At 46.9% G+C, this 53,418-nt stretch carries 43 protein-coding genes and 2 pseudogenes (1 of these 45 cut by a window edge); 7 read left to right on the top strand and 38 right to left on the bottom strand.

Going from position 1 to position 53,418, the window contains the following annotated elements; all coding sequences use genetic code 11:
• Nucleotides 1-111 precede the first annotated feature (111 nt).
• The 3 genes from KGF70_RS04160 to KGF70_RS04150 all read right to left on the bottom strand — a co-directional run bounded on the left by KGF70_RS04160 (nucleotide 112) and on the right by KGF70_RS04150 (nucleotide 3,085).
• Entirely contained in the window at nucleotides 112-1,116 is a 1,005-nt protein-coding gene (locus tag KGF70_RS04160; protein ID WP_216767619.1) for a tRNA-dihydrouridine synthase, read from the bottom strand.
• Between the two features lie 152 nt (nucleotides 1,117-1,268).
• Nucleotides 1,269-1,463, bottom strand: coding sequence for a hypothetical protein (locus KGF70_RS04155; protein WP_216767620.1), 195 nt, complete (start codon nucleotides 1,461-1,463; stop codon nucleotides 1,269-1,271).
• 287 nt (nucleotides 1,464-1,750) lie between these two features.
• Nucleotides 1,751-3,085, bottom strand: a complete 1,335-nt coding sequence (locus KGF70_RS04150) for an LPXTG cell wall anchor domain-containing protein (protein WP_216767621.1) — start codon at nucleotides 3,083-3,085, stop codon at nucleotides 1,751-1,753.
• Nucleotides 3,086-3,518: 433 nt separating this feature from the next.
• On the opposite strand from KGF70_RS04150, the gene KGF70_RS04145 reads away from it, so the two are divergent.
• Nucleotides 3,519-4,436, top strand: coding sequence for a LysR family transcriptional regulator (locus KGF70_RS04145; protein WP_216767622.1), 918 nt, complete (start codon nucleotides 3,519-3,521; stop codon nucleotides 4,434-4,436).
• A gap of 98 nt (nucleotides 4,437-4,534) precedes the next feature.
• On the opposite strand, the pseudogene KGF70_RS04140 reads toward KGF70_RS04145, so the two are convergent.
• From KGF70_RS04140 to KGF70_RS04095, 10 genes and pseudogenes are all read right to left on the bottom strand, one after another.
• Nucleotides 4,535-5,914: pseudogene (locus KGF70_RS04140) on the bottom strand (SLC13 family permease).
• A 141-nt stretch (nucleotides 5,915-6,055) separates the two neighbouring features.
• Nucleotides 6,056-7,528, bottom strand: a complete 1,473-nt coding sequence (locus KGF70_RS04135) for a UbiD family decarboxylase (protein ID WP_003639625.1) — start codon at nucleotides 7,526-7,528, stop codon at nucleotides 6,056-6,058.
• Between the two features lie 517 nt (nucleotides 7,529-8,045).
• Nucleotides 8,046-8,306 (bottom strand): bacteriocin immunity protein, encoded by a 261-nt coding sequence (locus tag KGF70_RS04130; RefSeq protein ID WP_225083501.1) that lies wholly within the window; start codon nucleotides 8,304-8,306, stop codon nucleotides 8,046-8,048.
• Nucleotides 8,307-8,498: 192 nt separating this feature from the next.
• On the bottom strand, nucleotides 8,499-9,248 hold the full coding sequence (locus KGF70_RS04125) for an alpha/beta hydrolase (RefSeq protein ID WP_216767623.1): 750 nt from the start codon (nucleotides 9,246-9,248) through the stop codon (nucleotides 8,499-8,501).
• A 298-nt stretch (nucleotides 9,249-9,546) separates the two neighbouring features.
• The gene (locus KGF70_RS04120) at nucleotides 9,547-10,200 is read right to left on the bottom strand and encodes a DUF4867 family protein (RefSeq protein ID WP_216767624.1); all 654 of its coding nucleotides are present in this window, start codon (nucleotides 10,198-10,200) and stop codon (nucleotides 9,547-9,549) included.
• Between the two features lie 52 nt (nucleotides 10,201-10,252).
• The gene (locus tag KGF70_RS04115) at nucleotides 10,253-11,515 is read right to left on the bottom strand and encodes a PTS galactitol transporter subunit IIC (protein ID WP_216767625.1); all 1,263 of its coding nucleotides are present in this window, start codon (nucleotides 11,513-11,515) and stop codon (nucleotides 10,253-10,255) included.
• The gene (glpK, locus tag KGF70_RS04110; protein ID WP_216767626.1) at nucleotides 11,512-13,011 is read right to left on the bottom strand and encodes a glycerol kinase; all 1,500 of its coding nucleotides are present in this window, start codon (nucleotides 13,009-13,011) and stop codon (nucleotides 11,512-11,514) included. The genes KGF70_RS04115 and glpK overlap by 4 nt, the downstream gene beginning before the upstream one ends.
• Nucleotides 13,012-13,104: 93 nt before the next feature.
• Nucleotides 13,105-14,049: a transketolase family protein gene (locus KGF70_RS04105; protein ID WP_105921772.1), complete on the bottom strand. Its 945-nt coding sequence runs from the start codon at nucleotides 14,047-14,049 to the stop codon at nucleotides 13,105-13,107.
• Nucleotides 14,042-14,872: a transketolase gene (locus KGF70_RS04100; protein WP_105920373.1), complete on the bottom strand. Its 831-nt coding sequence runs from the start codon at nucleotides 14,870-14,872 to the stop codon at nucleotides 14,042-14,044. The genes KGF70_RS04105 and KGF70_RS04100 overlap by 8 nt, the downstream gene beginning before the upstream one ends.
• A 14-nt stretch (nucleotides 14,873-14,886) precedes the next feature.
• Complete coding sequence (locus tag KGF70_RS04095; RefSeq protein WP_088770775.1) at nucleotides 14,887-16,314, bottom strand: L-fucose/L-arabinose isomerase family protein; 1,428 nt, start codon at nucleotides 16,312-16,314, stop codon at nucleotides 14,887-14,889.
• Between the two features lie 128 nt (nucleotides 16,315-16,442).
• Between KGF70_RS04095 and KGF70_RS04090 the strand changes: the two genes are divergently transcribed.
• Nucleotides 16,443-17,453 carry a LacI family DNA-binding transcriptional regulator gene (locus KGF70_RS04090; RefSeq protein WP_216767627.1) on the top strand — a complete coding sequence of 337 codons (1,011 nt, stop codon included), beginning with the start codon at nucleotides 16,443-16,445 and terminating at the stop codon, nucleotides 17,451-17,453.
• A 66-nt stretch (nucleotides 17,454-17,519) separates the two neighbouring features.
• On the opposite strand, the gene KGF70_RS04085 is transcribed toward KGF70_RS04090, so the two are convergent.
• From KGF70_RS04085 to KGF70_RS04070, 4 genes are all read right to left on the bottom strand, one after another.
• Nucleotides 17,520-18,614, bottom strand: a complete 1,095-nt coding sequence (locus KGF70_RS04085; RefSeq protein ID WP_216767628.1) for a PTS transporter subunit IIC — start codon at nucleotides 18,612-18,614, stop codon at nucleotides 17,520-17,522.
• Nucleotides 18,615-19,884: 1,270 nt separating this feature from the next.
• Complete coding sequence (locus KGF70_RS04080) at nucleotides 19,885-21,297, bottom strand: subtype B tannase (protein WP_216767629.1); 1,413 nt, start codon at nucleotides 21,295-21,297, stop codon at nucleotides 19,885-19,887.
• Nucleotides 21,298-21,621: 324 nt separating this feature from the next.
• Nucleotides 21,622-23,466 carry a collagen binding domain-containing protein gene (locus KGF70_RS04075; RefSeq protein WP_216767630.1) on the bottom strand — a complete coding sequence of 615 codons (1,845 nt, stop codon included), beginning with the start codon at nucleotides 23,464-23,466 and terminating at the stop codon, nucleotides 21,622-21,624.
• A gap of 136 nt (nucleotides 23,467-23,602) precedes the next feature.
• Nucleotides 23,603-24,508: a DMT family transporter gene (locus KGF70_RS04070; protein WP_216767631.1), complete on the bottom strand. Its 906-nt coding sequence runs from the start codon at nucleotides 24,506-24,508 to the stop codon at nucleotides 23,603-23,605.
• 192 nt (nucleotides 24,509-24,700) lie between these two features.
• On the opposite strand from KGF70_RS04070, the gene KGF70_RS04065 reads away from it, so the two are divergent.
• Complete coding sequence (locus KGF70_RS04065) at nucleotides 24,701-25,402, top strand: hypothetical protein (RefSeq protein ID WP_003639639.1); 702 nt, start codon at nucleotides 24,701-24,703, stop codon at nucleotides 25,400-25,402.
• 166 nt (nucleotides 25,403-25,568) lie between these two features.
• Here the strand turns inward: KGF70_RS04065 and KGF70_RS04060 are convergent, their stop codons facing one another.
• Nucleotides 25,569-26,492 (bottom strand): amidohydrolase family protein, encoded by a 924-nt coding sequence (locus tag KGF70_RS04060; RefSeq protein WP_105920367.1) that lies wholly within the window; start codon nucleotides 26,490-26,492, stop codon nucleotides 25,569-25,571.
• A 97-nt stretch (nucleotides 26,493-26,589) separates the two neighbouring features.
• Between KGF70_RS04060 and KGF70_RS04055 the strand changes: the two genes are divergently transcribed.
• A complete protein-coding gene (locus tag KGF70_RS04055) occupies nucleotides 26,590-27,201 on the top strand; it encodes a TetR/AcrR family transcriptional regulator (protein WP_050340169.1) in 612 nt (203 codons plus the stop codon).
• 260 nt (nucleotides 27,202-27,461) lie between these two features.
• Here KGF70_RS04055 and KGF70_RS04050 read toward each other — a convergent pair.
• From KGF70_RS04050 to KGF70_RS04035, 4 genes and pseudogenes are all read right to left on the bottom strand, one after another.
• Nucleotides 27,462-28,349 (bottom strand): annotated as a pseudogene (locus KGF70_RS04050) (ROK family protein).
• Nucleotides 28,350-28,640: 291 nt separating this feature from the next.
• The gene (locus tag KGF70_RS04045; protein WP_216767632.1) at nucleotides 28,641-30,398 is read right to left on the bottom strand and encodes an ABC transporter ATP-binding protein; all 1,758 of its coding nucleotides are present in this window, start codon (nucleotides 30,396-30,398) and stop codon (nucleotides 28,641-28,643) included.
• A 27-nt stretch (nucleotides 30,399-30,425) separates the two neighbouring features.
• Nucleotides 30,426-30,962: a MarR family winged helix-turn-helix transcriptional regulator gene (locus tag KGF70_RS04040; RefSeq protein WP_105920364.1), complete on the bottom strand. Its 537-nt coding sequence runs from the start codon at nucleotides 30,960-30,962 to the stop codon at nucleotides 30,426-30,428.
• A 232-nt stretch (nucleotides 30,963-31,194) separates the two neighbouring features.
• Nucleotides 31,195-31,848, bottom strand: a complete 654-nt coding sequence (locus KGF70_RS04035; protein WP_088770766.1) for a nitroreductase family protein — start codon at nucleotides 31,846-31,848, stop codon at nucleotides 31,195-31,197.
• 525 nt (nucleotides 31,849-32,373) lie between these two features.
• Between KGF70_RS04035 and nagE the strand changes: the two genes are divergently transcribed.
• Nucleotides 32,374-34,365 carry an N-acetylglucosamine-specific PTS transporter subunit IIBC gene (nagE, locus tag KGF70_RS04030; protein WP_216767633.1) on the top strand — a complete coding sequence of 664 codons (1,992 nt, stop codon included), beginning with the start codon at nucleotides 32,374-32,376 and terminating at the stop codon, nucleotides 34,363-34,365.
• A 620-nt stretch (nucleotides 34,366-34,985) separates the two neighbouring features.
• Here the strand turns inward: nagE and KGF70_RS04025 are convergent.
• The 15 genes from KGF70_RS04025 to KGF70_RS03955 all read right to left on the bottom strand — a co-directional run bounded on the left by KGF70_RS04025 (nucleotide 34,986) and on the right by KGF70_RS03955 (nucleotide 50,851).
• Complete coding sequence (locus tag KGF70_RS04025; protein WP_216767634.1) at nucleotides 34,986-35,753, bottom strand: ABC transporter ATP-binding protein; 768 nt, start codon at nucleotides 35,751-35,753, stop codon at nucleotides 34,986-34,988.
• Complete coding sequence (locus KGF70_RS04020) at nucleotides 35,650-36,651, bottom strand: ABC transporter permease (RefSeq protein ID WP_050340162.1); 1,002 nt, start codon at nucleotides 36,649-36,651, stop codon at nucleotides 35,650-35,652. Before KGF70_RS04020 ends, KGF70_RS04025 begins: the two co-directional genes overlap by 104 nt.
• Before the next feature lie 27 nt (nucleotides 36,652-36,678).
• Nucleotides 36,679-37,644 (bottom strand): ABC transporter substrate-binding protein, encoded by a 966-nt coding sequence (locus KGF70_RS04015; RefSeq protein WP_216767635.1) that lies wholly within the window; start codon nucleotides 37,642-37,644, stop codon nucleotides 36,679-36,681.
• 513 nt (nucleotides 37,645-38,157) lie between these two features.
• A complete protein-coding gene (locus KGF70_RS04010) occupies nucleotides 38,158-39,669 on the bottom strand; it encodes a cell surface protein (protein ID WP_216786414.1) in 1,512 nt (503 codons plus the stop codon).
• Nucleotides 39,670-40,113: 444 nt separating this feature from the next.
• A complete protein-coding gene (locus tag KGF70_RS04005) occupies nucleotides 40,114-41,154 on the bottom strand; it encodes a DUF916 and DUF3324 domain-containing protein (protein WP_209041500.1) in 1,041 nt (346 codons plus the stop codon).
• 79 nt (nucleotides 41,155-41,233) lie between these two features.
• Complete coding sequence (locus KGF70_RS04000; protein ID WP_050340157.1) at nucleotides 41,234-42,001, bottom strand: WxL domain-containing protein; 768 nt, start codon at nucleotides 41,999-42,001, stop codon at nucleotides 41,234-41,236.
• A 1,209-nt stretch (nucleotides 42,002-43,210) separates the two neighbouring features.
• Nucleotides 43,211-43,849 carry a CBS and ACT domain-containing protein gene (locus KGF70_RS03995; RefSeq protein WP_122211104.1) on the bottom strand — a complete coding sequence of 213 codons (639 nt, stop codon included), beginning with the start codon at nucleotides 43,847-43,849 and terminating at the stop codon, nucleotides 43,211-43,213.
• Between the two features lie 2 nt (nucleotides 43,850-43,851).
• A complete protein-coding gene (locus tag KGF70_RS03990; RefSeq protein ID WP_003639654.1) occupies nucleotides 43,852-44,556 on the bottom strand; it encodes an ABC transporter ATP-binding protein in 705 nt (234 codons plus the stop codon).
• Nucleotides 44,557-45,336, bottom strand: a complete 780-nt coding sequence (locus tag KGF70_RS03985; RefSeq protein WP_216767637.1) for an ABC transporter ATP-binding protein — start codon at nucleotides 45,334-45,336, stop codon at nucleotides 44,557-44,559.
• Nucleotides 45,329-46,291, bottom strand: coding sequence for a branched-chain amino acid ABC transporter permease (locus KGF70_RS03980; protein WP_216767638.1), 963 nt, complete (start codon nucleotides 46,289-46,291; stop codon nucleotides 45,329-45,331). The genes KGF70_RS03985 and KGF70_RS03980 overlap by 8 nt, the downstream gene beginning before the upstream one ends.
• A gap of 13 nt (nucleotides 46,292-46,304) precedes the next feature.
• Nucleotides 46,305-47,183 carry a branched-chain amino acid ABC transporter permease gene (locus tag KGF70_RS03975; RefSeq protein WP_216767639.1) on the bottom strand — a complete coding sequence of 293 codons (879 nt, stop codon included), beginning with the start codon at nucleotides 47,181-47,183 and terminating at the stop codon, nucleotides 46,305-46,307.
• Between the two features lie 27 nt (nucleotides 47,184-47,210).
• On the bottom strand, nucleotides 47,211-48,404 hold the full coding sequence (locus KGF70_RS03970; protein WP_216767640.1) for an ABC transporter substrate-binding protein: 1,194 nt from the start codon (nucleotides 48,402-48,404) through the stop codon (nucleotides 47,211-47,213).
• Nucleotides 48,405-48,904: 500 nt separating this feature from the next.
• Nucleotides 48,905-49,123 (bottom strand): hypothetical protein, encoded by a 219-nt coding sequence (locus KGF70_RS03965; protein WP_003639659.1) that lies wholly within the window; start codon nucleotides 49,121-49,123, stop codon nucleotides 48,905-48,907.
• Nucleotides 49,124-49,212: 89 nt separating this feature from the next.
• Entirely contained in the window at nucleotides 49,213-50,025 is an 813-nt protein-coding gene (locus KGF70_RS03960; protein ID WP_056952790.1) for a matrixin family metalloprotease, read from the bottom strand.
• Nucleotides 50,026-50,380: 355 nt separating this feature from the next.
• The gene (locus KGF70_RS03955; RefSeq protein WP_105919638.1) at nucleotides 50,381-50,851 is read right to left on the bottom strand and encodes a GtrA family protein; all 471 of its coding nucleotides are present in this window, start codon (nucleotides 50,849-50,851) and stop codon (nucleotides 50,381-50,383) included.
• Between the two features lie 244 nt (nucleotides 50,852-51,095).
• Here KGF70_RS03955 and KGF70_RS03950 point away from each other — a divergent pair, with 244 nt between their 5' ends.
• Nucleotides 51,096-51,737: a hypothetical protein gene (locus KGF70_RS03950; protein WP_216767641.1), complete on the top strand. Its 642-nt coding sequence runs from the start codon at nucleotides 51,096-51,098 to the stop codon at nucleotides 51,735-51,737.
• Nucleotides 51,738-51,876: 139 nt separating this feature from the next.
• Here KGF70_RS03950 and KGF70_RS03945 read toward each other — a convergent pair whose 3' ends face one another.
• Nucleotides 51,877-52,539, bottom strand: coding sequence for a helix-turn-helix domain-containing protein (locus tag KGF70_RS03945; protein WP_216767642.1), 663 nt, complete (start codon nucleotides 52,537-52,539; stop codon nucleotides 51,877-51,879).
• 440 nt (nucleotides 52,540-52,979) lie between these two features.
• On the opposite strand from KGF70_RS03945, the gene KGF70_RS03940 reads away from it, so the two are divergent.
• On the top strand, nucleotides 52,980-53,418 hold the 5' portion of the coding sequence (locus tag KGF70_RS03940) for an Nramp family divalent metal transporter (RefSeq protein WP_216767643.1). The gene runs 1,154 nt beyond the window's last position; only the first 439 of its 1,593 coding nucleotides appear in the window; its start codon is at nucleotides 52,980-52,982; the stop codon falls past the right edge of the window.

Raw genomic sequence — 53,418 nt, 5'->3', positions numbered from 1 at the left:
AAAAAACGCCTCAAAGAAAAACATTCTTTGAGACGTTTTTTAGTGGTGACTGTCGAAAACAGCCAACTGTTGATTGTGATGTCACACCAACGATTATTCACTAGATCTAGGCTATTCAGCCGGTAATTCAGCTTCCAAACGGTCAATAATCGCGCGAACGTCATCGGTCGTCTTCGTTTGCATTAATTCGTTGCGCAGTTCAGCTGCGTGGCGCATGCCCCGCACGTAAATCTTAAAGAAACGTTGGAGCGGTGCGAAGTGTCCCTGTAACCCGAGGCCGATAAATTGGTCGTATAAATCCACCTGATACCGCAGTAGTTCAAGCATTTCACGCGTTGAGTGCGCCTGTGGTACTGCTTCGAATGCGTATGGATTTTGAAAAATTCCGCGGCCAATCATGATGCCATCCACGCCCGTATGTGCTTGGGCCAACTTCAAGCCATCTTGATAATTGAGCACATCGCCGTTAATTTGTAGGAGCGTTTCTGGGGCCAGAGTGTCACGCATCTGAACCAGTTGGTCAATCAGCTCATAATGCGCGGGCACCTTACTCATTTCCTTCTTAGTCCGCACATGGACGGTCAGGACGGGCACTTGTTGTTTAAGTAAAAATGGAATCCAGGTCTCGTATTCACTGACATCTTCAAAGCCTAGTCGCGTCTTGACACTGACTGGTAGACCGGCCTGGCGGGCACCTTCAATGACTTCTTTGGCTCGGTCAAAGTGGCGAATCAAATCGCTACCACTATGGTTCTTAATGACCGCCATGTCTGGACAGCCCATGTTTAAATCAATTGCTTGGTACCCCTGGTTTTTAACTTCAGCCGCTGCTTTTGAGAAATCAACACCATTATTCCCCCATAGCTGGACGATTGGCCGTGGATTTTCAGATTCGTCCACGTATAAGCGTCCACGTGTCGTAAATTTGGCTTTGGGGTGAGTGATGCTCAGCGCATTCGTGAATTCGGTATAAAAAACATCTGGTGCCGCCGCACGCATCACCACTCGGCGAAAGACGGACCCCGTCACGGCCTCCATCGGTGCAAGACTGAAGAACGGCCGGTTAGCGGCGCGCGCCTTAGTGGCAATCTGTTGCCCATATGCCGATTGCGTCATAGTGACTTCATTCCCTTCTAAAAATAATCACCTCTTCATAATAGCGATGTTCGGCCCCTAAGTGCAAGTATTTTGGTGCCGCATTCGCCATTCTGACGGCAAAATAAAAGCCCGGCCGCAGCCGGACTTTTGAAAAAATAGCTAAACCTTATCTAGTGAATCAAAAATAGTGCCCACACCAGTAGTCCGATGATAAGTACCACGTTCAAGAGTTCCATCCGCAAATCAGCCAACCTCAGTGAGCTGAATGAGATACCGGCCGTTGTATCCATGTATCGGAAGAAAATCCCACTTAAAACTAAGCCAACTAACAATACAAATAGAACCATCATTCCAGTCATCATCATCACAAACTCAACTCCTCATTTGGTAAATATTTGTGGCTTTCTAAAACCATGTTCATAGTAGTCCAGTACCAGCCTTCAAGCAAGCAATTCCGGCCGAAAAACCGGCGTTCTTAGCGTTTTTTTATTAATCAAAAATAGGCATTCGAAAGCACGAAAAAGCCCTTTCGAAAGCATCAAAATTTCGAAAGAACCCTTCGCTAAATTCTAATTCTAGTGAATGATATTGGCGCTTGCTAACATCATTCTAATTGTCGCTCAGTCACACTTGACCGTGCCCACTTATTTCATTAATCAGTCGTGTGACGTTTGTTGCTTTGCCGTTTAAAACCAAATAAACTCATCGCCGTTAACAATACAAACCCTAATACCGTTACAACTTGATTGGTACGTTCATCAGTTTGTGGCAAAGTTGCAGTCTTAGTTGTGGTCTTAGCTGTACTCATTGGGTGTGTTGCAATCGGATGCGTTGCGACTGGCTTCGTCACAACTGGACTAGTCGTCGTTCTTAAGGCCGACTTTACATGTGGATTAGCCGTTCCTTTAACTTGTGGTTGATCCGTTGAATGCGTCACAGTTGGTTGGGGTACGCCGCCAACTGGTCCATCTGTGTGGTTATTATGGTGACCTGTTGGGTTGGCCGGTGTTTGTCCATTCGAGTTGTTGCCATGCCCAGTTGAGTGGTCGATTGGTGCTTGTCCACCCTTGTCATTACCATGGTCCGTTGTTGGCTTCGCCGGTGTTTGTCCACCTTTACCATCATCAGGGCGGGCGGGCTGTTTAGCCTCGTTCAGTAATGCCGTTAAGTCACTTTGGGCCGCCGTCCGCTCTTTTTCTGCAGCTCTCACTTCCGCTTTGGCTGAATCGACGTGGTTGCGTGCCGCTTTAACTGTCGCTTCTGCTTTTTCGACAGCGGCCCGAGGTTTAACCGTATCATGTTCCTTCTTAGCCACGCGATAATCAACCGCAGTCCCGCTGACTTCAATATCGGCGTTAGCGCGTTCTTCTTTAGCTGCCGTTAAAGCAGTTGTCGCTTTAGTTAACTTGGCTTGTGCCGCCGTCAATGCAGTCTGAGCCGTCGTTAACTTACCCTTCGCAGCGTCCAAAGCAGCTTGGTTGGCGGCACTATTATCCTTGTCAACTGCCATTTGGGCGGTTTTAACGTTCGCTGTTAATTGATCCACAGTTGCCTGGGCAGTTGTAACAGCCGTTTGAGCCGTTGCCTGGTTAGCCGTGGCAGTGTTAACGGCTTGCTTGGCCTTCGTCTGACGTGCAACTGCGGTGTCATGCAACGCGGCCATTGCATCTTGAATCTGTTGATTCTTTGCCAACACCCCATCAGCAGCCACAAGCTCATCTTGAACTGCTTGAGCAGCGCTCTTGGCAGCGGTCAAGGCTTGCTTAGCGTTCGTATATGTTTGATCGGCTACGTCTACCCGCGCTTGTGCAGCTTGGACCGCTGAATGGCGGTCGACTTGAGCAGCGATTGAATCCGGTGTCTGCGTGCTTTTAGCAGTATAAACAACTGGTTTGGTCGTGATGGCCGCACTGGCAGCGACTCCTTGAGCCATCAAACCTCCAGTTAACATCGTCATTCCCATTGCAACTTTTAATGCCTTTGTCATACGAAAACCCATCCTTTAAAAGTATTGACCAACACCTGAATCAATTTCAGGCATCCCCTTACAGGTCTATTTTCATTGTGCCTGAAGAAAATTTAAATACAAGTAATCCAGAGATCACGGCGTTTTCTCAATCCGCAACCACTGTTCAAAACCAGCGGCTCAGTTGAAAATATTTATACTTTTTCATGAAAGCGGCTTTTGATCGAGCTTGTCACACCACGGTTATGCACACTAGTCTCAATAATTCACAGCCACAAACGTCAATAGCCGCTATCATGCCATCAGAAACCCATTATCGTGAAAAAAATTAACTCATATTTCAATCACCGTAACTTGCTTGCCAAATTTATCGCAGATTATAACTGTCACATAATTAGGCCGCACTCCACATCGGTGTTAAAATAGAAGCTAACTTAAGGAAAGTGTGACTGACATGACCATTAATGACCTGCAAGCATTTGTGATGGTGTACGATTTACGCCACATTTCGAACGCCGCCGTAGAACTGCATCTCTCGCAATCAGAGCTCTCCAAACGGATGCGCGCCTTGGAAAACGAACTTAACCTCCAATTAATCGACACGCATAATAAGCGCCGCCTCCAAATTACGCCCGCTGGTGAGACGTTTTATCATCACGCCCACAAAATCATCCGCGATTACGAAAACATGATGCACGACCTCGCCCCCAATCGACCGACAATTTCTAAAAACCTGGTGATTGGATCCATTCCGGTCTCGGGTCAATATAACATTGCCAAAAAGATTGCCGCTTTTGATAATCAGCACGCCGACGTTGAAATCAAGATCATTGAAGATGAGGGCGACCAAGTCGTGAAACGGCTATTGGCCGGCGAATTACAAGCCGCCATCATTCGGGACACACAGACCCATCAGCTGCAGCCGACTGATTTTCAAAAGCAACCACTGCTGACCGACGAGTTAAAAATCATTTTATCTCGGGATCATCCCCTCGCTAATCGGGCGGTCATTCGCCTTCAAGACCTCGCCAAGCAGAAAATTGCGACGCTTCCACCTGGCTCTGGCGTTTATGAGCCCATCAATGACCTGTTTGGCCGCCAAGGGTTGACGCCAAACTTCTTCTTTGAAAGTACGCATATTGAAACACTGCTAGGCATGCTGGACGATAGCAACGTGACCTTTCTCTTCAAGCAGTCCGTGCTACCATTCATGACTGAACACGTCGTCATGCGTTCACTCGCCGTCCCACTGATTAGTCAACTGAACTTCGTCTATCCACAACGCTCAGGTAATCAACTACTGACTGATTTAATCGATTACTTGACGGTAACCGCCCATGGTATCAAGCCACAACCAACAATGAAACATTAATCAACACAAAAAACGCTTTTCAGCTGACCACAATTGGCCCAAATCTGAAAAGCGTTTTTTAATCAATTCAATTCTCAATTTTGGTGCTAAACCGTGGCTTATGCCAAACCAACTAAGTGGAACCAGAACATTTCAACGATGGCGACGACGAAGACCACAGCAGTCAACGGAATCCCCAACCGCATGACGTCTTTTTGCGTATAGCCACCACCGGTATCGGGGTCGCTACCGACTAAGACGGCTAAGTTGTGGAACGGTAAGATGTAATGCAAGTTGGTAACTGAGAAGACCAACAGTGAAACTGCCAATGGTGAAATTCCCATGTGAGCAGTCGCTGCCACAAACGCAGGGATCGTAATCCCCATAACCGCGATAACGGAACCCATGAACATGTGGATAATCATGGCGAAGACCGTAATCACGATTGCTAACAAGTAGATGTTCGTTGGTAAGTTGCTTGGAATCAACGTTTTGGCAATCCAGTTGTTCATCCCGGTCACGCCACCGACATTCCCAATCGCAATGGCTGAGGTCAAGAAGACCAGCACATTGACGGGAACACCTTCCCATGACTTGGCGGTCAAAATACCACCAATAACCGGTAGACTCATCATTAAGGCGACAATCAAGGTCAACCAACCAACATCTAGGCCAGTGATCCCACTGGTTAACTATAGCGCAATCGCAATAACCAACCAAACGATCGTCCGGATTTCTTTACCAGTCATGGCGCCGAGTTGAGATTGTTGTTGCTTCAAAGCTTCAACATCAATGTGAACTTCTTGACTAGGCTTGAACAAGAATAGGAACAAGAACATCGTCAAGACGGCCGCAATGATCATTGGGACACCCATGTAGACGAAGTAAGAGACAAAGTTGACACTTTGACCAGAAGCTTGAACAGCTAGTGGGTTCAAAGACGTATCACCAGTATAGAAGACCCCAGACAGTGGACAGGAAGCCGCAAAGACGGCCAGTCCTAGTTTGGCTAAATCCCGTTTTGGCATGTTAGCCGTTTCGGCAACCACCGTAATGACCGACATGATCATGAATGCACGTGGCCATGGATGTGGAATCAAGAGCGCTAAGATGAAGGTCAACGCGAAAATGGAAATCACGATTCCCTTCCAACTGCGCACAAATTTAATAATAAACGCGTATGCGATTCGTTGGTCCAAACCAGATTCGTTAACGGCACCGGCAATCAAGTAAGCCCCAATCACGAACCACATGATCGAACCGGTCCACGCCGACGAGAAGACTTGCTTAGGTGTCGCAACGTTCATAATAATCAGTAACATCAGGTAAATCCCACCGACATATGCTGGTTGAGCAATCTGGGTCGCCCACCACACAACGGTCATCAGACTAAGTGCCAAGTCCATTTGGCCCTTAGCAGATAAGCCGGCAATCGGTAGGAAGTAGATAATAGCAAACACAGCGATCCCGCTTAAAAAGCCAATCGTTTTCTTGTTCACGAGTTAAATGCTCCCTTCATTTTGACAGTAAAAAGCCACCCGACCAGGACGCTTCCGTGGTCTGGCGGCTCCTCACGTTATTAAAGTTAACTTATGCGATTCGTTATTGACGGCATAACTAGTCGTAGCAAGTATTAAGGTTTATTTCAAATACTTTTCCCAGTCATCGACCTTCATGAATTGAGCCCGTTCAAATTGGTCTTTCATATCGTATGGCACAGTGCCATCAATAACCAACTTCGAACTCATCCCACGGAAACGAATCGATTTTGGATCGTATTGTGGCCGTTCTGATGGATCCAATGGATGGTTCCGCATGCCAGATAAGACCATTAAGTCTTGGTCAGCTTGGAAACGCGTATTCATGGTCCAAATAACATCGTTCATATCGAAAATATCAACGTCTTCATCAACTAAGATGACCGTCTTCAATTCCTTGAACGCTGAGAACGCCAATAAGGCTGCTTGCCGTTGAATCCCTTCATCCGCTTCATTATCCTTATGAATCTGCATGATGGTCATCAACTTACCACCACCAGCTGGCGGATTGTAAACGTTAGTCACTTTGCCAGGAATGGCGCGGTTAACTAACTGTAAGATACTTGCTTCGGTTGGAATACCAGCCATGCTGACATGTTCTTCGGATGGTCCGATAACACTTTGCATGATGGCATTTTCCCGATGCGTTACCGCCGTCACCTTGATGACTTGTAAGGCTGGGTTAGCATCACCATCGTAACCTGGGAATTCAGGCATCGCTTTACCCGTATGAGTGTTGATGTCTTCTTGAATCCGTTCGTTAGGCATGATGTAGCCTTCCAACGTGTATTCAGAACGTGCAATCGCCTTTTCATCAACGGTAACCCCATCGACTAATTGAACGGCTTGATTCCGAATGGCACCAGCAACCCCTAATTCGTTGTAACCAAATGGGGTGGTAGGTGGTTCAAAGGTGGCACCAATGGTAATGGCAGGATCCAAACCAATGTTGATCGTGATTGGCATTGGTTTATTGGCCTTTTCATATTCTTCGGCAAAGGCACCGATATGACGGCCACCAGGCATGATGTAGATTCCGAGCTTGTCCTTGTCTTCAAGAACCATCCGGTGAATCGTAACGTCACTCTTGGACTTGTCCATGCTTGAACCGAAGACAACACCGACCGTGATATATGGACCAGCATCTTGTGGCGTATTAGTTGGCGCTGCAACTAACTTCCGAATATCAAAGCCTTCATCAGTTGACTTGTAAATGACTTCGTGAGCCGGTGCATCCTTTTCAGCGACCGTTTCCGGTGCAACTGGATTTGAAACTGCATCGTTAAGATATTGACCTAACGTTTGGTAATCATGATGGAACATCTTACCAACCCGACGACGGCTAGCCATTAAACCAGTCAAGACACGCGTGTCAGGAAAACCCTTCACGTTGTTGAACATCATTGCTGGACCTTCTTGTGTTGGCCGTTCAACGGTCCCACCAGCACCAATATACCGATAAACACCAGAAAGTTCCGCATTTGGATCTACTTCAACGTCGGTTTCATGATAGTTCTTGGGATCATCTTTGATCTCATCAAGTACCCGGCGTAAATCCCATGGTTGTTCTGCCATTTCAATTCATCTCCTTTAAAATTTACAAGACCATCATAATGCCAGACGTAAGCGGGTTCAATTCGGATTCAGCACTTGTATTATTCCATTCGTGAATAATACAGTCAGTGGTGGAGTTTGTTGGGTAGGGATTTAGTTTGTAAAATGGAGATTGGATTGGGCTTTGCTGGGGTCACCAGCTGTGTCGGCCACGCTTATCTGCTGATTGTCCCGCGAGACCATTAGTACTTCAATACTCAAAAACCGCATAACGACAATCCATCTGTGTGAATTACCGTTATGCGGCTCTTTGCTTACCATTATCATTGTGAAAATATTAAAACCAATTAGTGTTTCATTTAAACCAACGCCGACCCAACTGACGACCGCCTTGGTAGACAGCTAGTACCGCGGCAATCAGCCAACTAGCCGTCACTAACGCTTTGAACATTGCACGTCCACGAGTCATTGAACCACCCTTTCAGCCGATTGTCCTTAGTGCCCTTTCACATGCAATTCAACGCCCAATGAACCATCCCTAGGCGCTCAAGCGATGACTTAGTGACAACAATTCACTCACTAACAAATTCTGCGTTGGTGTCAGCCGCAGTTGCTGGGTGAAGATCGTATAAGTGATATAATTCGTCAACTTTTTGAGCAAACTTTCATCTAACTCAGGTGTCGCTTGCAACTGCTGGTGTGCTTTGCAGAGTTCCGCGCGAATCCCTTCGTTGACCGCGGTTGGTGCCAATTCCTGATACAAATCTTGAATGATACCTTGTGCTTCGCTTTTCATCATGCACACCTTTCTTTCAGAAAACTAACCACCTTCAGTATAGTCGTCTTGAGGCCAAAAATTAAGGTAATTTTGGTTAAACCTAAACTTCGGGCTAATAACCAACTGTTGAGACTAGTCATTACCTTCAGTGTTCAAAAATAACGCGCAATCAGTCATGATTTAAAAGGCTATGTTAACCGTGTTTTATCACGACTACTGGTCAGATTGTGCTGCGGCAACTGCCAATCGGATGGCTGGCTCGCGCGCGGCGCCCGTGAAACCGTGGTCGGCGTCAGGTAATCGATGAAGCTGACTCTGTTGATAAACCGCGTGATATTTTTCAGAAGCCTGTGGTGAAACGACTGCATCCTTGGTCCCATGAATCAAATCAACTGGTCCCGTATACTGCTGAGCGACTTCGTAGATCGGCAGCGTTTGTGCCGTCCGGAGATAGAATCCGCCAACCTTAAAGCCATCACGAATCGGCAACACCGCCGGAATGTGGTGCGGATCATAAGTCGTCCCTTGTAGCACACCTTTTTGGGCATCCGTCTTTAACGTCGCTGCCGGCGCCATCAAGATGAGGTGATCAATTAAGTCTGGATAATAGCCGGCTAACATGCTAGCTACCACTCCGCCCTGCGAATGGCCAATCACGACTAAACGCTGATAGTTCAACGTCTGTGCGTAATCCAACACGGCTTTAGCATCCGCGACTTCACCGGGCACGGTCATATCTTGAAAACGGCCGTCACTGCGACCATGGCCATTGAAGTCGAAACGCAATACCGCTAATCCAGCCGCCAACAAACTTTGCGCGAGTTGTGGCACGATTCGACTCGAGTCATAGCCCATATCAGCCGTAAAACCGTGCATCAAGATGACCAGCGTCTGGCTGGCAACTGCCGGTTTCTCTAGCCGAGCTTGTAACGCCAGCCCATCGCGTTTAATTTTAAAATCCATTCAGATCATCTCGTTTCAACCAAGTTACCCTTACTATAGTTGATTTAGGGCGTCAATCACAACTATTTACCATAGCAAATCACTGATTAAATGTGTCGTTCAGCTGCTAACTTCCCAGTTGTTTACAAAATAGTTGATTTTCTCCTAAAAAAAAGATTTTGCAAGCTGGAAGTCAGCTCAGCAAAATCTTGTTCTATCAATTTGAAATATATTGTGAATAAATCGAAGTGCGCGAGACACCTAATTGAGCGACCGGCACACATTGGCCTAGTCACTATTGGCCACTCACCTCGACAGACTAAATCTTCACTTCATAATTGGTTCCCAACAGACCAACCACGGCACCTTCATTGGCCTCGTGACTTTCAGCATGGGCAATCAACCACTTATCAGTGGCCAACAAGGCTGATTGAGCCTGATTTGCATCATCATTTAGCATCGAATTAACACCTTTGATCAGCGCAACCAAACACCGATAACCCTGGGCAGTCACCTGACATGGCGCATAGTGTAGTGTTGTCCCATATAACAAAATCATGGTATTCGCAGGAATCAAGAAGGCTTTCGCATCAGAGGTCTGATACTGATTGTTGCTCATTTCTCGGACATCGCCGAAAAACAGTACAACGTCATTGGTGAACCAGTTGAGTTCCGGTGTCTGATGCCATTCTAAACAATTCATTTTACTTGTATGCCCATTGCAATAACCAACCTGAATTAGTAAGCCACCGAATAGTTTGTTTTGAATCGTCGTACTTAAAGCTAACTGTTCAAGGGTTTTATCCGAGGCAACATACTCGTTATCTTGCTTCGGCATTGGGGTCGCCTTCAAAGCTGCCAGCGCCGCATCTGTATCCGCAAACGTGATAATTTTAGCATACTGGTCGAATTCCGGATCAGTGACCTGATAAATATGATAGGTGGGATTCTTCTTTTGTAATAACTCAAGCATTTCAATTTCTCCTAACTAATTAACTGCAGCAACATTAATCGTTCGCCAGTTATCAAAAAACATGTCCTAATAATTGTGATAACTTAATTGCGAGCCAGCCCAACGGATTCGTCACCGCCGAATTCATACTAATAATTTCGGACGTTCCGGCGGGTACCGTTGCTCCGGTCATATGCGCTGCCGCGGTGTAAAACGAAGCGACGTCGGTCCCGATGTACAAAATCAACGCCATCATAATCGTTCCGGCAATAACCATCCGCAACAAATCCTTCTTGAGATAAGCGGCCATCATTGGCAAAATGAAAATAATTGACGACAAGTCCACCATCGGTAAAACACGGTTGCCGGGTAGAACAACGGCCAACAATAGCGTAATCGGAATGAGAATCAGTCCAGTCGCCATGACTGATGGATCACCAGCCATCAGAGCAACATCCATCCCAATGAAGATTTCCCTATCCGGATATTTGGCCTTCAGCATCTTTTCAACCGCATCACGAATAATCTTCAGGCCTTCCATCAAAATATCCACCATTTTAGGCAACAACAACATGGAGGCACTGACTTTAACCGCCAAATCCATGACTTTGGGGGCTGAAAATCCGGCTAGTACACCAATCAAGACGCCTAAAATAAAGCCAATAACTAATGGTTCTCCCAAAACACCAAACCGTTTGTTAATTTGGGCTGAACTTAATTTGACCTTATTTAGACCTGGAATCCGGTCAACGACCCAATTAACCAGCAACGCCAAGAGAATCCAAGGGCTGTTGCTGAGATGTGGAAATGAGAGCCCCGCCATATTGAACTGCTTCTGAATCGTTGGCCCAGTCCAATCCGCGACTTTTAACATCAGCACGAATAGTAGCAGCATAATCACGAAAGCAATGACAAAGCTACCTGAAGCAACATACATGACCGTCCCAACGACTAAGAAAATCCAATAATTAAAAATATCAATGTCCATCGTTTTGGTGAATTTGACTACGAACAATAAGATATTTAATAGTAGGAATACAAACACGGCTAAGGGCATGAGCGCTGAGCTCCAACCAATCTGTGGCACATTCGCCCAACCGGTATCCAACACGGTCAGGTGAACGCCAAATCGCTTTACCATTGCACTGGTTGCCGGTCCTAAATTATCAAGCAGCAAGTCGATCACCATGTTTAACCCGGTAAAACCGACGCCGACTAATAACGCGGCTTCAAAAGCCTTGCCAATCTTAACGCGAAATAGTAGGCCGATGACGAAAAAAATAATTGGCATTAAGACGGGTGCACCCAGTGAAATCACTGACTTCAAAACACTCATACCGTTGCCTCAACATTCCGCACCTGACAAACTTGCGCAATCGCTTGTCGCCATTGAGTTAATATAGCCTGTCTTCTGGTCGAATCCATCGAACGATGATATTCATGATAGCGCAGGACTGTATTAAGTTTTAAGTTGCCATAAACCGTTAACGCGCGCCCGGCGCAGTAAGCAACCCCAAACGCACTCAATTCTTCAATATCCGGGACGTCGACGATCACATCTGACATATCACTTTGAAATTGCATTAAATAGCCATTAGCCGTAACGCCGCCGTCCACTTTCAGAATTTGCGTCTTGATGCCGAGTTTCTCATCAATCGCTGTCAGAATATCATTGATTTGAAACGCGATCGAATTCAGCGCAGCTCTGACAACTTCCGGTCGCCCTGTGGTACGCGTCATCCCGGTTAACGTCGCCTTAGCTCTTGAATCCCAGTATGGTGCCCCAAGTCCCGAAAATGCGGGTACTAAACAAGTTTGATCCTCTGGGACTGCTTGGCGTGCCAATGATTCAGCTTGATTAGCCGAATCAATCAGCTTCAAGTCGTGTACCAGCCAACGAATGACGGCACCGACGTAATTAATATTGCCTTCTGCAACGTAGGTCATCCGCCCATTTATTTTCCAGCCAATCGAGGTCACAACGTCGTTAGATTGCACGGGTTGATCACCAATATTCATCATGACTGATGAACCCGTACCAATCGTGGCTTTCACGTCCCCCACGGATTCACAGCCTTGACCATACAAGGCCGCCTGAGAGTCGCCTAACATGCAGTGGATCGGTAATGGTTTCGGAAAAATGCCATCGAAATCCGTCTCACCAAACAGCGCATTCGACTGTTCAATCGATGCCAATGTGTCAATCGGGACGCCAAATGCGTCACACAACTGCTGATCCCACTGGACACTGTGAATATCTAGTAACTGCGTCCGCGACGCATTTGACGGTTCCGTCTTGAACTGTTTGCCATGGGTCAAGCGGTATAACAACCAACTATCCATCGTTCCCATGCACAAGTTATGCTGTTGTGCAGCGGATTTGACTGCCGGCACGTTTGACAGCATCCAAGATAGCTTGGCCGCCGTGAAATAAGGCGATAAGGTTAGCCCCGTCTTAGCTTTAACTTCTTCGGCTAAACCATCCTGCTGCAGCTGTTCTACGATATCGACAGCGCGATCATCCTGCCAGACAATTGCTTTAGTTAGCGATTTACCAGTGTCCTTTGCCCAAGCCGCGGCTGTTTCCCGTTGAACCGACAGCCCCACGCCAACGATTTCCTGCAATGGGACACCCGCATGTTGAACGAGATCATTCATCAGCAGAATCACGTTTTGATAGATTTCGTCCAGATCATGACTGACCCAGCCATCCTTATTAATCAATTGCGCATGACTTCGTGACTGCTTATAAACAATGTTCCCCAAATCATCAAATAATAACGCCTTAGTCCCCTGTGTACTTTGGTCAATGCCAATCACATAGTTACTCATTATTTTCACCAACCTTTTCATCTTACAAATAAGGACAGCTACCTGCTGAAATCCAGAAGCTGCCCTATTAATTCAATTCAAACTTGCTGCTATTTATTGATTTAAGTTCGCCATAATACGCTTAGTTAGATGCGCTTCATCCAGACCGTAATGCGCAAACACTTCAGCTTGGGTCCCCGCAATTGCCGGTTCATCTGGAAAACCAGCAATATCCACGCGAGTATCGCCACGAATAGCTAGCGCCTCAGCTACTGCCGAACCTAGGCCACCATAGATAGAATGTTCTTCAATCGTGGTAATTAAGTTGACTTGGTCAGCGACTTGATTGAGTAACGCGCGATCCAATGGTTTAACACTCACCAAATCGATTACTTTGGCTTGGACGCCTTGTTCTGCTAATTTGCGTGCAGTCCGCACCGCGATTTGAACGGTTTCGCCCGCTGCCACTAAGGCCACATCGTTACCATTATCCATCACGATATTGGCCTTGCCGGGGCCACGAAAGGCTTGTTGCTGGTTCTCATAAATGTCTGGTAACGCTTGCTTGCCAATCCGCACGTAAGCCGGGTGATCAGACTTCGCTAAATACTGCATCAACCCACGAGTTTGGTACTCGTCAGCGGGCATATAGACTTCCAAATTGGGTAATGCGCGGGTAATCGCTAGGTCTTGTAACGAATGATGGGTATTTCCCAACACACTATACGAATTACCACCTGAAATACCGATCAACTTAACGTTGGTATCCGAATAAGTGACATCAACTTTGACCTGTTCAATGCTCCGCATGGTTAAAAATGCCGCGGGTGAGAAGACAAATGGCCGTTTGCCACTATGGGCCAAACCGGCGCCGACCGTCACAGAATTCTGTTCCGCGATACCCATCTCAACCAGTTGATCAGGTAATTGCGTTGCAAATGGCGTTAGTGACGCTGAACCGCGGGAATCACTAGTCAGCGCTAAAATATTATGATCTTGATTAGCCGCAGTAATTAATTCATCGCAAATTACTGAACCGACTTTTGCACTCTTAGTCATTTTGTAACCTCCCAATTACCGCATCCAGTTCATCTAATCCTTGTTGATATTGGGCAGCAGTTGGAACTTTATGATGCCATTCTGCCCGATTTTCAGCGAAACTAATGCCACGGCCCTTAATCGTGTCAGCTAAAATCAGTTTTGGCCGCAGTGGCGTATTCGGTGTTTCCAATGCATCGACCAACTGTGCCATATCATTGCCATCAATTTCAATAACATCAAAGCCGAAAGCCCGATATTTATCCGCCAATGGTTCACTATTCATCACTTCAGCAGTCGGCCCACTGATTTGTAATCGATTGTGATCAATAATCGCCGTCAAATTGTCCAGTTTAAAACTACCCGCGGCCATTGCGGCTTCCCATACAGAACCCTCTGCTTGTTCACCGTCACCCATCAAGGTATAGACGTGATAATCCTGATGATCTAACTTAGCCGCCTTCGCAATACCGACACTTAGTCCGAGTCCATGGCCCAACGATCCCGTATTCAACTCAATACCGTTGACATGGTTGGTCGGATGGCCAATATATGGCGAATCATATTGAGAATAGGTCGCTAAATCGCTTTTCGGGAAATAGCCCCGGTCTGCCAACACGTTATATAAAACTTCAACCGCATGGCCTTTCGATTGAATATACCGATCTCGATTATCATCATTAAAAGTCTCCGGCGTCTGGTTCATGACCGCATAATATAACGCGACCAAAATGTCCGTACATGATAAATCCGAACCAGTATGACCAGTCTTGGCTTGATAAATCATTTGCCAGGTGGCGCGTCGGATTTGTGCCGCTTTCAGCTTAAGTTCATCAATTCTCAAATTAATCTGCTCCTTTACTTAACGATCGACTTAATATCACCGCGTAAGTATGCCTTGACATCATCTTCAATTGGATCGTAGAAGTCAGGTGTCACGCCAAGGTACTTGCAAGCTTCATATAGGACGGGTACAACATCCGCACGAACCGCTGCCATATGGTGAATGTATGGGCCGTAGACCAACTTGGTTTCAAAACGATTTAGGTTAGCGAATTGTAACCATACGTACGTCCCTTGTTCGTAAGGGCCTTCGCAGGACTTGGCATTACCTAGTAATAAATTGTATTGGCCATTATCGCCGTCAAACCGGCATAACGTGTACTCACCATCTTGGGCTTGAAGCGCAACTGAGCCAGGATAATCAAACACAAAATGTGATTTTGGCAATGATGGCTTGTTCTTAGCCGTTGAGAATGGGAAGACACCTAAATGTTGTAATAATTCACCATTTGGATTTTCTGGGTGGCGACAGTTGACATCCGCGAAGATCGCCTTTTGATCACCCATGGTTGCCGCTTCCACTAATAATTCAGAAATCACACCATGAATATCCGTTTCACAGGTCACTGGTGTGCCTTCATCTTGAAGTAAGGATTCAGAGGCATACGGTAAAATACCGATTTCGTCTTGGAGTGCCGTCCAACATTGAATCGCCCCCGCATTGCAGCCGTATTCCGTCATCTTATGTGATAACGCGACCTTCAACGCCGCCACCATATTTAAATCTTTGTCACTAATATCGATATCGGCGACTTGCTTTAAGGTCGCAATCGTGGTCTCAATCTCAGCTGAATGCTTAGCTTGTAAGTCATGAATTTCTTCAACTAGTTCAGTCATTGGAATTGGGGACAATGAAATATTGAATTTTTCTAGCAATTCCCCTTCGTTGACCATCGTCGACCAGAAATCAAACGGCCGTGGCCCAACTTGCAAGATGCGCGTATTTTTGAACGTCTTGACGATATTACATACTTTAATAAAATCATTAACACCGCGTTCAAATTCAGGATCATCGATGTCTACGTTAACTAAGTACGTAAAAGGAATCTGGAATCGGCGTAACACTTTACCGATTGCGAATAATCCACACTGCGTATCGCGCAGACGTGAGCCGTCCGCTGCTGGCGCTTCATCTTTCGGTCCCCACAGCAAGACTGGAACGTCCAATTTTTTGGCTAACCGGGCACATTCATATTCAGTTCCAAAGTTTTCATTGGCGAGAAACAGGCCATCAATTTTTTCGGCATTAAACTTAGCGGCAATTTTTTCCATGCCAGCGTCATCGTAGAGCAGTCCATCATCATTGACTTCCTTGATGTCAACATAATTGACACCCATTTTATCTAATTTATCCCGCGTTAAATTTGCGTATTCGATCGCAGCATCTGCAGAAAAAATGTTTCGCCGTGTGGGTGCAAATCCAAGCTTAATTGATTGTGTCATAATGAAACCTCCAATGTATTTGTCATCGCTTACAAATTCAATTCTAAAATGACCACTAAAATAGCTCAACCAAATTTGCTAGTTTTGCTTTAGTTAAGTATAATTTTAGTTACAAGGGAGATAATCAGATGGCGATTAAAATCAGTGACATTGCAAAAATGGCGGGAGTCTCAAAGGCATCCGTTTCATTGGCACTTAACGAAAAACCTGGTATCAGCGACCAGACCAGAACGAAAATCATTAAAATTGCGAAGGAACACGGTTACCAGCCACTGCGAAAAAAGCGGGCTGACATTACCAGTAACCTCGGCACCGTCACCTTTCTAGTCGTGACAACGAGCGGCGTGGTCAAGAGTAATTATCGGACACTGCCCTTCTTTAATTCGCTGATTTCGTGTCTATCCGCCGAGGTCGGCGCCCTTAATGGCAGTTTAAAAACGATCACGATCAACCAAGAGGAACTCAGCCAACGTATTGGCGAACTCAAAACGACCGCGACCAGCTTCTTAGTGCTCGGAACCGACCTCAATCAAGAAAATACTGAACTATTAAAGAAGCATCTCAAACACGTAGTTTTTCTCGACACCTACTTCGAAGATATCGATGCTGATTTTGTAACGATGGATAACTATCAGGGCGCAAAAATGGCAGGAAAGTACATCTTAAGTCAGGGCTATCGCGAAATCGGCTACTTTGCGTCAGATAAGATCATGTCCAACTTTGCTGAACGTAGACGCGGTTTTCGGGCCGCATTAAAAGAAGCCGGCGTCTCGATCAGTAACGATAACTTCTATTTCATTTCGCCCACAGAAACCAATCCGAACGGCCTCAATATGGATCGCTTCATGCACCACCAGTTACCACGTGCGATTTTTTGCGAAGACGACTATATCGCCTTGCGCCTGTTGAAGATTGCACGTCAGGCTAAGCTCAGTATTCCTAATCAACTCGCAATCATGGGATTTGACGATATTTACGAAGGCACTCTCGTTACCCCGGAGTTATCAACGGTGCATGTCCCAATTGAGCAAATTGCCCATCAAGCACTTCAGCAACTTTTAGATCAATTTCTCCATCCCCAACGGATGCCATTGAAAGTTTTGATTGCCACTCAAATCGTTGAAAGACAATCACTGTAAAAAAATAGCTCAACTAAACTTAAAGATAAGTTTAGTTGAGCTATTTTTTAGTCCGATACTAATTGTCTAAACCACTTCCAACTGGAGCTGCCGTGATTCGACCCACTTAGCAGCGACCAGTATCCGGTAGAGCACGATTGAAATGACGGCTGGCATGACCACACCAGTCAGGAGATAGACCATGAAACTGTTGAAGTTGGTGGAAGCCAAAGAAATCGGCGCAATCAACGAGTTTAAGCCTAGACCAGCTAACTTATAGCTGGTAGAAAAACGAAAGACGATCGTCGCCACCGGTGCGGAAATCACGGCCGCGACCATTGGTGGAATCGCTAAACGCGGGTTAACGATCAGATTAGGAAATTGGACCTTGGGCGTGATGATTCCCTGTGCAATGTTAGCACCGAGATTGTTTTGCCGAAATGACATGATCGTGAAGCCGACGAATTGTGCCGTCGTTCCAATCAAGGCTGCCCCTGACGAAACGGGATCCAACATGACCGCCACGGCTAGCGCAGCTGATGAGGCCGGGGTCATCAAGAATAAGGCCCAAGCTAACGAAACTGCCATCGACCCAATCAATGGGTTCACCTTCATTGACGTTGCAATGAACTTGCTCAACCACACCAAGGCCGGCGTCGTCACTGACGCTAAGCCTAAACCAACCACGGCACCGACAAAGGTTGCGGCCAATGGGACCAGCATCATATCGAGCGGCGTTTTTCCGGTTAAGTAATTACCGACCAAGACGGCTACTAATCCGGCAGCAACGGCCGAAATCGGTTGACCAGTCGTAAAAATCGAACTTTGCGCCGCTTGTGCCAAAGTATGGCCCGTCGCCGTCACCCCGTTCGTCGCTGATTGTGAAAAGAAGACGGCGTTCGCACCAATCGTCGACGAAATCATCGCACTAAACGTGACTAAGGTATTGCTATTGAGCATCGTCGCAATCGCAACGCCAAAGGCTGGCCCTAATAACACTTGCGCAATTGCACCCACTTGATATAACGCTGTCCAGTGAACAAAATTCGCCAACGACTGTAACAAGAGGCCAATTCCCAAACAAACTAAAATCGCATTAGAAACACCGTCTGAAACTTTATAAACGTAATCCATGGTACTCATCTTATGTGTCGCGGTATCCGCGTTAGTGGTTGCTTCCATATGTAATCCTCCTGCATTTTAATTAATAAGATTATGATTAGAGAAATGTGAGAATGGTTCTATTTAACCACGCGGCCTGAAAATTGTCAACGCCATTTTCATAATTTAGTCGCTCACTTTACTAAGGTCAACGTCCATTGGGTCTGAACGGCGACTTTAGTGCTTTGCAGCCAGCGCCGGGCGCCCTAAAACATACCCTTACGCGTTGTGCTAGTTATTCTTTAGCATTAAAGATGATTAAATCATGCTATTTTTTAGGTTCAAGTGCTACCAGCTGAGAACCGCTGGAAACGAAGCGAGTTAGCGTAAAGCTGTCGTGTTGTTCGTCCTACACCGGCTTCCAGGTATTTCTGACAACGCTGGAACGCGATGGACACAGATTTAAGCCGACAACCCACGTCTTAAATACTGGTCTTCCACTAACCAAGCACACATCGCTTGCTAAGTGGAATTTCATCGCTGAGCATTGTCAGAAACACCTTCCAGCCGGGGATGGTATTCGAAAGGCAGACATGGGCGGGCCCAACTTTTTGTTGGATTAGTCGTTGGTTCCTTGGTACACTGACATTTTGATATTCAACTGACATGCTGGTTTCTAACGTTTGCTAAACTTTCTTAGCCATGATTTAACTTTTTGAATCAGCAGCCTCACGAAACCTGTCAGAATTTTCTCTACTCGTTTGAGATGAGAAAGTCTCGAATTCTAAACGACGCAATTTCATCAACTCATTTCAAAACTAATTGCCATTGAAGCTAGTGAGCAATATTCAACCGATCTTCTCAGTACTCAAATGCCATAAAATATTACCGTTTCTAATTAAAAGTTTGCTCGAATGACCAGTCACCTAATAATCAGTGGTCAATTGTACCTAGATAGGTGGTCGTTAATCCGCCATTCGAGCAGGTTCCCAACTGTAGGGGCTGGCTGACAATGCTCAAGGGCGAAATTCTTCTTGTCCGGGCGGGTTTCCCGGGCTAGAAGAAGACTCGTATTTGAAATTGCGCGGTGGGTTTCTGCGTGAGTTCAAATCGATGTCCGCCCTGTTCCAGCGTTGTCAGCCGGCCCCGGAAGTCGGAATAAGGCGCACATCGGCTGACGAACAGGAATCCACCAACTGGCACGATTTAATCATAATTCATGACAAATTAACTAGAACCATGCGTATCACCACAGAATAAATCAAAAGACTCGCAATTTTGCAATTGCGAGTCTTCCGATTCAAATTATTGTCCATAAAGCGATGAAGTTAGTAGCTACGCTGAATCAGTACTACTGGCACAGTCCATCCATCCAGGCAAACAGTTCACTCAAGTCATAATCGCCACTGTGTGGAATGTCCCATGGTAGGGCGAAGTCCACGTCTCGTCCTTGGTTCTGCAACACTGTCGCCAGAATGATTGGAATTGCAAAGCTGGTATCGCGGTCAGCAGCGCCATGACGAATTCGCCAGTGTTGCGCAATCTTGGCTGACTGCTTGCCGGTGAGGTAGGTCAACGGATTGACCGCTTCAACGAGCTCAGTCTCGGCTAACTGTGCTGGGACCGTCGTGTGTTCCTGTGAGAATGACGTAAAATGGCGATTCAGCACAGTAGCATCACCAAATAGTCGGTTTTCAAGGCTTCCTAAATCAAGCTGGTCAAATGCGGGCACAGCCTTCATCCGCGTCAGCGAAGTCAAATAGGCCTTCAGATCTAATCCAGTTACTTTGCCGTTAGTCACGGTAAAACCAGCGTATTTATGAATATCAACGCCTTTGTCGAGCGCTGATTGAGCTGAATCCGTCAATAATTGGACGAGATAATTCTGAAAAGTCCCAGTTCCATCAGGCGACACTGTCAACGCCTGGCCATTTGCATCGTGTAACTGTAGCCCATTGAGATAGTCACAGAATTGACGCTTGAGGTCCGCTGATAACGATTGGTCATTTGCTGACAAAGTCCCAGTGATTGATTCAAATTTTGGCCGACCATTTTTCATTGAACCGGCAACTGGTTGGCTGCGATTCCAGTCATTGATGCCATTAAATTGCCATTCATAAGCCATATCGGCGTGTTCCAAGTTGTGAATTGGACAATAGGCCGAGACCGCAAAAATATCGTCAGTGGCGGGAGCGGCACCCAAGGACGTTAAAGCGCCTTCAAAAAGCTTTGCATTACCACTAGCACCCATCAATGCTGAGGTTGCCCCACCGGCACTCGTCCCGTTGGTAATGATTCGTTCCACGTTACCAGGTAATCGTGCCTGATTATACTTGACATACCGAACAGCGGCCTTCATATCAACGATAAACGCGGGTGCTTGACCAACTCGTTGGCCCGATTCATTGACGGTTGTATGGCCGCGCAGTCCGGCTGCAATGACAACATAGCCCCGTTTCAAGGCTTGTTTGATAGTGGCTGCATTATTCGGCCACTGCGTCCTAGTCGGATCATCGGCTGGACCCGGAAAATACCCACCAACTGTATTCGGCATGAAAATCGGTGCCGTATCGCGCGTATAGCCATTAACCGTCCCGCCGTTCTCATAAGCCGCTGGCACAAACACGTTGAGTCGCTGAATTGCCGCAACTGGGTGTTGTACATACTGAATATCATGAGCCGCAAGATAGTTAATTGTTTTGCCGTCCAGCTGAATTTGTTCAGGCGTCAACCAATCAGAATCAAAAATCAAAGTCTCCGTCATTCCTGTACCTCCGTTTCTATTTATGGTCACTGTAAAACAACACTCCAAGTAAAATCAATTCATTTTTAGCAATCTATTATGCGGATTAAGAATAACGGTGCGATTCACATTATGTCAAGGCATCAGTACGTCGTAGATTGCGCTTGTCCAGATTGCTGTGCACCCTAGCTAGGCTGGCACCGGCGGTTAAAAGCTAGGACTACCCACGGATCCATGACCACATTGAACCCGAAAATGCTGCCAAAAAAACGATTCTCCTGGTTAGGAAAATCGTTTTAGCACCCAAATGAGCTGATTTATATCGTATTTATTTTCAACTTAATATTAAGCAAACCAGTGCCGAATCAACGCACCGCCGCCAACCGTCAAGACGCCTAGTAAAATCCCCACTGAACGCAAGGCTTGACTATCCGTTTTTGCTTCGTTCGTTTGTGGTAACTTAGCGGGTTGTGATGGTGTCGATGGCGTTAACGCATCACCTTGTGACACCGTCGAAGCCGCGCTGGACTTCTTGGTTGCTGGCGCTGAAGTTTGATTACTCTCATTCTGGTTTTCAGTCGTCGTGTTCGCAGGTGAGCTGGTAAAGACACTCGAAGTTGAATCCGTTAACTTGTCAGACGAATTCGTCCCGCTCGACTGATTAGCGTCATAATTCAAATCAAAACCGGCGTCAACATCAACGGTCCCAGTATCTTCGTCAATGTCCGGGTAGACATCGGTATTATCCGTTGGGTCTTCAATGTCCCCGGTTTGATTGCCATTGTTATCGGGCTGAGACATACTGTCAGAGCTTTCCGAACTGGAGTTAACATTGCTACTAGAAGTAGCCGATGAGCTGCTAGAACTCGATGAAGCGCTCGAACTGGAATCCACCGAACTAGAGCTATCGACACTTGAGGAACTGTCTGAACTAGAATCTACTGAACTAGAGCTGTCGACACTCGACGAACTGTCTGAACTGGAGTCCACTGAACTAGAGCTGTCAACACTCGATGAACTGTCTGAACTAGAATCTACTGAACTAGAGCTGTCAACGCTCGACGAACTGTCTGAACTGGAGTCCACTGAGCTAGAGCTGTCAACACTCGATGAACTGTCTGAGCTGGAATCTACTGAACTGGAGCTATCGACACTTGATGAAGAATCAGAACTAGAATCTACTGAACTAGAACTATCCGCACTCGACGAATTGTTCGAACTCGAGCTGGCATCACCAGTCCCACTACCATCGTTGACGGTCTTGTCGTAGACCTTACCATTCGCTTCTTCACTATTCTTAGTGCCGGACGTGCCGCCACCCCATTCCATGATGGCTTTATTCTTAAAATGATAATTTTCATCAATCAGTGACGTATCCGTGATTTTAGTATAGTAATCAATCACGACCAGGTTGCTGACGGTGTCATTGAACTTCAAATCAAAACCGTTTTCGTGATAGTTGACTTGATAAGCATCTTCGCTAACTTTATCGCGTCGTTTGTAACTATTGGCACTCGACCATTCGCCATTATAAACTTCGACGCCTTCAATCAGCTGTTGATGATCACCGATCGTATCCGCAATCGATAAGTTTTTCATGGTGATTTCACGACGGTCGACCAACAACGTCCATTTGATTAAGCCATTTTCCTTGTCCATCGTACCTTTTTTCGACATATTGGCCTCGTTAGCGACCATATTAATCACTGAGGTCTCTGGGCCATTTTGGGTTTCAAACACGACGTCTTGTTCACCTAAGTCATCATAGCGATATTTCATCCCCAGATTGACGTCGATTTTGACATTCGTCTTGCCTTCAATCGCAGCATTCATGGTCAAGACGGTCTTGCCATCTGCACCGACGACCCCGGTCCCAATCACTTCGCCGGTTTCAGCATCCGTGACATCAAACGTGGCGCCAACGGTCTTGGGTTCCAGGTTGGCTGGCATATCAATCGTGATGGTGTCGCCCGCTTTAAAGGAGGTATCCCCAAAGCTCATTTGATAGCGAATCTGAATCGTATCCGCATGTTTGAAATCCGGACCATTAATGACCGATGCCGCAGTTGTGTAATCTTTCGCAAGATAATTCGTCGCGGCTTGCGCAACAGTCGTGTGGCCAAAACCTAGTAAGATTACAAAACTTACTAGACCAAGTAGCCAGTACAGTCCCCGTTTACTCAACTTCATAACTAAAAAATCCCCCTATTCCCATATTTTTCTACAACGAAAAGTATATGCTAGCAAGGGGGATTTTCAATAGAATTTGTGAATAAAACGATTAATTCGTTCATTTTTCTTAAGTGGCCTAATTTCCAGAGCAATTTCACTTCGGCACAAACGGATTGGCGCGGGATGCGGCAAATTGCAAAAAGGTGACGCCCACGATCAATAATGCCCCGATAAGGCCGACCCAATTAAAGCTCACATGTAAGAATAAGACGCTTAAGATGGTTGCGGAAAGTGGTTCGATTGCTCCGAGGACGCTCGCAGTCGTGGGTAAAATAAACTCGAGACTTTGCAGGAAGAACAAGTAGGCGAGCATCGTCCCAAAAATCACGACAAACCCGACTTGTCCCCACGCGGTCCAGGTCAGCTCCGGTGCGTGCCGCCATGCACCCGTCCCAACGAGCACGAAGGCCCCACCAATCAACATCGACCAGCCGACGATCGGCATCGCCCCGTAGCCAGTCAGTAAACGCTGTGGCATCAACGTATACACAGTCGCGCCCACCGCTGCCAGCACGCCCCAGACGATTGCGACGACTGGCAAGGCTAACGAATGTAATTGTCCCTCCGTCACGATTAGAAACGTCCCGATTATCGCTGAAATCACGGAGATCACATCGACCTTGCTGGGCGCTTGCCAGGTCGTAACGGTCACGTACACGATGATCATGACCGGCGACAGAAATTGTAAAATCGCGGCCATCGCCGCGTTTCCCGTGCTAATCGCCATAAAATAGGTCAGTTGCACCCCAGCCATCCCAAACAAACTAAATAAAATCAGCTTGAGCGTCGCCTTTGGATGGTGAAAAACGGCCATTACTGGCAAATGGCGACTCACACCATAACCAATCAGTAACGTGCCGGACACCAGCATCCGCACAGCCACCAACCATAATGGCGAAATCGCGGTCGTATCAAATAAATGTTGCGCGACCGTCCCCGAACTGCCCCACAGGAATGGCCCGGCACTGGCTAAAATTAACCCTACTGTTTTCTTCTGCATCAAAATTCGCTCCTCCAACTACCTTACCTACAGTCTAACAACTGCCCCTGAACTTGCCAATGACCATTTTGACATGGGTTTGATTACTCACTTAACTAATGTCAGCACTGGGACTGACGCGTAAATATTAATTTCGTAATTGACAGCCTATTAGTGGTAAGCTAATCTAATAACGGGGTATGGAGGTGTCGAATGAAACATCAAAAATTAGTCTACTGGTTAGTTGGAATCTTCGCCGTCGTCTTTATTGGTGGCGCGTTAATTATTCCAACACCAACGATCAAACAACAAGTCGTCAGCATCGGTAACGCGATTACGGGGAACACCAAAACTAAAGGTGCCACGCATGCCGTTTCCGACAGTGCACTTGGCGAAAAATATCAACTCTCAACTAGTGAAATTCATGCATTACGCAAACTTAAAGTGACGGGTATCGGTGATTCAATCATGGTGCGAACCACTTCAGATTTGAAACAAATCTTCGGTAGTTTTAACGTCAACGCCAAAGTTGGGCGCCAAGTCTCCGCAGCACCAGCCGTCATCAGCCAGCTCAAGTCCGACAACGCGATTCATAAGAACGTGTTGGTCAACCTTGGAACCAATGGCCCGACTAGCGCTGAAGAAATTGACAGCATCATCGAACAAATCGGTTCCAATCACCAGATCTACTGGGTCAACACCCGGGTTCCTGGCAAAGATTGGCAAGATGACAACAACCAGTTAATCGCGGCAGCCGCCAAAAAGTACAGCAACGTCCACCTGGTCGACTGGCTGTACGTCGCTCAAGATAACGACAACTGGTTCGTCAAAGACAATCTACATCCAAATAGCCTCGGTGAACGTGAATACACCGCTACGGTCGGTCAGACGATGGCCAAGACTGCGGAACCTTAACCCGTTTTCCATTCTTAATTAAGGTTAAGTGTTCGTCATGATTCACGTCATCGTTCCGGACGATTGCTATCCACTTACACCAGCAAAATCCCAGTACGCTAACGATTCTCATCAGCGTACTGGGATTTTGATTTTGAGGACTGTCCAGCAGTCATCTGAGCACTACTTATCTCGTTAATAAGCGATGCGCGTTATCGTAAAAAATTTGTTGTTTCTGTTCATTGGTAATGAGATCAGTTGTTTCTAGAGCATGCCCCAACTGACTTGAACCAGCTAACGGCGTGTATGGAATGTCACTGCCATATAGTAGGTGATCGGGTTGGGCCAGACTCATTAACGTTGGCAACTGACGCGGTAAGACTGCCCCAGCGACGTCATAATAAACATGGTGCATTACGTCGTAAACGTCAACTTGATAAACCTGTTTCGCATATTGTGCGATTCGATCATCAACAATTCCTAGAAATGCCCCAGCATGCGGTATAATCACTTTAATATTCGGATACTTCTCAAAGAAATGATACTTCAGCATATTAATAAAGGTCATTGTTGTATCCATAAAGAACCCGAGTAGCGGTACTGGCAAATCAATATCGACATTTTTAGGCAAGATGGCTGGTTCATTCGGATGCAACGCAACGATTGCCTGGCGTGCATCTAACTCCTGGTAAACACGTTCCAAGACCGGCGATCCAAAGTAAAGACCACGTGAATTAGTTGGCACAGTGACACCCAAAGCGCCATCTTGATCTAATGCCTGCTGTACGGTTTTAACCGTATCTAGTTCGTACGGAATTGGCAAACTTGCCAAGTAACCTAATTGAGTGGGATACTGTTGGGTCAAACTTTTTCCTTCATCATTCGCTGCTTCAACCAAACGTAGCGTTTCTGCCTTGTCACCAAAGTTAACGTGTGGCGAAGATAATGATAGAATCGAGTAACTAATATCATTATCCGCCATAAAATCAAGGGTGATCTGGGGCGTCCACTTCGGAGTGGGCCACCCATCAGGATCACCTGGAATATGCCGTTTGAGTGCTTCAACGTAACTTGTTGGTAAATAGTGTGTATGGAAATCAATTTTTGACATTATCTGCACCTCGCTTTTAGAATAACCTTAGTCTAAGGCCAAACAGGTGGATTGAAAATGTACAATCACAGCCAAATTGACTATTTACAGGAGGTCCATGATGACAGCTGATTATCCCCTTGCCGTTCAAAAAATGTTTTCAACCGTCCCCAAACTACTCACAACAACCCCTATCTTCAAACTGACCGTTACCATGGTCGTTAAGGCAGCGAAAGTCAGTCGTGGTAGCTTTTATAGTCACTTTCAAGATATTTATGACTTTATTCACGCCTTCGAAGACGCTCTAATTAAACAAGCCACGGTCTCCCAACAAGTACTTGACCAAGGAATCCAAGCTGCATTAGTTCATCCTGACCCACGTAATGCTTACCCAACCTACTTAGAACTTACAACCAATATCAATGCCCAATTAACTAGCTTTCAGGCATTGCTTGGTCCCAATGGCGATCCACAGTTTCTTGATCAGTTTCAAGCCGGTCTTATCGATAACCTGCTAGCTACCACTGAACAGGCACCATTAAATCATCAATATTTTCAATCAATTCCCGCTGATTATGCAATGCCAATCTACTTCAGTGGTGTGCTGGCAATCATTCGGCACTGGCTGACTAAGGACCATCCTGAAACACCGGAAGTCGTCGCCAACATTATTGTTCAGAGTCGTTACACTGCGGCTTACAATTTGTTTTCTGATCGCCCACTTGAATAGGTTTCTTCAACTAAACGACTAAAACAAGCGACTCGTAATTTTAATGCGAGTCGCTTGTCTTTTATCTATGTCAGCAGCTGCGATAATCTAAATATTGTTCAGATTATCGCAGTTCAATACCACATGTGTCTTGTCTACAACGCCGGTATCCCCCGACTCGTATCGTCACCACTAAACAGTCAATTTCGGATTCATCTGCTCGATGTTAACACACTAGTTTGCCAGCGTCATAAAACATCAATTGTCATGGTCACGTCTCATTAGTCAGTCAGTTCCGGGTACGTCTGCCCAAAATCAACAGCCGCTCCCCGTAAATTAGCCGCATCCGTATACTGGCACGCAACGACCTTAGGTTTAATGGAAGCAATCTTAACCGTTGCCCGCAATTTTTCGATTTCAGCATCAATCGCTGGCAATAAATGCGGATTATTCGAGACCGCCCCGCCCATGACGATTAACTCTGGGTCAAAACTATACTACAAATTATAGATTGCCCGGGCTAACGCTTTGATCATGACCTGAACTTCTGCTTGTGCAGCGGTATCACCCTGGGCGGCGAGTTCAAAGACCGCCTGCCCGTCTAATTGAGGCTGGTCCGGATGTGCAGCGTTGTAGCGGTTTGCGACAGAAACGGCAGTCCCCACCTCACTCAAAATCTGGTGGTCATTCAGTAAGGTAAACCCGAATTCGCCACCAAATAAATGGGCCCCATGCCAAATCTGATGATTAACGATGACCGACCCACCGACCCCGGTCCCAACAATTAAAAAGCAGAGACTGGCGACGTCCTTGCCCGCACCGTCTGCGAGTTCTGCTAGAGCCGCACAGTTGGCGTCGTTTTCCATACTGACTGGTAAGCCAAAGCGCCGTTGTAATTCCGGCTGAATCTCAAAATTGTGGATATAAGGGAGGGCGCTTGCGCCTTCAATCACACCCGTGGCCTTGTTGACGGCCCCGGGCGAACTGATGCCCACCCCGCCGATTTGATAATCCGCCTTCATCTGAGCGACCTGGCTGGTGAGCACTTCATAAAATTCAGCTAACGTGGTTGGCGTGGCCACCTTGGTTTTCGCCACCAATTGCTGATCCTGCCATACCGCAAACTTAATGGTCGTTCCACCAATATCAATAACACCTAATGCTCGCATCCGTTCATCATTCCTTTTCAAATAATCTTGTTATCTTAATGATAGCGCTTCACCAGTTAAATGTATATGCATTTATCACGATGCAGGCTGCTCGTTAATTTGCCATATTTATTGCGCCATAATAACTTGCACAGCAGATCGTTATCGCTAAGTCAGCATATCAGCGACATACTAATTATCAGTAATTTTATGTCGTCGCGACAACAATCGCAAGGCTAACTAATAACCGTTGTAACCTGAAAACCGTGACCCACTTAGCGTTTCACGCCAAATGGATCACGGTTATCAAAATTATTCTTTGAATTGAATCTTGACGTAATCACGATATAACGGGACGTTGGCCATTAATTCCTGATGAGTCCCGGAACCGCTGACGTGGCCGTCTTCGATGAAGTAAATCTGGTCGGCATCAACAATCGTACTCAACCGGTGGGCAATCACCAGCGTGGTACGACCCTTCATCAATTCACCCAGTGCTTGTTGCACCATCGCTTCTGACTCTGAATCCAAGCTCGCCGTCGCTTCATCCAACATCAAAATCTTGGGGTCCCGTAAGAACGCCCGCGCAATTGCCAGTCGTTGCCGTTGTCCGCCACTGACTTTAACGCCGCGTTCACCGACTTGGGTATCAAGCCCATCCGCCATCGCACTGACGAAATCTGCCGCTGAAGCCAACGTCAAGGCCCGCCAGAGTTCAGCATCAGAATAGTCACGATCCGCGCCATACGTCAGATTTTGACGAATCGTACCAGCCATAATGGCCGAATCCTGACTGACGTAGCCAATCTGTGACCGCCAGCTATTAATGCTGAGGTCCTCAATATCTTGATTGCCAATCCGAATCTGCCCGGCAGTTGGTTGATAATAACGTTCAAGTAAGCTGAAAATCGTTGACTTACCGCCACCAGAAGGCCCGGCAAACGCCACGACGGTATTGGGTTGCGCTTCAAAGCTCACGTCATGCAAGATTTGTTTATCTTCATCATAAGCAAAATCAACATGGTCCATCGCTAACGTTTCGTTGGCAACTGAATGGGTGTCACCAGTGGTCAATTGTTCTTCAGGTTCAGCGAGTAATTCTCGAATACGGGCAGTTGACCCACTCGCCTTGGCTAAGGTCGTGAAGAATTGTCCGAGCGTACCAGCGGGACCGATAATTTGGAACAAGTACATTAGAAAGGACACTAAGGTTCCCATCGTCATCGTGCCACTGGCGACGCGCGCCGATGCATACAGTAGCACGCCCACGAATAGTGCCATCATCGTCGCCGTCATGACTGGACCAGAAATCGAGTCATACACTGCTTCGCGTAACCCAATCCGATAAAGGGTTTTGATTTGACCAGCACCAGTCGTCGTTTCCACTGGTTCCGCATTCGATGATTTGACCAGTCGAATTTCACTCAACGTTTCTTCCGCCGTGCCACTAAATCCCGCGAGTGCGTCTTGCCGCTCATGCCCAATCTTGCCAGTTTGGCGCATAATCGGAAACATCACTAATAAAACGATTGGAATCGCCAAGACCATGATCACAGTCATCTTCCAGTCCATCAAAACCATGATGGCGATGGCGCCGACTAACTGCATCAAGGACGTCACCATCTGTGGGAAGGCATTGGCGAGCAAGTCCTTGATCTGCGTCGAATCGTTTACGAGCCGCGAGGTCATCTCGCCCGTCTTGACGTTATCAAAGTAGCGGACTGGTAGCCGCACTAATTTATGCCACAGTGTGCCACGTAAATTCGCCACGACATTTTCACCAAAGACACCGAGCAGTGTGCCTGATAACGCACTGATGACGGCGCTAATGAGGAACAGTGCAATCACACCGATTAGCAGTGACTGATTGACACCATGACTAAACCCGTTGATGAGTGTCTGGGCAAACTTGGGCACCATCAATTGCGCACCCGTCGCCAATAGTCCCAATCCGAGGCCTAGCCATAGTTGCCAGTAACGAGGACTGGTATGCCGAATTAATTGTAAAAACTGTTTTAAATCAAACTTCTGACCCGCCTGACGCGAGTATGCCGTTTGTGATCGTTCCATTTCACTTATGCCTCGTATTTCGATTATTTAGTTGAACCACCGTGGGCCCCGTCCCCACCCTGGATGAGGACCAAAACCATGTTGCTGGCCAAAGTGCATCAATTCCCGAATATCAATACCATCCGCGTTTGCGCGCAATTTTGCCAATAAGTGTTGCAATTGTTCACATTCTTCGTCCGTTAGATTGCCGAATAACTGGTCAGCTAAATCATTGGTACCTTGGACGCGATGTGCGGCCATTTCCTGTCCACGGGCACTCAGTTTGATAATCACGACCCGTTTGTCACGCGGACTTGGCTCACGCGTAATCAGTTCCGCGTCTTCCAACCGACTCAAGGTCGCGCTGACTGAGCTGGGCCGGATGTCTAAAATTTCGGCAATCTCAGCGTTTGTCAAGCCAGCTGGCGCATCCGCTAATACCCGCAAAATACCCATCTGGCCGCGACCACCCCGATCATTACCACGGTCACCAAAATGAAATTGTTGGGCCATTGCCATCATGAACGCCCGATTCTGAAACAATTGACCAAAACTATTGAATAAATCTCGATTATGATCTGTCATGAAATCATCCTCCTACGAATTTGAATGACATTATGTTAGCACGTTAGTTAGATTAATACAACAAAAACTAACTAATTTTCTAACATTTAGCGTAAAAAACAGCTTGGACCCTGTCATAACAAGGTTCAAGCTGTTTAAAAAAATCATAGAAATTAGTCATCACGTCTAATATTTGATTGCAAACACCCACGATAACTAAATTTAAAATTCACGTTTTAACAGAATTAGTCTCTTAACAGAATTCCGTCACTTGACTGCCATCATACCGGGTCGTCGTAATCGGTTGACTGGCCGCTTTACCAATGGCAATCGCCATGACTGGCACGTACCGTTTAGGATCAAGGCCAAACGTCGTCGCAACTTTATCTGCGGCATAGCCGGCAATCGGGTTGGTGTCATAACCGTGAGCCCGGGCAATCAGTAAGAGTTGCATCGCAGCCATACTGCTGTCAATCATCGCATCGGCTTGCAGAAATTCGGGCGTCGCGTTCTCATACATTGGTAGGAACGTCTTGAAGATTTCGTCCCGTTTTTCAGGGGTGATGCGCCCTTCTTCACAAGCCTTGTTCCAAACATCGCGATAAACCAAGTGTGACTGAGTATCGCCTAAAACGAAGATCATTGCGGAACAGGAATCAATTTGTGGATAGTTGAATTTCATCAGGACGGACTTAGCCTTCGCCTTACCTTCCGCCGTATCTGCAACTACAAAATGCCAGGATTGCAAGTTGCAAGCCGATGGGGCGCTGATGGTCTCATCGATAATCGTCTGTAATTCAGCCCGGTCAATCTTAACGGCTGGATCAAATTGGCGAACTGATTGCCGGTTAAACACAACGTCTTTAAAATCATTATTCTTAATATTAGTCGTCATTGTTGCAGTCATATTAAACACTCCTCGTTCGTTTAATCTCTGTATTTTCCAGATATTGAATCCGTTTACATTTCTATTATAACCGATTTTGTGTCTAACTTCACAATTATTTTAGCCGCCTGTCATCAACTGGTTGCTGGCTCGAAACGCACACCCGGATTTGGATAACTGCAACTCATGTCAGATTACAATCGTCAATTACGCCACGTCTACCTCTGTAATGAAAAACGTCATTAGTATCTATCCACAACTGCCACAATCCCGACGATGCCAATCGGATTAAAAAACTGCTGCACTCAGTTACGACCAATATTTATTTTCGCACTAATTACCACCCGTCATTATTCATACCAGTATTATTAAATGCTGGCTGTTCACCCTCCTAACCTACTTGGGTAATTAGACCAGTTATCCCGATTAAGTCAGCTAAAATAAACCAATGGACTATACCAATATAACACGATTGAAAAAGCGCTTACAAGGCCGTACAATAATGATTGCACTTATTAATTAATCACTTTTAGGGGGATTTTGTACATGAAGAATTACTTACAACGCATGGGCCGTTCACTGCAATTGCCCGTCGCCGTTTTACCAGCCGCCGCGCTACTGGTTGGGATTGGGAACTGGTGGGCAGCCGCCAGTAACGATATCGTCGCGCACTTCTTACAAGCTGGCGGTAACGCTGTTTTGGGGCAGTTACCACTACTGTTCGCCGTCGGATTAGCCTTAGGGATGTCCAAGGACAAGGATGGCGCTGCAGCCCTAGCCGGCCTCGTTGCCTTCGAATTACCGACCAACGTTTTGAAGCCTGAGTCAGTGGCAACGCTGCTCAATATTAAGATTGCGACCGTCAATCCAGCTTTTAATCAAATTGGAAACGTTCTCATCGGGATTCTTTCCGGTCTGATCGCGGCTGCACTGTATAATCGTTTTCACGAAACTAAGTTGCCAATGGCGTTGTCCTTCTTTAGCGGCAAACGCTTAGTCCCAATTTTAGCTGCAGTGACGATGCTGCTCGCCAGTGTCGTCTTGCTGATCGTTTGGCCACCCGTTTATGATGTACTGGTTGCCTTTGGTAAACTTATTGTTGGCTTTGGTGCAGTTGGTGCCGGACTCTACGGCTTTTTCAACCGCCTATTGATCCCAACTGGGCTACATCAAGCCCTGAACTCCGTTTTCTGGTTTGACGTCGCTGGCATTAATGATATTGGGAAATTCATCGCTCACAAAGGAGTCAAAGGGATTACCGGGATGTATCAAGGTGGCTTCTTCCCCGTCATGATGTTTGGCCTTCCAGCCGGGGCATATGCAATTTACCGCAATGCACGTCCTGAACGCAAAGTTGAAACGGCCTCATTGATGATGGCCGGGGCCTTCGCTTCCTTCTTCACCGGGGTAACGGAACCTTTGGAATTCTCATTCATGTTCGTCGCCTGGCCGCTCTACGTGTTGCACGCCGTTTTCACTGGCTTATCGCTAGGATTTGCCGCCTTCATGCACTGGACCGCTGGATTCGCCTTCTCAGCCGGGTTCGTTGATTACGTGCTCAGTCTAAGCAACCCGATTGCCAATCATCCACTGATGCTGATCCCACAAGGCTTAGTTCTAGCCGTGATTTACTACTTCGGCTTTAATTTTGCCATCAAGAAATTCCATCTGATGACACCTGGTCGCGAACCGATCACTGCCGACGATGCCGATGATTTGGCATTAGCTTCGGTCGCCACGGATGCTGATGATGACAAGTACACCCGCCAAGCCAAGCAAATTTATGCCGCATTGGGCGGTGCCGACAACTTGACGGTCATCGACAATTGTACGACGCGTTTGCGGCTCCAACTCAAAGACACAGGCACCATCAACGAAGCCGCCATCAAACACAGTGGCGCTGCCGGCATCAATAAGTTGGATGAACACAACTTACAAATTATTATCGGAACTGAAGTCCAATTCGTTGCTGACGCGCTTACTAAGCTGAAAGCCGCCAATGCACCGATTTCGACCACGTTTGCTTCAAATGAAGAAGGCCCCACAACTACTGAAATGCCGGGCATCACGAGTGGCGTGACGACTGATTTTTACAGCGTGGCGAACGGTCAATATGTCGATATTGAAGCGGTGGCAGACAAGACCTTCGCGGATAAAATGCTGGGCGATGGATTCGCCATCAATCCAAGTGACGGGACGATTTGTGCGCCCATCGATGGTACCGTTAGCACCGTCTTCCCCACCAAACACGCGATTGGTTTCAAGACCGCATCCGGCCTCGAAATTCTGCTACACATGGGAATCGACACGGTCGAATTAAACGGCGGCCCCTTCGAGATTCTCGTTCAGGCCGACCAACCCGTTCAACATGGTGAAGTCGTAGCCAAGGTTGATTTAGACGCAATTAACGCCGCTGGCAAGGACGCCACGATGATGGTCATCATTACCAATATGGCTGCCGTCAACTTGATGAAGTTCAAAATGCTCAGTAACCAAGTCAACGTTAGCGATGAAATCATGCTAGTCACTACCAAGTAAGGGACACGGTTTGGTGGCGTTTCATTCATCACATCGGATCGTTTGGTCAGCTAGACTGCCGATTGTTCGTTAATAAAATAAACGTTATGCTGGCGTCACCAATCCAAAAGCCGGTTCCACAAGGTGGTTGAAACCACTCACGGAACCGGCTTTTAATATGGAAACACTTGGGCTAATAATTTTCAGACAATTATTTTTATTCCTTCAGTGTCAATCCGCTTCAAATCAGCGTTTTAGTGCACATTTAAGACTTAGTGTAACCAGCGAATTCATGAGGTTGATTGCCAGCAATGTACACTCTGTGAATATTTACGCCTATAAATATAAATGTTACCATCAAACTAAGTTAACACTACTTGCACTGAACTGAGCAGTTGCCCTGCAATAACCGCGGTCATCGCCCCAAATGAACGCATACTGCATCAGTGCGATAAAATCGAGGAGGCCCACCATGTCCGTATACACCGGAGATTACATCTTCATCATATCCGTCATCGCCTTTTTTCTCATCGTCGGCGGCATCATCTGGTTAATCGCCCGCCGATTACATTAATCGGTGCGGTCCCGACTGATCACAAAGGCGCAGCGGTCTCGAAATCGACCTGCTGCGCCTTTTTTAGTTACCCTGCAAACATCGTCAACAACTCATCCGCCTGCAACGCTCGTTTGGCTGCCCCACGGACATCTAACTTGATCTGGCCATCTTGGACCATCACCAAACGGTCGCCGTACGCAAGCGCATCACTCATCTTGTGGGTAATCATCATGGTCGTCAGCTGATTAGCCTTCACAATTTTTTGCGTCAACGCCATCACCTCGGCGCTCGTTTGTGGGTCAAGGGCGGCGGTGTGCTCGTCTAACAGTAACAATTCAGGGTGGCTGAGCGTGGCCATCAATAAGGATAAGGCCTGTCGCTGCCCACCCGACAAGTATTTCACCTGGGTATTCAAACGCTGTTCCAAGCCCATGTTGAGGCTGGCCAATAAGTCCAAATACTGCGCTTCTTGGTCACGACGCCAATACCGACGCAGACTCAAGCTTCCGGTATGCCGAGCCGCTAACGTTAAGTTCTGGGCAACGCTCAAGTCACCCGCTGTCCCTAATTTGGGATCCTGAAAGACGCGGGCGACCCACCGTGAGCGGTACGCAACGGGCCGATTGGTTACCCGGTGCCCGGCCAGTTCGATTTCCCCGGCATCGGTGCTGAGCGTACCGGCAATCGTGTTGAGCAGTGTCGACTTACCAGCCCCATTATTGCCAATCACGGCCACGAATTCGCCGGGTTCAATCGTTAGATTCACGTCCTTTAAGACGTGCCGCTCGTTGCTGGTTCCCGGAAAGAAGACCTTTTGTAAGTGTTGTACGTTCAGAATGGCTGGTTGTGGCATATTGATCGACTCCAATCTCTTTGAGGTACCGGCGCAATTGTCGTTTGGTCCGGTATTTATTTTGTAATAGTGGCAAACAAATCACGATAACGAGAATCACTGCGGATAAAATCTTAAGGTCGTTGACTGGAAATCCTAGGCCCATCGCTAACGTCAATAGATAACGATAAACGATGGCCCCAACGACCATCCCAGTCAAACGAACCCACATCTGGCGGCCGTGTAAGAAGATTTCACCAACGAGGACTGACGCTAAGCCAATCACAATCGTTCCGATGCCCATCCCGATATCCGCATAACCGTTGCTCTGAGCAATCAGCCCACCTGATAAGGCAATCAGCCCGTTAGATAGCATGTAGCCAATAATCACCATTCGATCGGTATAAATACCATTGGCGGCACTCATTGCCGGGTTGTTCCCCGTCGCCATTAAGGACAAGCCCAACCGAGTCGCAAATAGCCAGATCAGTACGATCACGACCATTAACGTGACGCTGGCCCCGACAACAATCGTTTGCAAGTCCGGTGACCAGCTGGCTGGTAAACCCATCATCAACGTTTTTTGCGCGAGTAGCGGGATGTTCGCCTTACCCATAATGTGCATATTGATTGAATACAACCCGGTCATCGTTAAAATTCCGGCCAGTAATGACGGCATTTTCAACTTAGTATCGAGCATCCCCGTCACCCATCCGGCGGCACAGCCACTGATGAAACCAAGTAGGCTGGCAGTCACCGCTGATTGGCCGGCCAACATCGCACTAATCGTCACCGCCGCCCCGAGCGGGAAGCTACCTTCCGTCGTCAAATCTGGAATGTTCAGAATTCTGAAAGTTAAGAAGACCCCAATCACGAGTGGCGCCCATAATAATCCCTGACCAATACTTGTCGTTAACATCTTATTTCGACTCCTTTCGTGACGTGCCTAAGGTTGTTTGATACTACTTGGTTTGATGCCAATCGCGTTGGCATTTGACTTATTGACATACAGGTGTAACTTGTCTGCCGTTTGGACCGCCATCGTCTGTGGCTTCTGCTTTTTAACTAACACTTGGTAGGCCATCTTCCCAGTCTGTTCGCCTAATTCAGAGTAGTTCAGCCCATAGGTCGCCGTGCCGCCATCTTCAGCCATTTCAATCGAACCAGTCACAACTGGTAATTTGGCAGCGGTCGCTTTCTGACCAATCGTCTTCATCGCACTCGCCATCAAGTTATCCGTCGGCAAGTACAGCCCAGAAATCTTACCTGTCAAACCGGCTAAGACACTCGCGACATCATTAGTACTGGTGGCGCTGACGACCTTTAAATCAATGTGATGCTTCTTGGCATACGCCTTGGCAATCTTGACTTGTAACACGGAATTTTCTTCCGATGAGTTATACATCATCCCTAACGGCTTATTGCCAGTCGCCATATTTTTCAGCAGTTGTAATTGCTTCCCGACCGGCATCAAATCACTCGTCCCACTAACATTGGTCTGCGGTTTGGCATCACTCTTGACCAATCCGGCAGCCTTTAAATCCGTGACCGCTGTGACTAAGGTCGGTATACTGGTCGTCTTTTTTGCCAGCGCCTGAGCTGCAGGCGTCGCAATTCCCACTAACAGATCATTTTTTTGCTGAACTAACTGCTGGCTCATCGTGTTCAAGTTGCTTTGGTCGCCCTGCGCATTCAAGTAGCGATACTTGACCTTGAGCTTACTATCATGCGCCTTCAATTCCTTTTGTAATCCGGCTTTGAAGCCTTTGCGTGCCTGGTCCAATGACCCGTGTTGCACCACTTGTAAAATCCCGATTGAAACGGTCTTCTTATTAGCCGTTGCTTGTTGGCCACAACCGGCGAGCAGTAAGCCGGCACCTAAAATAACACCTGTTAAAATTGTCTTTTTCATCTTGAAATTCCCCTTAATCGTTGTGTGATTTGCCCCAATACCATCAACGTCTTGATGAACCGGACTGAAAATAAAAAAACACCAGCTAGATTCTCGGAAGAATCCACCTGGTGTTTTATCGGGCCCGATATTTTTCCAGATAGATTGTCCCTGCATCTATCTGGCGTTTAAGTCATGTTGAATAACTTTAGCTCTCGATAGATACAAACGCGTTGCGTGCGCTTGTATCCATCAAACGAATACAAACGCTATCTAAAGAAAAAGCTAAAGGCAAATTGAATATTTAGTTGAAGGTTAGTTGTTAATGACATGGTTGTCATCCTCCGTTTCAATTTATAGCTTATAGTAAACCATGGCTGTCACTTACTTGTCAAGTCTGAACTTAACTATTTATTCACTGTGGCTGAAACAGAGCAATTCTTAAGTTCAAATGCGGCCAGTTGAGAACCACTGGAAACAGTGCTAGGTTGCCGTAAACTTGCTGTTGTAGGAACGTCTCTATTCTTGATTATCCTAGTTATCCGGCGTATCAGTCAGCGTCCACTTCAAAGTCCCTTGATAGGTGTCAGCGTAGATTCCGGGCTGTACGGAAAGACCAATGCCCTTCGTACTGGACCAGTCGCTCGTCACCTTGGTGTCGGTAGTACCGGCGACTTTTTGACCTTGCTGGACCAACATGGATTGATTTGTGAGTACCGTATCGGTGGAACCATCGCGATAAATCAGATCACCTTTTAGCGTCCGACCTGTTACCGTCGTGGATGTCAGCGGTGTCGCACTCACGTATAAGTACCACTTAGACCCGGTCGAGCGGGTGTCTGCGACCGTCACGTTCATCGTGCTAGTCGGTTGATAGACGGTCGGATTGACTGGCACCGTTAAGTTACCAAATCCGAGGCTACTACTCAATTCACTAAAGGATAAGGTCCCCGCTAACTTAGTGACTTGCAGGGCCAATTCTTCTGAGGTCAAACCACTAGCACTCTTCGCATAAACGTGAACCGTGGTGCTCTCATTATCAGCTAGACCTTTGAACGTTGTGACCAGGTCCGACTCGCTAGCATAATAGGTCATTGTGTCACTGGCATTGCTAGGATTAGTCGCAACGACCCCGGCTTGTTTGACCAGCCAACTCACAACATCCGCATCACTCGTCAGGCCTTCCAAATCAGTGACCGACAAGTTAACGCTAGTCGTCGTACTCTTAATCGTCAATGGTGCGACCGTCACGTCTTTGGTAACTGATTCGGATTCACCGTAATCAGCGTCACCAGTCTGCGTGACCGTGACGGAACTGACGCCATTCAACGTATTATTGAGTTTGATTTCATACTTACCATCACTGCCGATCGTTGCCGTATAGGTCGTCCCATTGATGGTCGTGCTGACCGTATTACCAGCAATTCCACTCCCCGTCAGCTTACTGTCCGTCGAGGTCGGTGTATCCAGCGTCGTTTTCAGACTAACCTTGTTAAAAATAGCTAAACGGTAGGTTGCCGTCACACCACTAGTTGTTGTGAGCCGGAAGCCGACATACACGGGCAAATCATCTTTCAGTTTACTCATATTGACTGAAAGCGTTTTGGTTGAATTCATCGTAACTGAACTCGTCCCATAAGCCATATTTGACGGCGTGGTCGTCACTAGAGATGTACCGGAATCAGCATCCGCAGACTTGTAGAAAACGTCATAATACAGCGATTTGATCTCAGCTGAATTAGCCGTTAACGTCCCACTAAAAGTCAATGCCATACTAGTCGTTTTGGTGGAGAGCCGCCCCTCATTGGCATAGTTGGCCGTGACCTTAGTCAGCTTAGGATACGACCCAATCCCACCAGAAATGTTATAACCAACGACATTTCCCGTTTCATAAATTGTATAGTACGAGGTACTGCTCGTCGGCATCGTTGTCATCGCCGAGGTCAATCCAGTAGCCGCATGTCCAGTCACTCGTAATCCCCATAAGAGGCACAGGCCACTGACTAGCAATAAGCTTAGACTAATGATTTTTTGATAACGTCGCACGCGTGTCCCCTCCCCTTAGTGTCCGGCTGATTTGCCAGATTAATCCGAGCGCTACTAATGTGAGCACCCCGAACAATTGCTGATAGCGGCGCAGCGACTCCCCGGTTTGTGGTAACTGACCCTTCGTCAAAGTACGCTGTAATTGGCCAGCAAAGTCAGCCTCACGCGTCAATACTCGCCGTGTCTGATAAATCGTATCGCCTTGTGGAATTTGGCCCGTCGCTGTTGGCGTGGTTGGTTTAGTTCCCGCATAAAAACTAATCTGAGTCTCTGTCGTTCCCAGCGGTTACGCCGTTGCCAGCACAGCTGGTCCTAACCATAACCATACAAGTAGCCCCAATCCGATTCCCATCAATCGTCGTCTCCACATCGGTCAGTCCCCCCTTTTTCCTGAGTCTCCATGGTCACCGCTTATCAACTTGCTAATTTCTATCTTAAAAGTCCTTATTTTTGCGTTTGCCGCCGTTTTTTGAGCCAGAGCACTAGCCACAAGACCAGTAACACAATGATCAGCATGCCGAGCGCCCCAAGGCCAATCAGCCACCAAATACTGATCCCGTTATCGTCGACCGTGTCATCGTTATACGTCTTGGCCGTCGCTGCACTGATTTTGAAATCGCGGTCAAAGGTCCACTTATGGTCACTATTGGTTGCGACCATGTGCAAGTGGTAGGTCCCCGCCTGTAATTTCTGCTTATTCAACAACATTGGATAATTAAACGTCGTATTCGGGGCTAACATCACGCCCTTTTTAGTCGCTTTAACGACAGTCTTATCGCTATCCTTGGCCGTGACCACCGTCTTCATGGTGACCCGCGGAATCATGACCGCCGTTGTGTTGCGTAACGTCGCGACAATGCTACGGTGGTAGTTGACCATCCCAGCCGAAACGTCACTTAATTTTAAAACTGGTGATGGCGCAGTCCCCAAACTGTACTTGATGCCAATCACATAGGAATAGACGCTACTAACGTTGGTCGCGCCTTTGACTTCACCGGTCACTTTTTGATCAACTCGTTTGAAATACCAGCCACCAAGTAACGCCCCATTGAAATCACTCGTCGGCATCGTGGTTTTAGCACTCACGACTTTGGAACCGTTAGCCGGTACCGTGACGGTAGTTGGGCCCTGAATCTTAGTCAATTGGTCCACTCGATACCGCAGTGACGCGTCATACTTTTTCGCCGGTGTCACGTATTCGATGGCTCCCGCCGAATTGGTATAGGCGGTATGAATGCCCATTTTCACGCGAATATCACGATTAGTCGTGTTATAGATACGCGTCCGTAACGTTTGCGTTTGTCCCGACTTCATTTTTAAATCAAAAAAGGTTGCTTGCTTATCAATCTGATTATCAGGTGTTTGGGCCGATACGCTGAAACCGATATTATTGGTACTACTATTGGCCGCCTGTGCCGGAATGGCTGCTGCCAAGCCTCCGACGATAAATAAAATTGCAGCGATGCTTTGCATTAATTTTTTCATGATTTACGTCCCCCCACCGTCATTTTATGTAAAAGAGACGCCCACTGCTTGGCAATGGTCATCTCATGTGTTCGTTATTTTAATTATCTGCGGATGACGTTAATGTCCAGTTCAAAACACCTTTGTACGTGGTTGCGGAAGCCGTGTTCGCGACAACGTTCAACTTGATTGCCGTTGGGTCCAGCAAGTCAGAAGTAATCCCGGCACCGTTCTTATCTGCGGCGGTCAGGACAACTCCAGAAGTCGCACCCGTAAAGGTCGCACCAGCACTAGTTGACGCTTGGCTACCTAAGTCCAAGTCAACGGCTTGACCAGTCGCACCGTTACCAGCGGTACTACCAGAACCAGCAGTGGCACCAGTCGAAGTAACCGTTCCAGCAGGCAAGCTAAGTGTAGCGCCCTTCAAGCTGCTCAAGTTACCATCCGTCCCATCTGCGGCCGCAACACTCAGCGTCCAGCCGGCGTTGGTCCCACGTTGGTCAGAGACTTGTAACCCAACCTTGTTAGTCGTCCCCATCATCACAGTGCTAGAAGCATCAGCCGCGTAGCTTTGATTATTGATGACGTCAATTTGGTTAGAACCGAAACCTAACTTACTTGGTGCATAAATCAATGATAAGCCCGCACCAGCACTGGCACCGTTGTCCCCGTCACCAGGATTTAATGGCTTCGTTGGATCAGTTGGATCTACCGGATCAACTGGATTGGTGGTGTTGGCTGTAAACGTTGCCGTTGTATCAGTCGTCCCACTACGGTTCTCCCCATCTGCGGCGTTTGCAACAATCGGTGCCAACGCACCTAATAACATCGTACTCGTCATTAGTAGACTGCCTACTACTTTTTTCATAATGTGACATCCCCTTTGTTTGACCTAATTCATTAACTGCATTAATAATTTACCACATCTGCAAACAATTACAACCCCTTAATCTTTGCATCACTTCTCGATTAAACGTTAAAAGTCAATAGAGTCAACATTTATAGGACGTTTCATAATAATTATTAAATTTTTGTTAAGTGCACAATTTAATGTCACAAAATTTAACCGCTGTCATTATGCCAACGGATAGGCTTCAGCTAATCACCATTTTATTTATATATCGATAACTAATTACGCTTAAATAGTCATTTTATTGTTCGACCAGTAACTTATGTTCATCTGATTGATAATGGCGTATAAGTCCTGGCACGGAACTGTTTTCGTTTATTCCTCACAACTGTTAGGTCCGTGGAAACTGTCACGATTAAATATAAGAAAGTTTATACCTCGTATCGCTTGGTTAACGATAACGGGATTTATGAACAGCGCTTAAAAACGCCCCAAGCAGATTGGCTTGGGGCGTCTTAATTAGTCTTTACTTGTCCAGTAGTACTCACAATTTATCGACATGAATCATGATTAAATCGTGCCAGTTCTTAAGTTCAAAAGCGGCCAGCTGAGACCCGCTGGAAAAAGTGCGAGTTACCGTAAACTTTCTGTGGTAGATGCTTCCTACGCCGGCTTTCTCACCCATGCTTTAATACTTCGGACACTTGGCTTCACTGAACTTGTCAGATTTTTCTCTAATCGTTTGAGCTAGCAAAGTCTCAAATTATGAACGAAAGTAATTTTATCCACTAAATTCAAGACTAGGGTCCGTTGAATTTAGCGAATAATATTCAGGTAATCTTCTCAGTACTTAAATGCCATAAAGCATTACCGATTTCACTTAAACATTTGCCTGAAGGACCATTCACCTAATATTCAGTAATCAATTGCACCAATTTAGGTGGCCGTTCATCCGCCATTCGAACGGCTTCCCGACTGGAGGGGCTGGCTGACAATGCTCAGTAGCCAAATTATTCTTAGCTGGAAGTGGGTTGCTTCCAGCTTAGAATAAGACTCGTATTTGAAATTGCGCAGTGGGCTTCTGCGTGAGTTCAAATCGACGTCGGCTGCGTTCCAGCAATTGTCAGCCGGCCCCGGAAGTCGGAATAGGAGATCACCGGCTGACGAACAGTAAGCCAGACAATCGCATGATTTAGTCACGACCCATGACAAATCATCAACACCCCACTAGTTCTGACTAACTGGCTGCACATCGAAGCCCGCAGCAATCAAGGCTTGATTCACCGGTTCCGCGAGTTCGCTGTTGACGTGGAGTTCAATGATTTTAGTGGCTTGGTGGTTGACGACCATCAACGTTTGAATACTGAGGTCATTGGCTGCCAGCACCTTGCTGATTGCGAAGATGACACCGACTTGGTCGTGATGGATGACGACCCGCGTCACGATACCGGGTTCACCGTAGCCGGTAATGTTCAAAAACGCATCGAGAATATCGTTGTTAGTAATGATACCAACAACTTGGTGATCATTCATGACCGGTAAGACACCAATTTTGTGCCGGCGCATGGTCGCAATGGCGGTCTCTAACTGGGCATCCGCCGCAACGGTCTGGACCTCAGTCGTCATGATTTGATCGACGGTCGTTTTATTTAATAAGTAGTTTAATTCGTAGACCGACAAACTCGTCGCTTGCGAAGGTAACGCACGTTGGATGATACCGTGCGTAATTAACCCGACCATTTGATTGCCATCCATGACCGGTAACCGGTGAATTGAATTTTTCTTCATTAAATCTACCGCCACACTAATGGTCGTTTTAGGATTGACAACGACTAAGTGGGCAGTCATATAATCTGCAACACTCATACTTAACCCCCTAGATAAGCTTTTTGTACATCCGCATTCGCCAACAACTCCGAGCCTTTGCCGCTCAATTTGACTTGTCCACTAGCCAGGACGTAGCCGCGGTCAGCAATTTTTAGCGCCTGATTGGCATTTTGCTCAATCAGTAAAACGGTCGTACCAGCCTGATTGATTGCTTTGATAATTTCAAAAATTTCGTTAATGAAAATGGGGGCCAACCCCATTGATGGTTCATCGAGCAACATTAATTTGGGCGCTGCCATTAACGCGCGACCCATCGCTAGCATCTGCTGCTCGCCACCGGATAACGTCGCGGCATCCTGGTGTCGCCGTTTCTTCAAAATAGGGAAATAATCATAGACCCGTTGATAAGCATCCGCTAATTGTTGGCGGTCACGACGCAGAAAGGCGCCCATCTGCAGATTTTCTTGTACGGACAATCCAGGGAACACGTGGCGACCTTCGGGAACTTGTGAAATTCCTGCTCGCACGATTTTAGGCGCGGCGGTCTTTTGAATGGGTTGGTCTAAATACCGAATCGTTCCGCTAGTTGGTCGCATTAACCCCGAAATCGTGTGTAGCAACGTCGACTTACCAGCACCATTTGCACCAATCAAGGTCACGATCTCACCTTGTTTGACTTCAAAACTAACGCCCTTGACCGCCTGAATCGCACCATAGTTCACGACTAAATCTTGTACTTCAAGCATTTACATTCCTCCCAAGTAGGCCTTGATGACTGCTGGATCGTGCTGAATCTCTTCCGGCGTCCCGGTAGCCAGTAATGCGCCGTGTTCCAACACGTATAGCCGTTCGACGACGTTCATCACAAGTGACATATCGTGTTCGATCAAGACGACGGTGATGTGAAATTCCTGTTGAATCCGGCGAATCAGGCGGGTCAAATCAGCCGTCTCTTCGGGATTCATGCCCGCGGCCGGTTCATCCAAAAAGAGCAACTTTGGCTTAGTCGCCAAGGCCCGCACGATTTCAAGACGGCGTTGAATCCCATAAGGCAAGTTCTTCGCCGGTTGGTCGGCTACGGCGGTCAAATCAAACATCGCGAGTAGTTCTTGGGCGGCCACCGTCATCGCATGTTCAGTGCGGTAGTAGTGTGGCAACCGCAGAATACTGGTCGTAAAGCCCTCCCGGTAATGATTCGTCATCGCAATGCGCACGTTATCGAGCACACTCATCGCTTTGAAGACCCGGATATTTTGAAAAGTCCGCGAAATCCCAATCCGAGCAATCGCAGCCGGCTGTTTACCGGTCAACGCCACCACACCGTTATCCGTATAAAAACTGATGCTGCCGGCACTGACGCCTGTTTCACCAGTCAATAGGTTGAACAGCGTCGTTTTACCAGCCCCGTTTGGCCCGATCAGTCCAATCAATTCGTCCTGGTCAAAATGCAGTGAGACGTCCGAGACCGCGGTCAGGCCACCGAAATTTTTGACTAAGCCCTGTGCATCTAATAATCGACTACTCATGATTGATGGCCTCCTTGCTCCGCCGACGGTTAAACAAGCGGTCAAATGAGAATTCCCACGTGCCTAACAAGCCTGCTGGTTTAAAAATCATAATTAGAATCAACGCCAGTGAATAGATAATCATCCGAATCGTCCCAAAGTTCTGGAATACCGTATCTAGGGCTCCCAAGACGATGGCGGCCACAAACGTCCCGGTAATACTGCCGACACCACCAAGCACCACGATAATCAAAATCGCAATCGATGCCATGATATTGAAGTCACCAGGAGCAATCGTTTGAATGTAAGCGGCGTGTAAGGAACCGCCAATTGCCGCGGTGGCGGCGCCAAAGACGAAGGCCGCAAGCTTCCAACGGGTCGTATTGATCCCCATCGCACCAGCTGCTAACTCATCATCGCGGACCGCCATGACTGCCCGGCCACCACGACTGTGAATAAAGTTGACCGTTACGATCGTCGTTACACACATCATGACGTAGACCGTTGCCCACGAAGCCAACGGTGGAATATTGAACAGTCCAGCCGCCCCATTCGTGATTTTTAAGTTGTTGATTAAGATGCGAATGATTTCGGCGGCGCCCATCGTGGCAATTGCGAGATAATCACCGCGCAACCGCAACGTTGGAATGCCAACAATAATCGCAGCGACAATCGCGATCACCACCCCGACGACCATCGACAGGAAGAAGCCCGCTGGTGTCGCCATCGTCTGGGTCATAATCCCGGTCGCATAGGCACCAATCGCCATAAAGCCGGCGTGACCAAGTGAAAATTGACCCGCAAAGCCAATAATTAAATTAAGTCCAACTGCCAAAATCACGTTAATGCCAATCGTGACGAGCATGTTTTCAATAAACGAATTAATTAGCCCCATCAATTCAAAGCCGTCAATCGCCACGAAGCCGACGACCATCACGCCTAACCAAGCGAGATTCGCTTTCAGATTTGCTTTCATGTTGTGCCGCCTCCTATACTTTTTCCTTGGTTCGTTTGCCAAAAATCCCGGCTGGCATAACGAGCAAAATCACGATCAGGACGAAGTAGACGACCGCATCCTTGTAAGCGGACAAGCCGATTGCTTGAACGCCCGTCTCCAAAATACCAATGATGAAGCCGCCAATCGACGCACCCGGGACCGAGCCAATGCCACCAATGACTGCGGCAACAAAGGCTTTAATACCAGGTGTCATGCCCATCAGGGGGTCAATCGAATTGTAGTAAAGACCAATCAACACGCCCGCCGCACCGGCCATCGCTGACCCGAGGGCAAACGTAAACGAAATGGTATGGTTCAAATCAATCCCGACCAACTGGGCCGCTTCTGGATCAACTGACACGGCCCGCATCGCCTTGCCCATCTTGGTACGTTTGATAATCAACTCCAACAAAACCATCAGCAAGCAGGCCGTTCCTAAAATCAATAACTGAACGTTAGAGACTCGCAGTCCACCCCAATGATAGGTGACCACTTTGATGGCTTGGGGGAACGACCGCGCGCTCGCACCCACGAAATAGGACATGCCATTTTCAAGTAAGAATGAGACCCCAATCGCCGTAATCAAAGCGGTGATTCGCGGTGAATGGCGCAGCGGTCGATAAGCGAAATACTCAATGATGACACCACTCACCGCGCAGACAATCATTGCCGAGCAGAGTGCTTCTAAGAAATTAAAGTGCAGTGACCTGAGGCTGTAATAGCCCCAAAAGGCGCCCAACATATAAATATCGCCATGCGCGAAGTTAATTAATTTGATAATGCCATAGACCATCGTGTAGCCCAACGCTAGCAGCGCATAGATGCTGCCGAGCGATAAGCCGTTAATGAGTTGTTGTCCAAATGTCTGCATATGTGTTCCCCCATGCGCTTACTTAAGCTATTTAACGTTATAAACCTTGCTGACCGTGCCATTCGTCAACTGTTCGATTGAAATCGTCTTTTCAGGATTATGTTGCTTGTCGATCGTGGTCGTCCCAGTCACACCCTTAAAGTTCTTGAGTTTGGCCAAGCCATCCGCAATTTTGACGGAGTTCGCTGAACCCTCTTTTTCGATTGCGGACTTGATCATGTAAACTGAATCGTAAGCAAACGCGGAGAAGGTTGGTGCCGTGCTACCATACTTGGCTTTGTAGGCGCTCATGAACTTCGATGCGACCTTGTTCGTTGCACTCGCCTTAGTCGAGAACGGCGTCGTGTAATAAACGTTGGTGGCGTTCGACTTACCGGCGATTTGGGCCAACTTCGCACCCGCCATCCCGTCACTACCGACGATTGGAACCTTGATGCCCGCTTGACGTGCTTGTTTAACAATCAGACCAATTTCGGAATAATAGCCAGGCGCATAAATCGCATCGATTTTCTTATGTTTCAGGGAAGTCAAAACGGCGTTGAAGTCCTTATCGCCTTCCTGGAAGGTCTGGCTGCTGACAACCGTACCGCTATATTGCTTCTTGAACGCTTTGGTCAACCCCGTCCCGTAGTCACTGGAGTTATCGGTCAAAATTGCGACGCGTTTGGCCTTCAGCTGCTTGGTCACAAAATTGGCGGCAGTGGAACCTTGGAAATTATTCTGATAGCAAGCCCGGAATATGTACTTTTGAACCTTGCCACTCTTTTGCAACGTGTAGTCGGGATCGGTCGCTGAAGGACTCACGGACGGCACGGCAGCCTTAGTCATGTTCGGAATGGCCGCGGTCCCAGCGCTCGTGGTGGCTGGTCCAACGACGGCCACGACCTTATCGTTATTGACCAATTGCGCAGCCACTGATGCCGCCGTGGTGTTCGAAGTCTTATTGTCGCGAATGACCAATTGAATCTTCTTCTTGGTTCCGCCGACCTTGATACCACCCTGCTTATTGATTTGTTTGACGGCCAACTGAATTCCTTGCTTCTGTTGTTCACCATAACCGGCAGCGGAGCCTGATAGTTCCATGTTGACCCCGATCTTGATCGTCTTGCCTGGATTATTTCCTTGACTAGAATTCGACTTAGCGGTCGCACAACCTGCCAACGTCATTGCCATCGCACCCACTGCCGCAATCTGCATCGTTCGTTTTTCCCATGTTTTCATTTTCAATTCCCACTTTCTTTTTTGATTGAAACTAGTTGAAACCCCAATCCTCCTTATGTCACAAAAAGGCCTCATCCACCGTAGTGAATGAGGCCTTTTCATGGAACTGAGCCTCATTACCACAATGGGAAAGAAGGGCTCAGTTCACTTGAATTTTGAGTTTTAACTCAAGGTCAAGTGACCGGGTCCTTCTTCGTTAATAATAAGGCTAAGTTTTGAACAGCAAGGGTCGTCAACAAATTGGTTAGGTTAGATTGAATTTTCATTGTTGACGCACCTCGCTTTCAAAAAGTTTTTTTGTTTAGTTGATGTTTCTTAGGTTAATTAATTTTCGGTGATAAGTCAAGCAAATTTTTTAATTATTTTTATATTAATTAAAAATCAGCCTCGCCATGGCCGGTCTTCTTGAAGACTAAAAAAATGCGAAAAAAAAAAAGAACGGCTGACAATTATGTCACCGTTCTCTTCGAAAAATTAGGCCGTCATGGTCGTTATTTTAGTTAAGCCTTTAGGAGTTTTTCAACTTCGCTCTTGAGCTTAGCTTCGTCCATACTCATATAAGGCGCTACTTCGTCAGCCGTCTTGTCGGTATCATGACTATCCGCGTCCATAAAGTGATTCCAGATTGCATCCCGTACAGGTAACTTGGAATCGCTCCAATCAAACACGTCCGTCATCCGTTCGTCTAACATACTGTTCATTTCAACTGCTGCAGCCATACTAAAACAACTTCCTTTCTAATTTTCGGTACACCTCAATTATAGGTCATCATTTTAAAAATGGTTAAATTTTGTCTGACTTTTTTCACTTAGGCGTTCTTTTGGTAAATTGTTCGTAAGGCCGCAATGTCAGCTGACGATAAACTGCTTTTGCCTTGCGAGATTGGATACATCACCGATTCTTTAGACGTACTGTGGTCTAATCCCAGTGCGTGCCCGAGTTCATGGACCGCAACGGACTTGCTGAACGCTGACGAGTACGAGCCATTCAGACTAGCCGTCGCATTATTCCAATACTGGGTGCCACGCCAACTGATCTGTTTGGTGATGTCTGGGCCCCCATGACCAAGTTCAACACTGGTAGAACCGGCTGACATCTTCTTGTGGTACATTGAAAAAGTGACGGAATTCTGGGTGCCGCTCGCCTTGCCCGCAACTAAGTGGACAAGTCCGGTCTGGTTATAAGTGGCGACCGCTTCTTTAAAGACTAGGCGAGCCGCTTTCGGTAAGTTACTTGAAAATGTGTAATAATAAGTCTTTTTCAGGGTCGTGTTCTGCACGATTGATTCGATTGGTGTCGCGTCAGTGGTACTCGTCGATGACGAAGCCGCCACTGAACTGGATTCACTGGCACTGCTCGTACTTGTCGTGCTACTTGCTGACGAGTTATTCGTACTGTCGCCTGATGACTGAGTCGTTGTCGAGTCAGCCGTCTCACTGGTCTCATCCGCATCTAACAGATGGCTTGATAAGTCCCCAGATAAGGCTGCTGCCAAGTTCTTCTGACTAGTCTGATATAAGGCAACGGCGCGGGGCGCCAACGTATCATAGTGGCGCCAGCCAAAAATGACCAGTCCAATCAAACAAAGTGCTTTCAACCCACGAATCAGATTTTTTAGCATTATGCGCGCTCCTCTTAATATTCTAAAATGGGACGGGGACATTTATTGCTTAATTAAACCACATGTCACCACCCTTAGACACAGGTTTTAGCGAATCATTAAGAATATTTAGGAATACCGCAATCTAGTTGTAATCTTAATCCGCTTTCCTCATTAGTTGGGCTAACCAAGGTATTCGTTCATCCCTTGATGGACCGGCGTTTTTGACATGTCGGTTAATTGGCTTGCTGTTCGTCAGCCATGCACGGCTTAGTCCGACTTCCGGGGCCGGCTGAAAATCCGACTAGCACTAATGATTCTTTTAGTGAGCGGTAATAAAAAAGGCCCGAAGTTGTGCTTCGTGACCTCCAGACTGCTATTTATTTCGGAAAACATATAATTTCGAGAATAAGAAATTCCCGATAATTGCCCCAGCTTGGCCAAGAATCTTGGCAAGGACTGCCGAGCTGCCAATGACAGACATTAGCAACCATAAGATTGCGGCTTCAATCAAGTAAGTCACGATCCGCGTGGCATAAAACTTGCCCATTTCACGAAAGACGTACTTGGAATGGTGATCAAACACCTTCAGCCGGTCGACCCAAAAGGCGACTTGCACGGCGATTACCCAGGAAATCACGTTAGCGACCTGATATTCCAAACCAATTAAATGGTAGGTTGTATAGAAGGTGGCAAAATTGACCGCCACACTAATTAAGCCCCATAAAATATAGCGAATCGCTTGATTACGGGTCTCTTTCACTGGCGATAGAATTTGCTTATCCAATTCTGCCGTTGGTTCTAGGATATCCGTCACCGTTTCTTCATTCTGATTCGATTTACTCATGATTATCACACCTGGCTTTCTTCACTTAAACCCCATTATCATGAAATAATTTGTTTTAAGTTGCATCATTATCATTCAATGAGTAAAATTCAACACATCTTAATCTTATCACAGCAGTTAACTATTGGCGATGACAACTATCCAATTTCTATCAAGATAATTATCCCGCAATGTCGGGCAATCTGCCAGGAAGAACACATGCTACTCTCATCGTTAGCTGAAACTAAATGTAAGGAGCTTAACAATGCTTGCGCTACTGATTATTTTTATCATTTATCATTTCATTCACGAACAGTTCGAATTCAGTCGGATCACGCGGTTGAACTACTGGATTATTCCAGTCATCATGCTGTATCAATTTATCCGGACTTTCACGTGGTCAATCACCAACGGCATCGTGCTGGTTGGCATTCTGGTGTTTGCAACGGTCGTCGGTTATTTTCAAGCCAGTCACACGCAATTGAAAATTGAGCCGACTATCCAGCATCATTCTGCTGACGCCCAATCTACAACCGTTGTGAAAACGTCCTCACACCAAAAAGCAGCCACCGGTCAGCCAACCACGAATCGGGCCACAACGGTCAGTTCACAAGGTGGTCGGCCCTACCTGCTCGGCTGGTTATTGACGTTAGGCGCGCAGTTGGTGATCGAATGGGCCTATCTCCACGAGGAACTCTCCTGGGCAACCATCAATAATGAATTCTTGAAAGAAGTCTTCGCAGACCTCAGCTCAATTTATCGTTTTTCTGAAAGCGGCCGCCACACGAGTTGGACCCTTTGGGCATTGACCGGCGCAACCAGTTTGGCGTACACACTCTGGCTTGCGCACCGGTCAGCCGCCGTCCGTCAAGCGGTCTTCAGAACTCGTACGCATCACCGTAACTAAACGATCAAGCAATGTGCACCTAAATGTCATCTATCAGTGACTTATCAATCTCGACACCACACCCACTGTCGTTTTGAATAGCAGTCCAAGTTAAAAACAGCCTAACATCCCCTACCCGGATGTCAGGCTGTTTTATATATCACGCACGCTTTAGACGCTGAAACGGAATTTCAATCGCCATTAAGGCCGCCATCGTCCATACAAATTGGTGCCATACTACGCCAAACAAAAAGCCACTAGCCTCTCCAGCCAAGGCTGCTGATGGCGTGTGTGCGACAGTGCTGGCCGATGGTAGTGCCGTGGCGATATCTGGCCACTCCAGTGCTAAATTCAATGCGAATAACATCATAATTAAGCCAAACAAGGTCCACCCTTCGCGCTTGGTCGTCGCCCACTCACCAAAGTGCGGATAATTCAGTAATAGCGTAAAGGTCATGACGATTAGCGCAACTGAGATTAACTCGCTAAATGAACTATCGATTTGTAAAAAATGTAAACAGTAACTCACAACCAACAAACCCAGATTAATTCCATACCCCACTGACAACAGTTTTTGTTGCCACCGACTCGTAGTCGTTTGTACTTCATAATGTTTTAACATACTCAAATCTTCCTTCAATAAATAATCGAGTGACAAATCGTAGACCGTACTAATCTGAACTAACATGCCAATATCCGGATATGAACGGTCATTTTCCCAGCTGGAAATCGTCTGTCGTGCCACGTGTAATTCTTCAGCAACCGCTGCTTGCGTTAAGTGCTTCTGTTGCCGAACAAACTTAAAATTCTCGCCAAAACTCATCCCCGTACCTCCCATGTTGATATCGTACCAGTCACCCGTCAAAAGACAAGCTAAGCTTCTTAGCATCCTGATAAAGCCGGGCTTTATGACCAGTCACGTTTAAATTAATATCGGCCGTAACTGCCCGACTTGAAGAGGTGAATCGCCACTTAACAAACGGACCATAGCGTTTCCATAGCGGATTTTTCAATCTCGTCTTCCGCTAAAATTTTTCTATGGCCGAATATGGCACTAAATCGGGGCCAAATTGTGAACCGTTTTCATCGCCAATCAGTCGGCCTTTGATGACGTTAAAATAATAGTTAACTGTTGTTGCCATTCGAATTAAAACGGTTTGATATTTTTGTAGGTGCACCTAAAAAAGTATTTCCATTTACTTTTATTTATTGTACAATGACAACGGCTCAAAGATTTATACAAATAGAAAGGTGGTCTTTTAATTGAGCGAAAAGACGAACACCCCAAACCGGAAGCATAAACTGATTGAATATGCGAACGGCCCCTCACTAGAGGAAATCAACGGGACAATCGAGGTTCCTAAGAATCTGAGTTTCTGGAAAACCTTGTTTGCCTACTCTGGTCCTGGTGCCTTAGTCGCAGTTGGTTATATGGATCCCGGTAATTGGTCCACTTCAATCACTGGTGGTCAAAACTACCAATACATGTTGATGTCTGTCATCTTGATTTCAAGTTTGATTGCGATGTTGCTTCAATACATGGCAGCTAAACTTGGTATCGTGAGTCAGATGGACCTGGCCCAAGCCATTCGTGCCCGGACGAGTCGGTCACTCGGAATCGTTTTGTGGATCTTAACTGAATTAGCGATTATGGCAACTGATATTGCGGAAGTTATCGGTGCCGCCATCGCCCTGTATTTAT

Source organism: Lactiplantibacillus sp. 7.2.4, assembly GCF_018991185.1.
Classification (GTDB): domain Bacteria; phylum Bacillota; class Bacilli; order Lactobacillales; family Lactobacillaceae; genus Lactiplantibacillus; species Lactiplantibacillus pentosus.
The sequence above is the reverse complement of the archived record's forward strand: the minus strand, read 5'-3'. Positions and strand labels throughout refer to the sequence as shown.

Bases quoted from the DNA above. Each gene is read 5' to 3' on its own strand.
- KGF70_RS04160 (WP_216767619.1), bottom strand. From the start codon at position 1,116: ATGACGCAATCGGCATATGGGCAACAGATTGCCACTAAGGCGCGCGCC.
- KGF70_RS04155 (WP_216767620.1), bottom strand. From the start codon at position 1,463: ATGATGATGACTGGAATGATGGTTCTATTTGTATTGTTAGTTGGCTTA.
- KGF70_RS04150 (WP_216767621.1), bottom strand. From the start codon at position 3,085: ATGACAAAGGCATTAAAAGTTGCAATGGGAATGACGATGTTAACTGGA.
- KGF70_RS04145 (WP_216767622.1), top strand. From the start codon at position 3,519: ATGACCATTAATGACCTGCAAGCATTTGTGATGGTGTACGATTTACGC.
- KGF70_RS04135 (WP_003639625.1), bottom strand. From the start codon at position 7,528: ATGGCAGAACAACCATGGGATTTACGCCGGGTACTTGATGAGATCAAA.
- KGF70_RS04130 (WP_225083501.1), bottom strand. From the start codon at position 8,306: ATGATGAAAAGCGAAGCACAAGGTATCATTCAAGATTTGTATCAGGAA.
- KGF70_RS04125 (WP_216767623.1), bottom strand. From the start codon at position 9,248: ATGGATTTTAAAATTAAACGCGATGGGCTGGCGTTACAAGCTCGGCTA.
- KGF70_RS04120 (WP_216767624.1), bottom strand. From the start codon at position 10,200: ATGCTTGAGTTATTACAAAAGAAGAATCCCACCTATCATATTTATCAG.
- KGF70_RS04115 (WP_216767625.1), bottom strand. From the start codon at position 11,515: ATGAGTGTTTTGAAGTCAGTGATTTCACTGGGTGCACCCGTCTTAATG.
- glpK (WP_216767626.1), bottom strand. From the start codon at position 13,011: ATGAGTAACTATGTGATTGGCATTGACCAAAGTACACAGGGGACTAAG.
- KGF70_RS04105 (WP_105921772.1), bottom strand. From the start codon at position 14,049: ATGACTAAGAGTGCAAAAGTCGGTTCAGTAATTTGCGATGAATTAATT.
- KGF70_RS04095 (WP_088770775.1), bottom strand. From the start codon at position 16,314: ATGACACAATCAATTAAGCTTGGATTTGCACCCACACGGCGAAACATT.
- KGF70_RS04090 (WP_216767627.1), top strand. From the start codon at position 16,443: ATGGCGATTAAAATCAGTGACATTGCAAAAATGGCGGGAGTCTCAAAG.
- KGF70_RS04085 (WP_216767628.1), bottom strand. From the start codon at position 18,614: ATGGAAGCAACCACTAACGCGGATACCGCGACACATAAGATGAGTACC.
- KGF70_RS04080 (WP_216767629.1), bottom strand. From the start codon at position 21,297: ATGACGGAGACTTTGATTTTTGATTCTGATTGGTTGACGCCTGAACAA.
- KGF70_RS04075 (WP_216767630.1), bottom strand. From the start codon at position 23,466: ATGAAGTTGAGTAAACGGGGACTGTACTGGCTACTTGGTCTAGTAAGT.
- KGF70_RS04070 (WP_216767631.1), bottom strand. From the start codon at position 24,508: ATGCAGAAGAAAACAGTAGGGTTAATTTTAGCCAGTGCCGGGCCATTC.
- KGF70_RS04065 (WP_003639639.1), top strand. From the start codon at position 24,701: ATGAAACATCAAAAATTAGTCTACTGGTTAGTTGGAATCTTCGCCGTC.
- KGF70_RS04060 (WP_105920367.1), bottom strand. From the start codon at position 26,492: ATGTCAAAAATTGATTTCCATACACACTATTTACCAACAAGTTACGTT.
- KGF70_RS04055 (WP_050340169.1), top strand. From the start codon at position 26,590: ATGATGACAGCTGATTATCCCCTTGCCGTTCAAAAAATGTTTTCAACC.
- KGF70_RS04045 (WP_216767632.1), bottom strand. From the start codon at position 30,398: ATGGAACGATCACAAACGGCATACTCGCGTCAGGCGGGTCAGAAGTTT.
- KGF70_RS04040 (WP_105920364.1), bottom strand. From the start codon at position 30,962: ATGACAGATCATAATCGAGATTTATTCAATAGTTTTGGTCAATTGTTT.
- KGF70_RS04035 (WP_088770766.1), bottom strand. From the start codon at position 31,848: ATGACTGCAACAATGACGACTAATATTAAGAATAATGATTTTAAAGAC.
- nagE (WP_216767633.1), top strand. From the start codon at position 32,374: ATGAAGAATTACTTACAACGCATGGGCCGTTCACTGCAATTGCCCGTC.
- KGF70_RS04025 (WP_216767634.1), bottom strand. From the start codon at position 35,753: ATGCCACAACCAGCCATTCTGAACGTACAACACTTACAAAAGGTCTTC.
- KGF70_RS04020 (WP_050340162.1), bottom strand. From the start codon at position 36,651: ATGTTAACGACAAGTATTGGTCAGGGATTATTATGGGCGCCACTCGTG.
- KGF70_RS04015 (WP_216767635.1), bottom strand. From the start codon at position 37,644: ATGAAAAAGACAATTTTAACAGGTGTTATTTTAGGTGCCGGCTTACTG.
- KGF70_RS04005 (WP_209041500.1), bottom strand. From the start codon at position 41,154: ATGAAAAAATTAATGCAAAGCATCGCTGCAATTTTATTTATCGTCGGA.
- KGF70_RS04000 (WP_050340157.1), bottom strand. From the start codon at position 42,001: ATGAAAAAAGTAGTAGGCAGTCTACTAATGACGAGTACGATGTTATTA.
- KGF70_RS03995 (WP_122211104.1), bottom strand. From the start codon at position 43,849: ATGAGTGTTGCAGATTATATGACTGCCCACTTAGTCGTTGTCAATCCT.
- KGF70_RS03990 (WP_003639654.1), bottom strand. From the start codon at position 44,556: ATGCTTGAAGTACAAGATTTAGTCGTGAACTATGGTGCGATTCAGGCG.
- KGF70_RS03985 (WP_216767637.1), bottom strand. From the start codon at position 45,336: ATGAGTAGTCGATTATTAGATGCACAGGGCTTAGTCAAAAATTTCGGT.
- KGF70_RS03980 (WP_216767638.1), bottom strand. From the start codon at position 46,291: ATGAAAGCAAATCTGAAAGCGAATCTCGCTTGGTTAGGCGTGATGGTC.
- KGF70_RS03975 (WP_216767639.1), bottom strand. From the start codon at position 47,183: ATGCAGACATTTGGACAACAACTCATTAACGGCTTATCGCTCGGCAGC.
- KGF70_RS03970 (WP_216767640.1), bottom strand. From the start codon at position 48,404: ATGAAAACATGGGAAAAACGAACGATGCAGATTGCGGCAGTGGGTGCG.
- KGF70_RS03965 (WP_003639659.1), bottom strand. From the start codon at position 49,123: ATGGCTGCAGCAGTTGAAATGAACAGTATGTTAGACGAACGGATGACG.
- KGF70_RS03960 (WP_056952790.1), bottom strand. From the start codon at position 50,025: ATGCTAAAAAATCTGATTCGTGGGTTGAAAGCACTTTGTTTGATTGGA.
- KGF70_RS03955 (WP_105919638.1), bottom strand. From the start codon at position 50,851: ATGAGTAAATCGAATCAGAATGAAGAAACGGTGACGGATATCCTAGAA.
- KGF70_RS03950 (WP_216767641.1), top strand. From the start codon at position 51,096: ATGCTTGCGCTACTGATTATTTTTATCATTTATCATTTCATTCACGAA.
- KGF70_RS03945 (WP_216767642.1), bottom strand. From the start codon at position 52,539: ATGAGTTTTGGCGAGAATTTTAAGTTTGTTCGGCAACAGAAGCACTTA.